Below are 48,769 nucleotides of genomic sequence, written 5' to 3'. Positions count from 1 at the left end.
GCTAACCAATGGGAGCAAGCTCCCAAAGATCCGCTCGACTTGCATGTATTAGGCACGCCGCCAGCGTTCGTCCTGAGCCAGGATCAAACTCTCCAAGAAAGTTGATTAGCTCATTTGTTACGTTGGCATAGTTTCATCTATATTGAAACTAAAAAATATTGTTTGTTGACGTTTTTGTTTGTTTAGTTTTCAAAGGACAATTCGTTACTTCGCTTGAAGCAACTTTATTACTATATCATTTCAAGTTGTTAATGTCAACAACTTTTTTAAAACTGCTTATCGTCTTGCTGACGACTTTTCATATATTACAGGAGATTAATAGATTGGTCAATGCTTTTTTATATTTATTTTCAAATAAAATTCGGTGCAGATTTATTTCTTAACATAAATGCGCCTATGTTATAATGATTGATAAATATTCAGAAAATTAAAATTGAATGGAGGCAAGGGTTTGCTATCATTTATTTTCGTAGTTATGGTGTTATTCCTAATTCCAGGACCAGCTGTTTTATTAACGGTTTCGCAAACAGCTCAAGGCGGAAGGAAAGCCGGGGTCATCACTGGTGTTGGCATTGCCGTTGGCGACTTACTCCATACCATTGCTGCTGTACTAGGACTTTCGGCTATATTAATGACGTCGGCACTCGCATTTGAGGTCGTTAAATACGCAGGCGCTGCCTATCTTATTTTCCTTGGCATTAAATCTGTTTTGGAAAAATCAAAGAATATGAAGAAACCTGTCACAAAAAAGAGCAATCCTGCCGGATCGTTCCGCCAAGCGTTGCTCATTGAATTACTAAATCCAAAAACAGCGCTTTTTTTCCTAGCATTCTTACCACAATTTGTCCGCAGCAACGGAATTCCTGTCGTGTATCAGCTATTAATTCTTGGACTCACGTTTGTCCTTATGAGTATTTTGTATACGACCATGCTAGCCTTCCTAACAAGTTCGATAGGAAATAAGTTATTTTCTACTAAGAATAGTAGATTTGCACGCTGGCAAGGCAAAGTAGTCGGCATCATCTATATTGGTTTAGGGCTGCAGTTAGTGTTTCAGAGTCAAAAATAAAAAGAGCATCTGCATGCTCTTTTTTCTATTCCTTAATGATTGGCCACCCCTGCATAATGGAATCCAAGACTTTCTACTACTCCTTTATTCACGATATTTCTTCCATCGAAAAGATATGGCTGCCCCATTAATGGTTTCAGGCTTGCCCAATCAACATTTTTATACGCATCCCAGTCTGTGCAGATTACGAGTGCATCTGCGCCGGTAACTGTTTCTTCTATTGTTTGGAATTGGTTGAACGAGGAAACCGATGCCATTTTTACAATCGGATCATGTGCCTTGATGATTGCTTGCTCTTCTATTAATTTATTTATCAATGTAAGACTCGGCGATTCCCGTGTATCATCGGTGTTTGCTTTAAACGACAATCCGAGCAAGGCAATCGTTTTATTGATTAAATCCCCGCCAAGGGCCTGTTTTATTTTTTCAACAAAGATAAGCGGTTGAGTTTCATTCACTTCAACTACTTTCTCTAAGATTGTTAGCGTGGTTTCATTTTCCTTCGCTATTTGGATGAGCGCATTGACGTCCTTTGGAAAACAGGAACCTCCATAGCCCATTCCTGCTTTTAAAAATTGCGGGCCAATCCGATTGTCGAGTCCCATCCCCGTTGAAACGTCATTAATATTGATCCCGAGTTTATCGCAAACCCGCGCTAATTCGTTGATATAGGAAATTTTCATCGCAAGGAAGGAATTCGCGGCATACTTAATCATTTCGGAGGCTTTCGGGTTGGTCTCAAGAATTGGACACGTGAAATCTTGATACAATTCACGCATTATTTTTCTTGCGGGTTCACTCGTTGTACCGATGACAATTCGATCGGGGTTGAAGGCATCCTGGAGTGCAGAACCCTCCCTCAGGAACTCGGGATTGGAGACAACATCAAAGGGAATGGCTTCAGCTTGACTTTCCTTGATCCAGTTCGTTACTAATTCTGCTGTTCCCACTGGTACCGTGCTTTTTGTGACAATTACTTTATAGTGGTTCATATGTTTCCCGATGGACTCAGCCACATTTTTTACATAGGTGAGATCGGCACTTCCGTCCGTCCCCTTCGGCGTTCCGACACAAATAAAAATAACATCATTTTCTTTGATGGCCTTTTTGGCCTTTTTTGTGAATTTGATTGTTTCATTTGTGACATGTTTAGTTAACAATCCCTCAAGAAAAGGCTCATAGAAATGGAGTTTACCTGTTTTTAATGCTTTTATTTTCTTTTCATCAAGGTCTAACCCTGTTACTTGGTGACCCTTTTCACAAAATACAAGACCTGTCGTTGTTCCGACATATCCCGTTCCAACGATTAATATATTCACAGTTTATTATTCCCCCTTCATCTCCGATAAAGACGTGTGTCAGTATGAAAAGACTGACGAATCTTTGACATGGCTTGTATTAATTTATTCACAAACGAAATTTGTGGAAGGGTACCGAACATAAAAGGGCATAAATGGGGAGTTGTCCTATATAGAGTTCTATTTCAATCAATGAAACAGGCTTTCATTGACTATCTAGGTTTACCTTTTGCATCTCGGCTACTTGATCTGGTAAGGTTCCATATACAAAAAAAGCACCCATGAAGGGTACTCTTTCCACCGCTAGATCCAGCCTTTTTTCTCGGCGATACTGGCGGCCTCGGTTCGGTTTTTGGCATCGAGTTTGTGGATGATTTCGGAGATGTAGTTGCGGACGGTGCCCGATGATAAATAGAGTTCGGATGTGATTTCTTTGGTGGTCTTCCCTAAAGCCGCAAGGCGCAAAATCTCTTGTTCTTTCGGGGTCAGCGGGTTTTCCTCACGAATCACATCAAAGGTCAACTCCGGGCTGAACACTCGTTTTCCCGCCATCACCTTGCGGATTGCATCAGTGAGCTCGTCAATTTCCCCATCTTTTAATAAGTACCCATGGACACCGATTTTTACCGCACGCTCAAAATAGCCAGGACGGGCAAAGGTGGTTAAGATGATGACCTTACTTGGAGACGCCCGGCGTACAAGCTCTTCCGCCACCTCGAGACCATTCAAAACAGGCATTTCAATATCCATTAAGCAGACATCCGGCTTCAGATCCGTGATTGCCATAAGCGCTTCTTCTCCGTTCATCGCTTGACCGATGAGCTTCATATCTTTCTCTAAATCTAGCAAAGACCCCAATGCTCCTAGCAGCATTCGCTGATCTTCCGCAATAAACAGGCGAATCATACTGCAGCCCCCTCCTCTATTAATTGGAACGAAAAAGCGATATCCAAATGCTATTGCTTTTTAATAATTGGTACATTGATTTCCAAGACTGTCCCATTATGGTTGGACAGGACCAGCCCGCCGTCAACGAGTGCCAATCTCTCTTCCATTCCCCGTAAACCATTCCCAACCACATAATTATTCCGTAAGCCCATCCCATCATCATGGATGATAAGGTTCATTTTTCCAGAAAATTGCTTGATGGCAATCGAACAATGGGTGGCCCGGCTATGCTTGACGACATTAGTTGCCGCCTCACGGATACACATCCCGATGATGTTTTGTGTAAACGGGGAAACACTGGAAAAATCACTATCGCCATCGTAATGATAGGTAATTCCCGCAGCACGCAAGATTTGCTGCACTTGCAGCAGTTCTTCCGTGATGGTGGCTGCGCGCATATCAGTGACAAGTTCGCGTACCTGCTTGAGTGCCGCACGGGAAGTGACCTCCATTTCCTTTGCTTCAAGCCGGGCCCGTTCTGGATCAGTCGCGGTCAATCGCTGGACTAGCTGGCTTTTTAACGTGAGGAGTGAAAGCGTATGGCCGAGTGTATCGTGGAGATCACGGGCAATCCGAACACGTTCTTCTCTTTTGACCAATTCTTCAATTTTTTGATTCGCCTGGTCGAGCTCCTTTTCCAGCTCCATCCGGCGGTTCATGGAACGGATGCCAAACGGAGAAATCAGCATAATAATCAGAAATGGGACAAAGTAAATGAGTTCTGCCGGAGTGAAAAAGGTCTTCGTTCGGATCAGATGGACAATGAACGGCAGAATTTCAACTACCACTAAACAGATGAGTCCACGTCTAAATCCCGTTTTATCCTGGTACCAGCCGATAAAGTTCGCCGGGAAAAAGCCTAAAAACATGTAGTTTAAGTGGTAAAACAGACTGAAGATAAAAATAATCGCCATTTGCACGGCCAGCCAGAGGGTGAATGTTTTTTTTCCAATAAGAAAATAGAGCTGGCGATAGGTCACCAGGAAGAGCAGCAACATTCCATAGCCAAGGAGCTGCTTCAACCCTGATTCTTTTGTTAAATAAACAGCTGGAAAACCAATATAAACGAGAAAGATATACGGGAACAAGCCAAATCTTTTCGGAAAAACGGACCACTTCATCCTCTATCACGCTGCTTCCTGCTTTCGTCTCATATACTTCGATAGTAGCATGAATACCGCTAAATAGGCGATTAAAATTAGAATACTTTTCCAATCGGGCATATTGCCGCGGATAATCTCCCAGGCGCCATTGCCGAAATTATAGGATGGCAGCCATTTTCCGATGGTTTGCATGATTTTCGGCATAATCTCAAGCGGCATCCACAGCCCGCCAGCAACCGCGAGTACCATATAAATTACGTTGCTGATACCGGCAGCCGTTTCTACTTTTTTCATCATGCCAATCAAGGTGCCAATGGCGAGGAATGGCAGCGAGCCGAGCAAAATCCACAAACCGCTGGCAATCCATTCAAAGGCGGTAAGTGACACGTCATTGATGAGTGCCCCTGCAATAAAAATAATTGTAATCGAAAGCAGATGGATCACACTTTGGCCAATCATTTGCGCCGCAAAGTAGATTGTATCAGAAAGTGGCGTGATGCGAATGAATGTCGACCAGCCTTGGGAGCGCTCCTGCACCATTCGGATGCCGAGCGTCATCATCGACGAGCCCATGACACTGAACACGGTCATCGACATGAGGTAATGCGCCTGCCACTCGGCTTGGTCTGGCGCATTGGTGTTGACCACGTTTGTAAAAATATAATAGAAGAGAATTGGCATTACGAGTGACCAAAATACAAAATAGCGATTCCTGAGGACGCGGAGAATTTCGACTTTGCACTGCATTTGGAATGTTTTCATTTTATATGGCCTCCTTCGTGCCGCTTGTTAGCTGTTCAAACGCCTCTTCAAGCTTGCCGCGTTCGATTTGAATGTCATGGGCACCGATTTTTTCTTGAAAAAGTAACTCTAGGACTCGGTCTGTATTATTCGACTGGACATAGACACGATTGTTTTTTCGGTAAATATTATCCACTTCACTGTGGAGATATAAGTTTTCCAGTGATTTCTCCGGGTCAACGATAAAGGAAACCGATTGCTTCGAAATTCTCGCTTTGATTTCGGTCGGTGTTCCATCAGCAACTACGGAACCGTCTTTAAAAAGTAGGATCCTATCCGCCGCATCATCCGCTTCCTGCAGATAATGTGTGGAGAAAATAATCGTTTTCCCTTGGTCTGCAAGGTGGTGAATCGTTTGCCAAAAGCGATTTCTTGATATACTATCCATGCCGACCGTCGGTTCATCAAAAATAATTAGTTCCGGGTTGCCTGCGAGGGCAAGGGCGAAGCTTAAACGACGTTTCTGACCACCTGACAGTTTTTCCGCGCGTGTTTTCATGTCCTGCTCGGTTAGACCTGTTAGGTTGATGAGTTCCGCCATCTCAAGTGGCTGCGGATAATAGCTTCTTATTAGTTGGAGAATTTCGTGGACTTTAAGGCCGGGCATGACGCTGACTTCCTGGAGCATCGTGCCGATTTTTTCGCGAACCTTCTTCTCCTGCGGCTGGTGGTTAAATAATTTGACCTCGCCCACTGTTGGGGTAAGCAGTCCCAAGATCATCGAAATGGTGGTTGTTTTCCCGGTGCCATTCGGGCCAAGAATCGCTACCACCTCGCCTTTCCCAATGGTGAATGATACATCGTTAACCGCTATTTTATGTTGAAATGACTTTGTCACGTTTGTTACGCGTACAATTTCGTTCATCGCTCGAACACCTCCTGATTTCTGATTTCATTGTATGACGTCTGGAAGGTAATTTTTAGTAAGGAATGTCACCAAAACGAGGTGACAAATGTCATATTCTTTTGACCTATTTGTGGTTGGATTCACAGGGGCGGCGTTCATTCCGCGGGTTTTCGTGTTCATTCCGCGGGTTTTCGAATTTAATCCGCCAACTTTCTTATTTATTCCGGCAAACTTAGACGGAATTCCGCCGAATTGACCATTTATTCCGCGAAGTACATTTTTCAGCAGGGACCCGACCACGTAAAAAGAGACCTCCTATGCAGAAGGTCTCTCAAACGGTATTTTTTTAAAAATCAGTACCCTAACCCGTGGCCAAACCCGTATATGACGCTGCCGTCCTGGTTGTAAATTGTAACTGGAAGTTTGCCGGTTGGCTGATTTACAGCAAAGATCGTGTTCACTGCAGCCTCAAAGCTTACATCTTTCGTGCCATACTGGGTCAAATACGCATCTACATTAGGGTACGCCATCATGTCGTATGGATTACGAAGCCCCACAGCAATCACGGCAGCGTCCGTCTGCTCCATCATCTGATTGGCCAGCTTCATTAAATTGGCTGAGGGCAATCTGCCGCTTACCGTAGAGGTATTTGTCCCAACTATGATATATTTTGCTGTTTTGGCGATGGCTAAATTGGCAGCCGAAAGCGGTGCTGCTGTATCGATCACGGTAACATTTGGATGGTGCTTTTTGACCTCGGCCGTGATCACCGAAGCGCTGGATCCGACGACAACCATTTTATCCTCGGCGGTAGCCTTTAAAGGAAGGACGCCGTTATTTTTCACAAGCGTAATCGATTTTGCCGCCGCTTCTTTTTCTACCTGCAAATGTTCCGCAGATCTCGCCACTTTCTTGGCATTGGCAACCTTTTCATCAAGGCTCTTTTCCACTTCAGCCTTCACAATTCCCCGATTTAATTTCAATGTTAAGATCCGTTCTACCGATTGGTCGAGTCTTTCCTCGGGGATATCCCCGGAGTTAACGGCATCATAAAGACCATTTGCCACGGATTCAAGTCCTACCGGCATTAACACAATATCCGTTCCCGCTTTTACGGCACGAACCGCGGCATCGACGGGACCAAAATGGTCGGCGATGGCTTGCATATTCATCGCATCGGTCACAATAACACCCTTAAAGCCCATCTCTTCACGCATTAAACCGGTTAACACCTTGTGTGATAGGGTCCCGGGAATAGCAATTTCCGTGCCATCCTTTTTTGAAATAGCTTTCGTGCGGTCGATTTTCGGGAAAGTAACGTGGGCCGACATCACTGCATCAATTCCGGCATCCATCGCCTGTTGGAAAGGGTACAATTCTACCTTTTTCAAGCGGTCAATATCATGCGGAACCTCTGGCAGACCTAAATGTGAATCCGTTGCGGTATCGCCATGACCTGGAAAATGCTTGGCTGTTGCAGCCGTTCCCGTTTCATGCAGACCTTTAATATAGGCATTCCCCATCTTGGCAACAAGCTCAGGATCCTCGCCAAATGACCGAACGCCAATCACCGGATTATCGGGGTTATTATTTACATCGAGAACAGGTCCAAAGTTCATATTAATCCCGACCGCGTCAAGTTCCTCGCCAATCGCCCTGCCCACTTTTTCAGCCAGTTCTTCAGATCTTGAGGCGCCAAGCGCCATGTTCCCAGGAAAATCGGTTCCGAACTGCAGGCGAGTTACAATCCCGCCCTCTTGGTCAACTGAAATTAACAAGCCATATTTTTCTGCCGCATCCTGATAAGCCGACACGAGCTTCGTTGTTTGCGCAGCCGTTACGGTGTTTTCACGAAAAAGAATGACACCGCCGAGATGATACTTTTTAACAAGCGCAGAAATTTCAGCATTCATTTCCGTTACATTTTGCCCCTTCCAAGTACGGAAATCCGGCATCAGCATTTGTCCAACCTTTTCTTCCATCGTCATCTGTTGGATGGCATCTCCGATCAGATCATAGCGTGATCCCTTTTCTTTTTCCATGAGGATTTCTCCTTGATTACCTTTGAATTGAATCGCCATCCGATCGGTGAAGCTGCCATCACTAACAGAGATGAAGGTTTTGCCATTGTGCCCTGAGAGGGTAACCTCGCCATCTTTGACAGCGGCCACATTCTTATTGGAAGATTTCCAAGTCAGATTTTCAGATGCCAGCATAAAGCGGCCATCTTCGTACACATGAAGGGCATTTAATTGAATTTTGTTGTCCTTCACGTCCCTTGTTACTTGCGGAACGTTAAGGTCAATCACTAGGTCCTTAATCCCCGAAGCCGCCGCAGCCCCTGCAAATGGAATCCCCGTTAACAATAAGGCAAATGCAAGAAATGAGGTCATACACGTCCTGAAAAATTTTCGCATCGTTTCTCCTCCTCCATAGATGCAGGCGCTGATTTATGTATAAAACTATGATTGCGCTTACATATTGATTTAATCATATATGGGGGTCTGTATAGTCGTCTATACCACCTATGTCCTATACAAGCCTATTCCTCTTGTTTTATTAGGTATAAAGGCGAGGATCATTCGCATTATTTTTGGTCTTTTCTTTCAATTTTGTATTATCCACAGATTTTAAGGAAATACCCACAATCAATCAGCAGTTATCAACAAAGATTTAATGTTATACACAAATTTATCAACATGTTTTTATTCCTTATTCACGATTGTTACAAATAGAGATATCTATCCACATTGTTCGTATTTTTATCCACAATTTTCAAAAAGTTATCTACATTATTGGTTGCTTTGTCCACAAATTATTACCATTTCTGAGGATAACTCACAAGAGGACCTAGAAACATATTCTAAGTCCACCCTTTTCCCCTTGTCTAATCCGGAATACCAGACTCCTCTGTTTCGGAGATAGGCCTTCCTTTTTCCACAATCTCCTTTAATTCCCCTTCATCCCCTTTTGCGTTAATAATCTCGAATAGTTGATTCAATCCTTCGCTCGTTCCGTCGACCCTATTTTTCAAAAAATAACCTCCCTTTCCTAGTAGAATACCCAACTGGTATGTCATTATTTAGTATTAACACGTTGTTAATATTGTCTTGCTCACTTGTTCACAAACTGTTCACTATCCACCCCATTTTCAGTGACCTAAATCACTAGAGCAATCACTAGAGAAGTTAAAATGAAGGTGTAGTAAGGAATGAAAAAAAGGAGTAACTGGGGGAGATTATCAATGGGTAAGATCACGAAGTTTGCAGCAATTATTGTTTCATCTGTCGTAGTGTTAAGTGCTTGTGGTAAGGCGGAACTTTCAATTGAAAAAGATGTGAAGGCACAGACTAATAAGAATGCATCTTCAACTGTTATTGCACCCCATGAGCATCTAAATCAAAAACCAACACCCATAAAAATAGATAGAATCGGCGAGCATGAAGTCAATATCGAAATGACATCACAAATCACGGATATTGAAATTTCTAAAGGCGATATGTATAAAGCCTGGACCTTTAATGGCGAAGCCCCAGGGCCAGTCATTGTCGTGAACCAAGGCGATAAAATTAATTTTACCTTAAAAAATATGGATCCATCCATTCCACACAGCATGGACTTTCACGCTGTACATGCTGCACCATCTGAAGATTTTGCGAATGTAATGCCAGACCATACCGGTTCTTTCAGCTATCCTGCTGATAATCCAGGGGTATTCATGTATCATTGCGGTACAAAGCCAGTGCTATCACACATTGCTAACGGCATGCATGGGACCATTATCGTCAAACCAACTACCGGCTATCCGACCGATTCCGAAGTCGATCGTGAATTTGTCATCGTGCAAAATGAATGGTACAAATACAATAATTTAGATGATTTTACAAATGGAACACCAAAATATGTTGTTTTTTCAGCGAAGGCTTTAAAAGATGGGGATATTAACACAAACGGAACAGTAGGTGCGCTTGTTGACAAACCGCTGCTAGCGAAAGTTGGCGACAAAGTGAGATTCTATGTGATGAACGTTGGTCCAAATGAAGTGTCAAGCTTCCATGTGGTCGGCACCATGTTTGATGATGTCTATATGGATGGTAATCCGTTTAACCATATGAAGGGCATGCAAACAGTAATGCTTCCAGCTAGTGGCGGGGCAGTGGTTGAATTCACTGTCACGAAGGAAGGCAGTTACCCATTTGTTACACACCAATTTAACCATGCGACAAAGGGTGCCAACGGCGTCTTGAAAGTCACGAAAGATGGCCATGATGATGGTAGTATGGTAATGTCACATTAATTTTCAAATCAAAATGAAAGTGTCGGGTGAAAAACCCCGACACTTTTTGTTGTGATTAAATATTCCAGAAGCCCTTACATTCTCAGACCCATTTCAAACGCTTTACTATTATGATACGTCGCTTTCACCTTTAACTTCATTCTTAATGCATCATCCAGGCAATCTTGCTGCAGTAATTCATGGTGACGGTGCTGGAATAGATGATAATAATATTTACCCAGCATAAATAATTTCAACACATGAAAACCTCCTCCATTGTTGGTTTACATAAATCGCAGGAGTAGTTAGTCGTGTTCGGTAACTGGCAAGCATCGTCGTTAAACATTAGCCCCTAATAGTTTTGCGTCACCATCTTTCAATGGTTTTGCCGTTTCGTACGATTTATGTGTTTATAAAAACTATAATGCAGTCGCCATTTAAAAGTAAAGGGACAATAGACCTAATAAGTCAAACTATTTAGTAAGTTTAGGAATGTAATAGGGAGGTTGGTTTATTTTTCCTAAGGCTGTTTTAAAGCCATAGATCGTGTCAATGATATATAATGAAGTGAGTTTTCTTTTAAAAGGACGATTATCATGCCAAAATTAACTAGATTCAATATTTGTCTTCTTGTGATTACACTTTCTTTATCAGGATGCTCCTGGAAAAATCATTCGGCGAAAAAGGATAGTAGTGAGGCAAATCTGCCGCCTGTCCCCGCAGATCATTCTTCAACAGCTGAGTCAAACAAAAATAAGGATGGTAGGCAGACAGATTCGGGTGTTCAGATTGTTACTACGCCGGAAATGATCCCTGTTCTTGTCAACAAGCATCATATGCTTCCTGATGATTACAATCCCAGTGATTTGGTTGATCCCGATATCCAATTTATTTTTGCAGAGAAATTAGAAAAGCGGAAAATGCGTGCTAAGGCCGCAACTGCTATCGAAATGTTATTTACTGCGGCTAAACAGGATGGTATAAGCCTGCTGGGTGTCTCGGCATACCGCTCCCATAGTGAACAAACCTCCTTATTTAATCACTACGTTAATGTAGATGGGTACGAGGCTGCTATGACCTATAGTGCTGTTCCTGGTACAAGCGAGCATGAAACAGGCCTCGCCATTGATGTAACGGGTGGCAATGGAAAATGTGCGGCCGAGGATTGCTTCAAGGGAACTCCCGAGGCGGACTGGCTACAGAAACATGCCGCTGATTATGGATTCATCATCCGCTATCCAAAAGGAAAAGAGCAAATTACCGGGTACCAATACGAACCCTGGCACCTCCGTTACGTCGGCAAAACGATCGCCAAAAAAATCATGGACCGCGGCATCACACTCGAAGAATACTACAATACCGCGCCAGTAAATAACGGTGCCTGACACCCTTTGTGGACACTGTCCGCGTGGAATAGACACATAAAAAGGAGCCTCCACTTGCAGCTTGTACTAGGCAGCGAGTGAAGGCCCTTTTTCTTATTTCCCTTTAATTTCAAGTAATTTCAGACGTAAGTCGTTTTCCATGTTAGCAAGTTCTTGTTCGGCAAGACGGCGCTTGTGGCGGCCTTCCTCTTGGATTCGCATGGTTTCTTCGAGTGTTGTGATCAAGCTTTCCTGGGTTTTCTTTAATGTTTCAATATCCACTAAACCGCGCTCGTTTTCTTTTGCCGTTTCAATCGTATTGGTCTTTAGCATTTCAGCATTTTTCAAGAGAAGCTCATTGGTGGTTTTCGACACCTGCTTTTGCGCCTCCACCGCATGACGCTGGCGAATCAGTGTCAACGCAATCGCCACCTGATTTTTCCATAGGGGAATGGCCGTCATGATCGATGATTGGATTTTTTCCACAAGTGCCTGGTTTGTGTTTTGGATTAAGCGAATTTGCGGCGCACTTTGAATCGTGATTTCACGGCTTAATTTCAAATCATGCAGACGCTTATCTAAACGGTCTGCGAACTGAATCATATCGTTGACTTCTTGAAATTTCATTTGGTCATTGGCTGCCTCCGCTGCTATTTTTAACTGTGGAATTGTTTTGGTTTGCATTTCTTCCAGTTTGATTTCACCGGCGGCGATATAAATATTCAGAGCATGAAAATATTCTTTATTCGTTTCATAAAGCTGTTCAAGCAATTTTATATCGGATAAAAGGACATTTTTACTGCGATCAAGTTTCACACTAATCCGGTCAATTTGCGCCCCTGTTTTCTGGTATTTGGATAGCACTTCTTGAAGGGTGCCGGAAATTTTTCCAAACATACGAGCAAATAAGGATGGCTTCCCATCCTTTAGTTCATCCGGATTGACCTCATCAAGCCTCTTCATTAAGTCACTAATGATTTCTCCAATTTCACCCACATCCTGTTTCTGAACATGCTCAAGCATGGCATGGGAAAAGGAAAGCAACTTTCCTTGTGCTTGGGTGCCGTAAAGAATCATCGCTTGATGGTTGGCCGGATCGATTTGTTCCGCCAGCTGATAGGCCTTCGCCCGATTTTCCTCTGGTATGACGTCAATTAACTTGACCGGTTTCACTTCATTCGCTTGTGTTTGCGGTGCCGGGTTTTGGGTCAATTCCTGCTTATCACCAAATGGATCGGCCAGAATATCATCTAATAAATTTCCAGATTTAGTAAGATCGATTGGATTGTTTTCACTCATTTTAGCCACCTATTTTCTTCAGGGAATTTGGAATCTTTGTTTTTCTTGATAGAATGCTTTGCGACATCAATTTCAAAGTTTAAGGTATCGATATCATTCGAAATGACCTGATATAAATCTTCTTCCAACACCCTTGAGAGTTCATTTAATGTTCTACGTGTTTCAATAAGGGACTGCCCTATCTCGCTATTCTGCTTCGGTTGCGAGGAGAGGAAGGTATATTTTTCTGTTAGTTCAACAATTGAATCCAAATGGGAAAAATAAAACTCCTCCGCCTTGTAAAAACGCTTCGGTTCTTTTGTTGTCATCTTGTGTATTTTTTTTGTAATTCTATGAATGTCAATTCTTTGTTTAACAGATGAAATATCCCGGATCTTGAAAATACTTTTATTTAAGCGCCTGATTTTCTGTTTTGCTTCGGCTAAATTTTTCCTAATATAGCGGTATTCTTTCCGTGAAAGCTGATGCTTTTTTAAATAGCTGATGTTCATGAACAACGATAGGATCAGATGGGTAAGGACCCCTCCAAGGATTGCAAAAGCAGTTGATGACCAGAAAGTGAGTCCAATAGGAAAAAAGCAAATTAGCCATGTACATACGGTTATCGGGACAGCCACAAATGTGCGAAGCAGAAATGACAAAATCGGGTTCATAATAAATCGACTCCTGACTTAATAATCCTTTATATTCATACGAATGAAGGGAAATGAATGTTTCACTTCTTTTGAAAATATCCGTATCAAAAGAAAGTTATTTCCAGTTACTACTTCCACAATACACGAAAAAACTCCTGCCTGCCATAGACCACAAACGGAAAGAAATCTAAGACTTAAGACGTATTTTTATTCGAATTATGATCCACGCCCAAGAGGAATTAAATGTATTTCATAGGCTAATAAAGGTATATAAGAAAACTCGAGTAATAAAGAGGAGAGAGGAGTTTTACATGTATTATCCTTATAGAATGCCTGTTGAGCACCATCACGGAGTAAACCAACACCACACTGGCGGACATTATCATCAGGGAAATCAGCACCACCACGGAGGGCAATCACATCACCAGGTTCCGTACCATCACCATGAGAATCATCATTATCACGGGGGGCATCAACACTCTGGCGATCAGCACGCTGCTCATTCGGGTCTGGGGGCGTTGGGTGCCGGCATGCTCGGGCTGGGGTTAGGGTATTTAGGATCTGGGCTCGTACACGGATCCGTCCCAGCAGGATATGGAGGTTTTGGAGGATATCCTGGTTATGGTGGCTATCCACCTAGTGCGGGGCCTTACGGTTATGGACCGGGTGCAGGGTATGGATACCCTGTTGCTTCCCCTCCCGGTTATCAGGGGATGGGTCCAAATATTTATGGATCCGGAGCCTATCCACCTGTCGGGGGATATGGAACATGGTCACCCGCTGAATACGGTATCCCTTAGATAGGTTTACTATAAAAAGCAGGCTATCAAATTGATAACCTGCTTTTGGTCCTTCCATTCCGCTTATCAACGCTCGTACAGCTCGATCGGAAGCCCATCTGGATCGGCAAAGAAGGTAAACTTTTTGCCTGTTAAGGAATCTATCCGGATTTCTTCGACGGTAACATCGTGCCTTGTTAAATCACGTACAGCTTCTTCCATATTTTCCACCTCAAAGGCAATGTGTCTTAACCCAGCAGCTTCCGGATAGCTTGGCCGTACCGGTGGGTCCGGGAACGAAAACAACTCAATTTGATAAAGCCCATCCACTGCCAAATCAAGTTTATACGAGTTCCTTTCCTTTCGGTAGACCTCCTGTACAGGTGTCAAACCAAGAACCCGCACATAAAAATCCTTTGATTTTTGATAATCTGAACAAATAACAGCGATATGGTGGATCCTTTTTAATTTCATGTAAACACTTCCCTTAAATAAAAATAAACAATATCCCACTTTTAACCAATGCGATACTAAATAATACGAGACAGAACACATCCCAATGAATAATTCCTGTAAACTTACGATATCACAATTTGTTGTTGTAATGTGACATGGTATTTTTCAATGATTCATTAAAGAACCACAATATATATTTACACTTCCAAATTAACTGCAAGAACATCCCCTTCCCTTCACAAAAAGTTCGCCAATTTCTAGTTTCGCCCTCCCTAATTATCCGAATATTCAAAATTAGTACAAATTGCCTTTCCTTCGCCTCGGAATATAGTGCAGGGTGCATTGAAATAACCAATCCAAGAGGTGAATGTACTTTTGAAGAAAAGAGCTCTTTTTACCATTCCATTATGCTTGGTGCTTATTGCTGTGATTGTAACTTCCTTCTTCTTACTCAATATCAAACCCGCTGAAGGAAAAATAGCGCAAGCACAAAAACTGGCAGAATACACGAAGCCAGCAGTTGTTCGAATCGTTGACTACGCCGTTGTCGGGTGGCAGTTTAACAACCCGAACGATCCTGAAGTTATGGCGATATTGGATCAATTAAAGTACCAATCAGTTGTCGGTGGTTCCGGGTCTGGTGCGATCATCAGCTCCGATGGTTATGTCGTTACAAACGCCCATGTGGTCGAAGTGACGCAAATGAGGGAAGAAGATATTGCCAATGCGGCGTTTGAACAACTGGTTGGAATTCTGGCAGACCAATTTAAAGTTGACTACGAAACAGCGTACCAATACATGCTCACGTATACAAAATATACGGAGATAAAAAAAGTATTGAAGGTTGTTTTACCGGGCGGGGATATCCTTGATGGCGAAGTGAAAAGCTATGGAGCCCCTATTAATGAGGGTAAGGACGTCGCTGTTTTAAAAATTGAAGGGAATAACCTGCCCACCTTACCGCTCGGCAATTCCGATGAAATCCAGAACCAGGATAATGTTTGGGTGAGCGGCTACCCTGCTGCAGCCGATTCTGACCTGTTATCCACGGATTCATCCTTCGTTTCTTCAATGACTGCAGGGCAAATATCGGCTACATCGAAAAGGACAGAACAGGGAAGCCCGGTCATTCAGATTAATGCAGCTGCCACACATGGGAACAGCGGTGGTCCAGTTATCAATGAAAAAGGACAGATTATTGGTTTACTCACCTTTAGAGGCGATACAGTGAATGGCCAAGAGGTTCAAGGCTTTAATTTTTCTGTACCGGTTAATACAGCAAAAGAATTTGTGAACCAAGCCGGTGTCAGGGATTTCAAAAGTGAAACCGATAAGCTTTTCCAAGATGGACTAGAATTGTATTGGGGCGGTTACTATAAGCATGCGTTGGAAAAGTTTGAGGCGGTTCAGCGCATCTATCCAAACCATTCTGAGATCAAACACTATATCGCGAACTCGGAAAAAAAGATGAGCAGCAGTAAGACGTTATGGTCCGATTATTCTACCACCTTCTATATCATCGATGGTGTTTCCGGATTACTCATTCTTGTACTGCTGGTGTTCACCTTTGCCTTTAGACCGAAAAGCCCAGCGGTTGCTGTCGCTGGCGTTCCATCAGCCGGACCGGAAAACACCTTGGCTGACCTAAACAAAGATCGCAAAATCGACGTTCAAGACATCCTCCTCGCCCTCCAGGAACACCAGAAACGGCAGAAAAAAGACGACGACGATAGTGGAAATGGTGCCTGACACCCTTTCCACTACTGGGATGCAGTTTTTATGCTGTATCCCTTTATTTGTGTACGTTTTTCTCGTCGGAAACATTTCTGGGTTCGTGCATATACAGTATAATTAAAACTAAAAGGTCCATATCTGTTCTCGTCAAGATAACGTGAACCTTCTATAAAGGAGCGAAACGAAGGTGACTGAAAATCTGTTATTAGCATTTGGATTAACATTATTTGCAGGCCTTGCGACTGGAATAGGCAGTGTTCTTGCCTTTTTCACCTCACACACCAACACAAAATTTTTATCGGTAACGCTTGGGTTCTCTGCAGGGGTGATGATTTATGTATCCATGATTGAAATTTTCGCCAAGGCAAAAATAGCACTTGTTGATGCCTTAGGAGTTGGCCCTGGAAACTGGCTGACGGTCGGCGGATTCTTTGGCGGCATGCTATTGATTGCCGGCATAGATAAATTTATACCGAAGCAGAGTAATCCACATGAACTGAAAACGGTGGAGGACATGCAAGGTAAAGACAGTAAAGGCAGCCAGCCTGATTTATTAAAAATGGGAACCTTCACGGCACTTGCTATCGGTATTCATAATTTTCCTGAGGGGATCGCCACCTTCACGTCAGCACTCCAAGATCCTGCGCTCGGCATTGCCATTGCTGTGGCCATTGCCATTCACAATATTCCAGAAGGAATTGCCGTTTCTGTCCCTGTTTATTTTGCCACAGGTGATAAGAAAAGAGCCTTCAAGCTTTCCTTTTTATCAGGTTTGTCCGAGCCAATCGGGGCATTGGTAGCCTACCTTTTCCTCATGCCGTTTCTCAATGACATCATGTTCGGGATCATTTTCGCTGCGGTTGCGGGAATTATGGTGTTCATCTCTCTCGATGAATTACTGCCGGCAGCCAAAAGGTACGACGAGGCTCACCTTTCCATCTACGGCCTGATCGGCGGCATGGCGGTAATGGCACTTAGCTTGCTGTTATTTATTTAGAGTCTTGGTGCCTGACACCCTTTACACTGTATTCAGTGTGATTGACTCGTTAAGGCATTGGTCAGTGATAACGGTGCTTCCTTGAAGATCTGAGATGGTGCGGGCGAGGCGGATGATTTTGATTTGGGTCCGGTTGCTCCAATTTTTCTTGATGGCTTGCTGCTGCAATGTTAATTGTTGTGTGCCTGTTAAAGGAGTCTTTCTAAGAAGAACTTCGTAAGGGACTCTACTATTACAAATCTCTTCACCATAGCGATTATATTGCCTCTCCCGTGCCTGCCCCACTCTTTCACGCACAACACTTGAGGGCTCCCCTTGCAGGGGCATCCCATCAGCGGCGGTTAAATCCACTGGCCTTAACGTCAGATTAATATCAAATCGATCCCTCAGCGGACCTGAAAGTCTATTTTGATACGTGAGAATCTGCTTGGGTGAACACGTACAATAATGGGCATTCGAACCAGCATATCCGCATGGGCAAGGATTCATTGCCGCAATCAGCACAAACGAAGCAGGATACGTAATCGTGGCATGGGTGCGGCTTATGGTGATGAATCCATTTTCGAGCGGCTGCCGCAGCATATCTAATGTTTTTCTTGGAAACTCGCCGATTTCATCTAAAAATAAAACACCCCGATGAGCCAGAGAGATCTCCCCGGGTTTTGGGTATTGGCCACCGCCGATAATGGCAACTCCAGATGCCGAATGGTGCGGACTTCGAAACGGTGGCAGCAGGCTTTGAGTGTAGGAATTTCTACTTAATTGATATAAGCTGAGTACCTCGAGTTGCGCCTCTTTTGTTAATACCGGCAAAATAGACGGAAAGCTCTCGGCCAGCAAGCTTTTGCCACAACCAGGAGGACCGGTCATCAGGACATGATGTTCTCCTGCAGCCGCTATCTCTAATGCATGTTTGGCACTGGCATGGCCGATGATTTGCTGAAAATCTAAATATGGACTGCGTTCAACTTTTACCTCATCTTCTTTTTTTAAATTGTATGGAGTCCACTGCCCCGCAAAATGCCCGATGACATCTTTTAAGGAAGCAACGTGAATGATTTCTAAACCCTCAAAATCAAGTATAGGGAGATGGTCATCCAAAGGGATATAAAGTCTCCTTATCCCTTGCCTTTTTGCCGCAAGAACGGCTGGAAGTAGCCCCTCCACAGGTTGAACTGAACCGTCCAGGGAAAGCGCTCCCAGAAAACCCGTATCTTCAGGGATTACTGCCTCTACCTCATGCAGACTTAGCAGCAGCCCAATTGCCATCGGAAAATCAAACATTGGACCGATTTTCTTTTGATCCGCAGGCGATAGATTAATGATAATTTTATTTCCAGATAAGATATAACCCAGGGAGCTGAGGGCCGCAATAATTCGCTCCTTTGACTCCTTCACAGCCGCATCATGCAGGCCGACAATTTTAAACGAATCATTCCCTACATAGGTTCCTACCTCCACATTCACCCGATAACCTTCCATCCCCTTTAAGCCGATGCTGGTCACTCGAGCCCACATGGAAACCACTCCCCCTCGAGCTTGATGATTTTTCCATCTTTCCAAAAAAACTTGTCCGTTAGTAGGGAATGTATATATTGTTGGTAATAATGTTGCGACGGTTCTGGAAAATAGGAAAGGATTGGGTTGGGGTTAACAAGGGGGGTCTCTTCACTTTCGCCGTAGAGATAGGCACGATAGCTGCTCCAAGGATACTCCTCAGGCGCCGTCACCATCCTGGCTTCCACTGGGTTTAAATGAATATACTTGCTAACATCTATCTCATATTCACGAGAGTCGAGGATTTCGGCACCATAACGCTTGTCGAAAACATGGCCCGAAAAATCATACTTTTGATTAAAGTACTTTGCGTATTTTGTATTGAGATGCTTCATGATGATACTGAGTGGAGTGTCATACGTTTCAAGCTGGAGGTGGGTATGATTGGTCATTAAGCAGTAAGAGTGGAGTTGAAAGGGATACCGGTCTTTCGTTTCTTCTATGTAACTCAGATACTTCTTATAATCTTCATCCTCATAAAACAGCGAACTCTTTCTAATTCCCCTGCTGGTCACATGAAACTTCGCACCTGCAAACCACAAACGAACCCTTCGCGCCAAATCAATCACTCCCTTAATATAAGTATGTTTATACGATGGAAATGGTGGTATGGGTGTCAGGCACCATCCCCGTCTTTTCTATTATACAAATATTTTCCATGGAAGTTAGCGATATTGAAATATGTAACAAAATGTTCAAATGGTTTGGTTGGAGAGAGCAAGGCTCTTTATCTGTGTCTTTCCTGTTAGTACCCTTTTGTCCTGCTAAATAATCAAGTTCGAAGTTTATCATAAATGTATAAAAGGTGGGTAGCCCTAATATTTATTAGTAAAGTATCTCTTCATTTCTTACTTTCATTAGGGGGGGAATGTCTCTGAAAAGTGTAAGAATGATACAAAGATTGGTTGGTGTTCTCCTTCTTGTGTACGGGATTTATCTTATTTTCGGCACACAAGAGTTCTTTGGTACCATATTAATCATTATCGCCTTCTTAATTTTTCCCAGCTTAAACAAGGAAAAAAAGAGATCTTACAGCAATGATGTTGATTACAGTGATCGTTACAATGATTCTGCCAATGATAAAGACAGCTCCTCTGGCGTCAGCGATTCAGACGGCAGTGGCAGTGACTAATCATACAAAGCTATTCCCCTTGTACACAATCTAAAAATGCCCCCGATTTTAAGATTCGGGGGCACCTTCACTTTCAATCAAAGTTACTTCGCCTTTGCAAAATAATACAAAAACCACACCGCGTGATTTTGCTCATCTGCCGCTGCCCTTCTGAATACTTCTTTAATGAACGGGTCTGTCGCAGAATCAGCTATTTCCATATAAAAATCTACTGTTTTTTGCTCATCCTCCAGGGCAAACTCCAATCCTTTTAAAAAGGTATCCGGACAGTTCTCGGTAATCTTTGGCTGAGGGGGCACACCTGTTAACCCCCGGTAAATCTGAACAAACTGTTGATAATGTTTAATTTCATCCTGACGAATCTCAAGAATTTGCTCCCGTTCCTTCTTAGACGGAGCCAGATTAGCCAGCCTGGCATAACATTCACTCGCACTATACTCACCGTTTATGGCCTTTTCCACATCCTGAACCAATGGAAAGGATGGCCGATTTAAGGCATCGCGGTAATTTGTAAAACGGTACATAGAGGAACCTCCCCAATTATTATCATTATGTATCTTATGAATAATGAAAGAATTGGGTGAATGGCAAGATCCTTTAAATTGATCAGGATCTTACAAATGGTGCCTGACACCCTTTATACCTCTTGGGTGTTGTTTACCTTTACCTTTTCCTTTGTTTTTACCTTTTGATGTTCGGTTCCATTTTGGTCTTCCGCGATGAGTTCTTTTAGGAATTGGAGAAGCTCATCATGGATGCCTTCCTGCTGAAGGGCAAATTCGATTGTTGTTTTGACAAAACCGATTTTTTCCCCCACGTCAAACCGTTTCCCTTCGAAATTGTAAGCGAAGACGCGTTGAATCTGATTAAGTTTATGAATCGCATCCGTTAACTGGATTTCACCACCGGCGCCTGTCTCCTGCTGGTCTAGGAACATAAAGATTTCAGGGGTTAATATATATCTTCCCATGATTGCTAAATTTGAAGGGGATGTACCTGGCTTCGGTTTTTCAACAAAATGTTTGACTTGATAACGTCTGCCCTCTTGCTGGAGCGGATCGACAATCCCGTAACGGTGTGTTTCATTTTCAGGAACATGCTGAACTCCAATAATCGAGGAGAAAGTCGCCTCATACTGATCAATCAGCTGTCGTAAACAAGGGGTATCACTTTGAACAATATCATCGCCCAAAAGGACAGCAAATGGCTCATCACCAATAAAATTCCGTGCGCACCAAACGGCATGTCCCAAACCCTTCGGTTCCTTTTGACGGATATAGTGAATGTCCGCAAGATTGGAGGTATAGTTCACTTTATTTAAAAGATCCCATTTCTCCTTTTCAAGTAAGTTTTTCTCAAGCTCCGGGGCAAAATCAAAATGATCTTCAATCGCCCGTTTCCCTTTTCCAGTTACAATAATAATATCCTCGATCCCTGAAGCAATAGCTTCTTCGACAATATATTGAATCGTTGGCTTATCCACAATTGGCAGCATTTCTTTTGGCATTGCTTTCGTTGCTGGTAAAAAACGGGTCCCAAGCCCAGCAGCCGGAATTATCGCTTTGCGAACTTTTTTCACAGTCTGTCTCTCCTTTACGTCACTTATAATATGTATAGTATAACAATATTTTTAGTCTTACCCATAAATATCCTAATAACCCCAATTATTATACCATAAGACCCTTTTTCAAAACTAAGATTCGGGTATATTTATGTGGTGTCTTTTCGTGGCGGATTGGTGTCTTTTAACGGTGCCTGTCACCCATTTTAGTGTTATGATAGTAGCAATATTTAATAATACCAATCTGTTACAAATGGTGCCTGACACCATTTAGTTGATTTCTTTTACCTGAAAGGAGATTTCCATATGCCTTCTTTTATTGATGTGCCAAATGGTGTTTTTCATGCGGTCTGCCCGCTTGATTGTCCGGATCAATGCGGGTTGCTTCTGCATAAAGCGGACGGAAAGATTGTAAAAGTGGAGGGTGACCCGCGCCATCCAGTTACGAAAGGGCATATTTGTAACAAGGTGCGGAATATGAATGAACGGATTCATGACGAACATCGTCTGAAATATCCGCTCAAACGGGTTGGTCCAAAGGGCGAAGGAACATTCACCCCCATTAGCTGGGAGGAAGCGCTCCAAACCATTACTTCCCGTTGGAAGAAGCTCATCGAATCAGATGGTCCGGAGAGCATACTTCCGTACAGTTTTTATGGAAACATGGGGAGACTCAGTGCCGAAGGAATGGACCGGCGTTTTTGGAATCATTTAGGCGCCTCTAGGCTAGATCGAACCATTTGTTCCTCCGCCGGATCTTCAGGGTATCAATATACAATGGGCGGCAGCCTCGGGATTGACCCTGAGGATACCATCCATTCCAACCTGTTCATCTTTTGGGGAATCAATGCCGCCAGCACCAACATGCACCAGGTGGCATTGGCGCAAAAAGCGCGCAAGCAGAACGGTGCAAAATTGATTGTCATCGATGTTCATAAAAATCAAACCGGCCGATTAGCCGATTGGTTTATTCCGATTTTGCCAGGGACGGACAGCGCCCTCGCCCTCGGGATCATGCACATCTTATTTGCAGAAAACATGGTCAATCATGACTTTTTACAAAAATATACCATTGGCCATGAAGAGCTGCGCGAGCATGTCAACCAATACGACCCTGCCAACGTTTCTACCATCACCGGTGTTCCAATCGAAGATATTTATAAGTTGGCAAGGATGTATGGCAAAGCGTCCCCTTCCTTTATTCGAATAGGCAATGGTCCGCAGCATCACGACAATGGCGGTATGTTCGTCCGTACCGTCGCATGCCTTCCTGCCCTTACCGGCCAATGGCTTGTCAAAGGTGGCGGTGCCATTAAAGGAAATTCGGCTTATCTTGAACCAAATACGGTAAGCTTGCAACGGCCAGATCTTTTGAAAAATAAACATACCCGCGTGGTGAATATGAACCAACTGGGCGAAGCATTAGTAACAGTAGATCCGCCCGTAAAATCCCTTTATGTGTACGGTTCAAATCCTGCACTGGTTGCCCCGTCCAGCAATAAGGTCAGACAGGGTCTTGAGCGCGAAGATTTATTCCTTGTCGTTCATGATTTATTTTTAACAGAGACGGCCAAATACGCGGATATTGTGTTACCAGCAACATCATCCTTCGAAAACACCGATTTATATACGTCGTACTGGCATCATTACGCGCAAATTCAACAGCCCGTCATCGCCCCGTACGAGGAATCCAAATCGAATGTGGAGGTCTTCCGCTTGCTGGCAATCGGAATGGGGTTTGGCGATGTGGCTGCCTTCAAAGAAACAGAGGAAGAAATGATGGTGGGCGCGCTTGATAACCCGCGGAATTCCTTTTTGGAGGGACTTAAATATGACGCTTTAGTGGAGCGGCAATACCTGAAAGCCAAGGTGAAACCATTGTTTCCAGGGACGCTTCCAACTCGAAGTGGAAAAATAGAGTTATATTCTGAGAGGATGAAACAGGACGGATACCCGCCGCTGCCAACCTATATCCCGCTGGTGGACGATGGAGATCACAGCTATCAATTTGTCCCCGGGCCGAATCACAATTTCTTAAACTCTACTTTTTCTAACAATCAGAAGCATATTGGGCTTGAAAAAGAACCTCGCTTACATATGAATCGCCTGGATGCGTTAGCAGCAGGAATTGAAGAAGGTGAGATCGTGCGTGTGTGGAACAGGCGCGGGGAATGCGAGTTAAAAGTTGCGGTGGGAGATAATGTCCTTCCAGGGGTTGTCGTGTCGCAGGGGCTCTGGGCAGATACGGTGGGCAGGTCAAGGTCCGGTTCTGAGTCTGGGGATGCCAACCCCAACCAAAGCAAAAGGCATTTACTGAACGCACTTACTCCCGATCGCATCGCAGATATGGGAGGCGGCGCAACCTTCTTTTCAGGGCGGGTAAGTGTCGAGAAATTATAGGGTAAAAAAAAGGAACCAGAGCCCAATCAGCTCTGGTTCCCATCAATTTCAAAATGGTGCCTGTCACCCTTTACTAGCTTACTACCCACTTTATAGTGTTATTGGTGTCAGGCACCAATGGTTTCGCGGAGCCAGTTTTTGCCTTCGACGAGGCGGGTGACGAGCATGGCGCAGACGGTGTTTCCGGTTGAGTTGAGTAGTGTGGCCGGTGCGTCGATGATGGTGCTGATAACGGCGATGATCGGCAGGGTTTCTGGCGGGAAGCCGTAGACGCTGATAATCAACATTTCACCAATCATTCCGCCGCCAGGTATCGCGCCCATCACGGCACCGACTAAAAAGGCAACGGCGAGAATACTTAAGATATTCGAGATGCTCGTTAAATCCTTCCCAAATAACGCAAACAGGAAAACGATTTTCAGGATACCGCCAAAGACGGACCCATCTTTATGTGTGTTCGCACCAAGTGGGACAATCGTTTCCGCAATATCCTTCGGCACCCCCATCTTCCGAACCGTGTCGAGGTTTACAGGAATGCAAGCCGCACTCGAACAAGTCGCCAGCGCCGTAACAGATGGCGTGATGGCATTTTTCCAAAACACCTTGACGCCTGACTTGCCGCCAGCAATGAAGGCATACAGGGTGAAAAATCCAAAGTAATAAATGACCGCCAAGATCAAATACAGGACAAACGAGCGGGCATAGCCTTCTAAAATTTGCGGTCCCAGTTCACCAATGACCGCGGCAAAATAACAGCCAAGTCCGATCGGCGCATAGTACATCACGATTTTGACCATCTTCATCATGACCTCTGTCGCCGCCGATAAAAAGGCCGCAACAGGTTTCGCCTTTTCGCCAACCATGGCAGTCGAAATACCAAACAGCAACGAGAAGACAATGAGCTGAAGCATATTACTTCTCGACAGCAATAAATTAAAATCAGATACGGTGAAGGTGGCAACGAGATGGTCCATAAACGTTAATTTTTCCGCATCCGTTTCCACAGCGGAATGATTCATTACCTCTTTAATCCCGGCAATGTCGGCATTTTCAATCGGATGGATAATGGACGCACCCACTAATCCGAGAATAGCGGCGACTGAAGCGGTCACTAAGAAAACGGCAAGGATGCTGCCCATAATTTTCCCCAGCCGTTTCATGCCATTCATGTTTGCAATCGCCGAAGCAATGCTAAAAAAGACTAAAGGCACAATGATCATGAACATGAGGTTTAGAAAAAGATCGCCAAACGGCTTCACTACGGCCGTCTTTGTTCCAAAAATCAAACCTGCTGCCCCGCCAATCACGATGGCTGACAGTAAAATCAAGGTGAATCGGTAATTTTTAAAAAATAATTTCAAATGAATCCACAGCCTTTCGACAACATCTGCAAATAATCATACCCAAATTCAGGCGTTAGGTAAATGACTTTGTTTTTAACAGATAATTCTAAAAATACATACCTTCTTATCAAAACAATAGCTCTCTGACAGTTATCAGAGAGCTACTTTAGCCAAAAATTATTAAATAATAAAAACCATATACTAAAAATCCCCAAGTAGAGTTCATTTCACCCTTTTCTTGATTTTGTTCAAGGCCCCTTTTGTTTCATTTAAATACTTTACTAGCCTCAAAGGCTTACTTAAGACCCTTTTCGGAAATTCCTCAATAAACTTTCCATGATCCGTTTTATATTCATCTGTTAATCTTGTTGGTTTTGATGTAACTCGCTTATAAACCTCTTTATACAATTCTCTCATCGGATTCATTTCCGTCTCGATTCTCCGGTGGCAGTTCGTACATTTAATACTTTGAATCTTATTATTTAAATATTGAACATGATGCAGGGTGTCGTCATGACAATGTGAACAATAAAGGCTGACATCTATTTCTGAAATCTTCATATAGGCTTCTCCTTTACAAATATTCCACGAACTCTTTTGCAAAAAAAGGAACTCTACTATTGGCTAATATCCTTCAATCAAACTATTCCTTCATATTATATAGTAAGCAGAGGTTGTGATTATGCAACGGTTTTTCACCTATTTTCCTCACTTTAACACAGTGGAAAATTTTATGAAACTTACCATATATTATAACTTATTATGATATTTTTTTAATATTGCACCCGCCATTAGTTCATCAATAATTAAAACATCAATTAATTTCCCTCTTAAAGCCCCAAGTACACTTTCTGCTTTCTGTTCTCCTTCAGCTACAGCGATCACCTTATTGATGTTCCTTAATTCTTCAAGGGTAATCCCGATGATCTTGCTGCTGGAGGAATCATTTATCTGCTGTCCCTGTCCATCGAAAAAGCGAAAACCAATGTCGCCGACTGTCCCCATTTTGCGAAGATGGTTGACATCCTTTTCATCCAGATATCCGATCTTGATTAATGTTGAATCGCTAAAAGGATTACCGATGCCAATCAAGGCCATATCGACATGACGTCCGCTTTCTAATACCGTTTCAATATCCTGAAGCGCCATTAATCGTTCCTTAAGCTCTTCTGTTTCCACAATGGCCGGGGCATACAAATAGGTGCACGTACCGTTAATCTTTTTTGCCAATTCATTTGCCAACTGGTTAGCATGTATTTCGACTTCCCTAACACCCATTCCTCCTTCCAATGGAACAATTTTTACTTCTTCCCTTCGCTCATATGGATATTCTTGGACAAGATAGGCAAGTGTCGACCCCCATGAAATGCCAATACTTTTGATCCCTTTCATATTTCGTGAGATATAGTTGGCACCGGCAAGCCCAACAGCCCGTTTTGCCAGTTCATTTGACAGTCCGTTGTTTGGTACGACGATGGCATCTTGAAGACCGAAATATTTTTCAAGCTGCTGCTCCAATTCAACTGTCCGAACCGTTTCATCTTTTATATAAATATTCACAATTCCCTCATCCATTGCCTTTTGCAGCAATTTGGATATAACAGGTCTTGATACTCCTAACTTTTTGGCAATTTCAGCCTGTGTCCAGCCATCGTTATAATACATGCTGGAGACCTTAACTAATTGCCTTTTTTCTTGCCATTCCACAAATCCATCTCCTTGCTGAAATGTATACCATCATTTTACACGATTGCCAAATGAAAATCATCTCGATATGCAAAAGTGCCGGGAAACTAAAGTTCGCGGCACTTTTAAAACTTATTTATTTGCCAACACTTCTGTTATATGAGTTGGACTTCTTTTTTAAGCTTTTGTGCAGCCTTAACAGCCACTTCAAAAAATGTTTCCGATATCGTTGGGTGTGGGTGAATCATTTTGGCTGCTTCTTCAACAGTTCCTTCAAGGTACATAAACGCTGATGCCTCAGAAATCATTTCCGTTACATGGGATCCAGCCATGACAACACCAATAATTTCACCATATTTTGCTTCAAAAATCACCTTTGTGAAACCCTCCGGTTCACCAGCACTGAGAGCCTTACCACTCCCGGCAAAATCAAACTTTTCCGTCCGCACTTCGATACCCTGCTTCCTCGCCTCATCCTCCGACAACCCAACAGAAGCAATCTCTGGAAGGGTGTAAATACAGCGTGGCATCACTTTGTAATCGATTCTATCGTGTATCTCAGCCGCATTGTTTGCCGCAACCACTCCTTCAGCACTCGCGGCATGTGCAAGCTGCCAGCCGCCGATCACATCGCCTATAGCATATACATTGGCCATGCTTGTCTCCATTTGGTCATTCACTTTGAGGAACGGCCCACTTTTTTCCAAGCTTACCTCTTTTACAGCTGAAAGGTTTGGCCGGCGCCCCGTGCTGACTAGCAAGGTTTCAGCCTCCAATGAGAACTCTTTACCTTTTTCATCGCCGAAGATAACCGTCTTAACCCCAGCTGTTTCTACGACTTTTTGAACCTTCGCCCCTACATAAAGCTTAATGCCTTTTTTCTTCAAAACCTTTGCTAATAATTTTGAGGCTTCCGCATCTTCAGTTGGAATGATTCGTTCTGCCGCCTCCACAATGGTAACATCCGTTTTCAAAGAAGCAAAGATGGTCGCGAATTCGACACCAATAACCCCACCTCCGATAATAACCACAGATTTAGGAATAGCTGGAATGTCAAAAATCGTATCACTCGTATCAAACTGGACGGAATCAAGTCCGGGAATAGGCGGTACTGCAGGTGTTGAGCCTGTTGCTACAATCACCTTTGCTGCCTGTATCGTCTCTTCGCCCGCCTCTGTTTTTACCCTAACGCTCGCGTCCGCCAGCAGGCTGCCCCAGCCATTATAAACATCAATTTTCCCCTGCTTTAGTAAAAAAGCAATACCGCCACGCAAACGTTCGATCACGTCGTTTTTTCGTTTTTTCATTTTATCAAAAGAAAGAGTTAAGGAGCCGGTTTCGATTCCCCAATCCTTTGCTTTTTCAATTTGCTCAATGATTTCTGAATGCTTTAAATAAGTCTTTGACGGGATACAGCCTCTGTTTAGACAGGTTCCGCCAAGAAAGTCAGCTTCAATTAAGGCTGTTTTCTTTCCAAGTTCCGCCGCATGGAGGGCTGCCACATAACCCCCAGGACCGCCGCCAATAACTACAAGTTCATAGGATGTTTTCAACTCTTTCACCTCATTACACAAGTAACTCGAATGGCATTTCAAGAATTTGTTTCAATTCAGTCAAGAAGGCTGCTGCCGGTGCCCCGTCGATCGCACGGTGGTCAAATGACAGGCTAAGCGTCATCATTGGGCGAATTTCCATTGCCCCGTTAACCGCAACCGGTTTATCAACGATCCGTCCAACGCCTAGAATCGCACTATCAGGCTGGTTAATGATTGGCGTGAACGCATCAATTGCGTACATCCCAAGATTACTGATTGTAAAAGTAGAGCCCTTCAATTGTTCTGGAAGTAATTTATTTTCACGGGCTCGCTTGCCAATATCTTTCGCATCCTGTGTCAATTCAGCAAGACCCTTAAAGAGGACATCATTGACAACAGGTACCATAAGGCCGCCAGGAACGGCTACGGCTAGTCCAATATGAACATGTCCATGCTGGACAATTTCGTCTCCTTCTATCGAAACGTTTACTTCAGGGTGACGCGCAAGCGCAGCAGCTGTAGCCTTGATTAACACTTCTGTATACGATAACCGCAATCCTGTTTGTTTTTCAATAATGGGCAGAAGAGCCGAACGAAGTTCTTTCACCTTCGTCATATCGATTTCTGTTGTTAAGGTTACATGTGGTGCTGTATAAGCACTTTTTGCCATACGCTCGGCAATGACTTTTCGCATACCGGACATCTTCTTGCGCTGTGATGCAGCTGGAGCCGGTGCGTTCTCTGCTCTTGACACACGTGTAAGGACGTCTGTTTTCACAATTTTCCCGTTGACTCCTCTACCTGTCACGGTGGAAAGATCAACCTGCTCGGCAGCTGCAATCTTCCGGGCAAGTGGTGTTGCTTTCGGCTGTGCCGCTTCACTTTCCATCACAGCGACAACATCTTTCTTATGGACGCGGCCATTTGGACCGCTGCCTTTAATCGTTCCTAATACCAGATCATTTACACGAGCAAGCCTGCGGGCAGCCGGTGTCGCACGCGGTTTTTCTCCGTGCTGACTTTCCTCTGAGGCGACAACGCCAACTGGGACGGCTGAATCCGCCACTTGTACCACTTCCGTTTTTGCCTGCTCTGCTTCCTCTGTGCCGGAAATCCCTGGTGAGGTGTCAGGCACCTTTTCACCAGCTTCACCAATATAACCGATAATTTGGTTGACCGGCACCTGATCATCTACCTGAAAGTATTTCTTCAATAAGATACCTGGATCGTAAGCTTCTACTTCGATATTTATTTTATCTGTCATGATTTCAAACAGCGGTTCGCCAATCTCTACGCTGTCCCCTTCTTCTTTAAACCATTGAAGGAGGGTACCCTCTGCCATGGTAGAGCTAAGCTTTGGCATAAAAATTTCCTTTGCCATCTAAAAACCCTCCTTCTTATTTGTATTGAACGGCTTCTCTCACAGCTGTTACAATGTCTGGCACCTGTGGAATCGCTGCTTTTTCTAAGTTCGGGTTGTATGGAATCGGGACTTCTTTCCCGCCAAGACGCTTAATTGGTGCGTCAAGATAGTCAAATGCTTCACTTTCAGCAATCATGCTGGCAATTTCTCCACCGATCCCGCCTCGGCGGACTGCTTCATGCACCACAATTAATCGGCCAGTCTTTTTCACTGAATTTATAATGGTTTCTTTATCAAGCGGAACAATCGTCCGTGGATCCACCACTTCGACGCTAATACCTTCTTTTTCAAGTTCCGCAGCTGCTTCAAGTGCTTTATGAACCATGATGGCTGTTGCGACAATCGTTACATCCATTCCCTTCCGTTTAATATCTGCTTTCCCAAGTTCAATTGAATACTGCTCTTCTGGAACATCTGAAGAAGTTTTATACAGTAATTTATGCTCGTAGAAAATAACAGGGTTATCATCATCCATTGCTGCTTTTAGTAAACCTTTTACATCATAGGCGGTGGAAGGCTGCACCACTTTCAAACCAGGAATATGAGCCATCCATGCCTCTAAGCTTTGGGAGTGCTGGGCAGCCGCTCCAGTTCCGGAACCGGCCGGTGTTCTTAACACCATTGGCACTTTTCCTTTACCGCCGAACATATACCGTGTTTTCGCCGCCTGGTTCACCATTTGATCCATCGCGATTGTAATGAAATCAGAAAATTGTAGTTCCAAGATCGGGCGCATGCCGGTTAAGGCAGCGCCAACCGCTGCACCGGCGATCCCTGCCTCCGAAATCGGGGTATTGCGGACACGCTCCGGTCCAAACTCTTCAATCATGCCGCGGGTAACACCGAACGCCCCGCCATAAACACCGATATCTTCACCTAGAATAAAAACATCCTCATTTTGACGCATTTCTTGACTCATTGCTTCCCGAACTGCTTCTAAATAAGTAATTTCCCTTGTCGCCATCCTCGTCATCCTCCCCTGATTATGCGTAGACATCCTCTAGTAAACTATCAATTGATGGTTCTGGGCTATTTTCTGCGAACTTCACAGCATCCTCGATTTCTTGAAGTGCCTCATCATGAAATTGTTTCGCGCTTTCCTCTGTTAGGATCCCTTCACCGATTAGGAACTCTTTAAAACGCTTAATGCCATCTTTTTCTCTCCACTCTTTCTCTTCCTCCCGTGTGCGGTATTTTTTCGCATCACTCTTTGAGTGGCCTTTCCAGCGGTATGTTTTCATTTCGATTAAGGTTGGGCCAAATCCTTGGCGGGCCCGTTCCACTGCGCCATTAACCGTATTCATAATTTCCACCATGTCGAGTCCATCGACCACCTTGCCAGGAATTCCATATGCTGCAGCACGGTCTGCAATATTTTCCACCCGAGTCATTTCTTTGACCGGACCTGACATACCGTATTGGTTGTTTTCACAAATAAAAATAACTGGCAAATCCCATATCGCTGCTAGATTCACAGATTCGTGGAAGCTTCCTTCATTGGAGGCACCATCGCCAAAGAAGCAAAGGACTGCATAGTTTTCTCTTTTCATTTTCGAAGTAAGTGCTGCACCAACAGCTAGCGGTAAGCCTCCGCCAACAATTCCGTTAGCCCCAAGATTCCCTTTTTCCACATCGGCAATATGCATCGAGCCTCCTTTTCCTTTACAATAACCTGTCACACGGCCGAATAATTCAGCCATCATTTTGTTGACGTCTCCTTCTTTGGCAATGCAATGGCCATGGCCGCGGTGCGTGCTGACAATTTTATCCTTTCGGCCAATAACAGCAATGGAACCAGCTGCAGACGCTTCTTGACCGACACATAAGTGGGTGGTTCCATGAATCAAGCCTTTTGCAAAGAACTGATCCACCTTTTCATCAAAATAGCGAATGAGCCACATTTGTTTATATAAATCTTTTAACTTTTGTTCCGTAATCATCTCAGGAAGTTTTACTGTTTTCATCATTTATTTTTCCTCCCTTTTACATTTGTTCTTACCCATTACATTTGTAAATATCATATACCGTATCATTATTTACGTCAAGCAAAAAACAGCCAATTTTCAAACTTTTCAAGGTAAATTTTTTAAATAAAAAAAGAGAAAAATGGACGGGTTTTTCGACCCATTCCCTCTTTCCCTCTACCCTTGACATTGATCCTTCGATAGTTAATTTTCACCACCGCTATCGCAGAAAAGGACGCACCTATTTAATCGTTATAACCGTTCCCTTTTCAATCGTCGGGAATTGATGTGGGTGTGCAAATACTGCCCCTGGCAATACCTCTTCCATTGGTTCCTGGAAGTAAATTGAAATATGACCGAGCTCTTTAAAGTTTTGATTCGCAAGTGTGCCTAGAGCCGTAATCGTAAAGGACTCATCGTTAAATTGAATGGTGCTGCCCTCTTTTAGTGGTTCTTCCGTTAGGTGTTCAAATTCATGAATAACCGCCATTTCACGCAATTCCTTTGGTGCCTGCGGACCAAATAGGATAACAATTTTATCTTCTTTAAATGTTGGTACCATTATTCCGATTTCTTGTACAACTGATTTTGTCACGTTCATACCTCCACCATTTATTCCATACTTTGTTATAGTTTCACTAATGGACGATTCTCAGTACTTACTGGAAAAAGCTGATCTTGCAGTGATCTTAATTTCCAAACGGTTGTCGCTGTATCTAATTCCACATCATCTAACGTTAAGAATTGACCAAGTTTAATATCTTTTTTCACAACGACTTTACCGCTGATTAGACCAATTGGAATATGGCCGTTCACCTTCATATCAACATGTGTTTCAAGTACACCGCGAACAGAATAGCCGCCGATACCGTCTAATGTCTCGCCAGCTTTGATATCACGTTTTGCAACAGCTACAGTTTCGGAAATGGGTGCTCCGATTGGATGGATCGATGAATCATGCTGTAAAACGGCTTTCGCAATCGTGATTGGTGTTTCTAAGCTTGCAAGGTGGTATGGGCGATATAATGTATAGTGTGGCCCTTTCCCCACTTTTAAATAACGAAGCTCATGGTCAACTGGCTCTAGTTCGCTTTTTACAATGACAAATACGCCAGGGGCAAGTCCATCTACATATTCCACCACGCCGAAGTTGTTTAGAACCCCGCCATTTTCTTTTAGGTCCAATTTATCCGCGACATCTTGAACGGTGGCAGATACCCCGTGCATCCCCACTTTATCAGGAAGCAATCCAGTTGCATTACTTAATAAGTTCATTTCTGCCATTGTTTTGGTACCGTCTTGGAACGCTGCAAGCATATGGGCACTCATTTGTTTTTGTCTTGCTTCTTCGGCGCAAACATCAGGATTTGATAGAGGGTTTAATTTATTATTTTTTCCTTTACCGGCAACTAATACTTCAAAACCCATTGTTTTTGCAAATTCATATAGTTCTAGTGTTGCAGCTGGCTCATCACCGGCAGATCCTGTGTAAACAAGCCCTGCGTTGTTAAACATCTGGTACATTACAGAACCGATTGTAATATCGACTTCAACATTTAATAGAACAAGGTGTTTTTTGGAGCGTAAGGTTTCAAGCGAAATATTAGCCCCAACCTCTGGAACACCAGTCGCATCAACAATGACTTCTACTGATGGTGATTGAATTACCTCACGATAATCATTTGTCACAATGACAGGATTTCTTTTAGTAGCTTTCGAATTATAGTAGTCCGCTGCTTTTTGCGCAGCTCCTACGTTGACATCACATACACCTGCAACGATCATTCCTGGAATGTTTGAAATCTGTGCGATCATCCCAAATCCCATTTGACCGGCACCGATAACTCCAACCTTGATTGGCGCATTTTCTCGTTCACGTTGTAAAAGCTGTTGGTAAACTGACATGTAAGATTCCTCCTAATAGGTTACTTAAAATTATCGCTTACATTCTATTCAACTAATAATCTCGATTACTTATACAAATCTAGGTGCAAATGTTATCACCTGTAACATTACCTCAGGTTAATTCACGTTTGTTACATTTGTTATCATTTGTTCCTACAAGTTAAGTTTAATCCTCATTGAAAGCCCTGTCAAGAGTGAACTTTCAAAATACTTATACTATTCTTCTTTCTGACAAGGCAAGAGATCACTACTATCTGAATTTCACATTTATTAGATAAGGACACTACCGCATAACTGGAGTCTGCTCTAATTGAACAGACTCTAGGTAAAACTATCTTTTAGTTTGCGCAATCATAAGAACCCTCTTTTAAATACAACTGCTCCTGATCCATAATCTTCTGAACCTTCCTACCAGAATTTCCTTCCTCAAAATGAGATTGGACCCATGCATCTACCACCTTTTTTGCCGTTTCAAGCCCAATTACTTTTGCTCCCATAGTTAGAATCTGAGCATTATTACTTTTTTGGGCCCTCTCTGCGGAATAGGTATCATGACACAAGGCGGACCTGATTCCTGAAACCTTTCCAGCTGCGATGGCCATCCCAATACCTGTCCCACAAACTAATATTCCTCGTTCACATTTATCGCCGCGTATATCCTGTGCTACCTTGAAGGCAACATCGGGATAATCCACATCTTCGCAAGAAAAACATCCGTAATCGATAACTTCATGCCCGATATCCTCAAGAAATTGTTTCAAATTTTCCTTTAAATCGAAAGCGTTATGATCACAACCTAGAGCAATTTTCATTGATCCGCCCTCCAATCTTAATAAATTGTAAATAACAATAATCAGCCGCCTGAAAAGGCAGCGGAGGTACAAATTGCTTATGAACCTGTTGGGCTATTAGAGAAGATGGTTCTAGACAAACATCCTTCTTAGTTTCCGTGCTTTCGCCGACGGATGGCATCGAAGACCACTGCCGCTAAAATAACTCCACCCGTTACGATGGTTTCCCAGTAAGAGGAGACACCGACCAACGTTACACTTACAGATATGACACCTATTAACAAACCGCCAACAATCGTGCCGACTATGCTTCCAGATCCTCCACTCATGGATGTTCCTCCAAGAATAGCGGCCGTGATAGAAGGCATAACCCAGTTTTCCCCGATGTTCACCTGTGAAGTAGCCAGACGCAATACCATCAGCACTCCGGCAGAAGAGGCAAGCAACCCACTAAGTGCATATACCATAATTTTGACCCTTCCAACATTAATCCCAATGATATTTGCTGCGTGCTCATTTCCTCCAACGGCAAAAATATGTCTGCCAAAGGATGTATAATGCATCATAATTATCAGTACACCACCGATTACAAGCATAATGATCGTAGGATATGGTATGGTCCCGAATAGTTCTCCTTGCCCGATAGTCGTCACGCTTTCTGGTATGCCGACAATGGGCATCCCTTTAGTGACAACATAGATAATTCCTTGATAGATGGCTCCTGCAGCGAGTGTGACAATTAATGGAGATAAGTTCAACCATTTAATAAAGAGACCGTTGATTGCGCCAAGGACGAGTCCCAAAGCCAAAGCGATGATAATGCACAAGAATGGAGGAATCCCGGTAGTGGTCATTAATAATGCCACGACCATACTAGACAGCCCGGCAATACTAGCTACCGACAAGTCGATTCCGCCTAGAATCAATACGAGTGTCTGACCAAAGGAAACAAGGATTAAGAATGATACCTGTCTGACGAGCGTCCCAATATTATAGACAGTGAAAAAATTCCCTGTAAAAAAATGTACCCCTATGGATAGGGCTAAAATAACAAGAAATACCACACCCGCCGTGGAACGGGTAAACTTTGAATAGATGTTGAAACCTGACTTTTGCTTAGGAAAATCTCTTTTCACTTCACTTGAAGTATTTTCTATCATTGCTGGGCCTCCTCATTTTTTACTGTAGAGCAATTTTTAAAATATCTTCCTGTACCAAGTCTTGCGGAGAGTCTACAAACCCCTTGATATGACCTTCATGCATGACCATAATTCGGTCAGCCACTGAAAGCACCTCTTCAATTTCGGATGAAATGACGATTACCGTTACACCCTGATCGGCCATTTGCTTGATCAGTTTATGGATTTCTGTTTTTGCATTGATATCAATCCCTCTTGTTGGTTCATCCAGGATTAGCATTTTTACTCCCTTGGCCATCCAACGTGCGAATATAACCTTCTGTTGATTTCCGCCACTAAGCTCCTTAATTACTTTGCTATGCGAGGAGGTTTTTATCGCGAGATCACGGATAAATGAATTGGTTAGTTCCTTGGCTTGATCAAATCGGATAAGTCCTGCCTTCGAAATCTTCTTGTAGGAAGGCATAATTAGATTTTCATAGACGGACATGATGGGAAATATGCCTTCTTTTCTACGCTCTTCCGGAACATAGCCAATTCCATATCGAATAATATCTCTCGGGCTCTTGATCCTGACTTCATGCCCATCAATATAAATGTGACCTGCGTCCTTTTTGGTTAAGCCGTAGATAGCTTTAATCAGCTCCGTACGTCCGGCCCCTACTAAGCCCGCAATTCCAAATATCTCTCCTTTATATATTTGAAAGGAGATATCGGAAAACTCGTCTTTACGGGTAAAATCTCGGACCTCTAAGAAGACATCTTTACCAACTGCCCGCTTAACATTCACTGTTTTTTCCACTTGCCGATTCGCCATATGGAGTATCATTTCATCGATCGACAAGTCCTTCGTATCACCCCTAAAAACCACACGGCTGTCACGCATGACGGTGACTCTGTCTGTCACTACCTTGACCTCTTCCAAGTGGTGAGTGATAAAAATAATGGAATTTCCTTTATCGCGCATCTGTTTCATGGCCTGAAACAACAATTCTGCTTCATTCAGTGTCAGTGATGCCGTCGGTTCATCTAAAATCAAAATTTGTGTACCAGCTGCCAGTGAGCGCGCAATGGAAACAAGCTGCTGATATGCCGGGCTCAAATGACGTAGTTTTTGGGTTACATCGATGTTCACACCCATTTTATCCAGCAGTTCTTTAGCTGTCTTTTTGGCAGCATTCCAATTGATCATGCCGCCTTTCTTGCTTAATTTCTCATTTCCTAGAAAAATATTTTCACAGACAGAAACTTCTGGGATTAAGTTAAGCTCTTGGGGTACCATCGAAATTCCCTTCAACATCGCATCATGCGGGGAATGGATATCCACCATTGAACCGTTTAGGATGATTTCCCCTTGATCCATTTTATGAACTCCCATCAAAATATTCATAAGGGTACTTTTTCCGGCACCATTCTCACCAATGAGCGCATGAATTTCTCCAGGCATTATTTGCAGATCTACATCAGTTAGTGCTTGAGTACCAGGAAATGTTTTACTAATCCCTTTCATTTCTAACGCCCAGCTAGCCATTCGAATTTCACTTCCTATCTATAAGGTAGGAGGTCCCTGACGAAAGACCAGAAGGACCTCCAAATATACAATAAAATCTAAATGAAAGACTTATTTCCTATTTCTTCCCATATAAAAGGTCAATATATTTTTGCGCGTCATCCTGCGTTACATTGATCGAAGGCAGGTTATTAATTTCTTCTTTAATCCATTCTCCGCCTGGCTTTTCTCCGTCAGCAATTTTGACAGCTTCATCAATAAGGTGGTACCCCATTCCAAAGCAATCCTGAATACGGGCTACTTTAATGGTTCCATCTTTCACATAATTAAGTGTACGGAGATCGTGGTCCATACCAACGATGGTGATTTTCCCCTTCTTGCCGGCCGCCACAACCGCCTGTGCTGCCCCAATCGGATTGGTCATGTTGTTAGCCCAAATTCCTTTTAGATTAGGATGCTTCTGGATAAAACTTTCCGTAATCTGGATGGATTTCTGCAAGTCATCATTATCACGTTGCCGATCCACCACTTTGATTTTCGGGTATTTCTTCATTACTTCATTGAACCCCTCAATACGCTCTTCATGGGAAGGAGCACCAATTGTACCATCGAGGGCTGCCACTTCACCTTCATAGTTAATCGCCTTCGCTAATTCCTCTGCAAGAATTGCTCCGTCTTCCTTGTTCTGGTTGTTACCTACAAATGCGATACGTTTTGCTCCTTGTTCTTTTGTTGCGTCATCACCGGAGAAGGTCATAACCGGAATTCCTCCTTCAACGACTTTATTCATGACAGGCACAACCGTTTTAATTTGTGTAACATCCACACCGATAACATCGGGATGACGGCTTACAGCATTTTCAATCCGATTCACCTGATCAATTGCATCAGGAGTAGCTGGGGCCTCATAATCAAACTTGATTTTAATTCCTTTTTTTGCATAATCGGCTACCGCTGCTTCTGCCCCTACCTTAATCGTGTCGTACCATGGGTGAATGAGTTTATAGGTAAAGGCGAAGTAATATTCGGTCTTCTTTGGTTTATAATCATCTAATTTATACTCGTTCAACGCTCCAGAGCTGACTTGTTCCTTTTTCTCCCCACTGACTGCTTTTGAACCTGATTGACTTTGGTTAGTAGAAGCACTTCCACAACCGGTTAAGATGACACTAGTAGCAAGGCCAGCAATCAAAAGGCTATACAAAGATTTCTTTTTCATTTTATTTCCCCCTGGTTTCTATAAATTTTTTAATAATTTATAATTTTCAGAACAATAAAGTCAAAGGCTATTAGGGTGAACAGGAGAAAACTCTTTAACCTGCAAACCTTTATAGTACCTTTTCTTTCTCAAAAACTGAAACCTACCATACTTGGAAATTCTATTCTAAGAGGAAATCCTATGCTGCTAAATTGGTCAATTGAAACATTCATTGTTCATTTACATTAAAAGCTTTTCTGCAGTCAGCTGATCTGTTATTAGGACATTAATCATCTTTCCATTAAGCGCAGCACGAATGGCGGGAACCTTTCTATCACCGTGGACAATTCCAATGACAGTTGGTATTTTCTTTAGGGAGTCAATGGAGATGGAAATCACTCTGGAATTCCAAGATCCATCAATTTCCTGACCGTTGGAATCAATAAAATTATTGCAAACAACTCCGACCGCCCCCTTCTCTTTTGACTCTCTTCTATCATCCTCGTTAATAAAGGCCTCTACAATTGTAGAAGATTCAGGCTCTCCACCTATTCCTACAATGGCGATGTCACAGCGTTCTGCTAAAATAAAAACCTCTGAGAGTAGGGATTGTTTAAGAAAAACCTCCTTTGCCTCAGCCGAATCTACCACTACCGGAGCATGCAAAAATTTATGCTCTGCACCCAATTTATCAGCAATCACAGAAGTGATTTGATTCGCATGAAGTTCAAAATGGAGATGACCAATTCCGCCAACAAGAGGGATAATCGTCAACATAGATGTCTGTTGTTTCTTTAAGGCAGAAGCGACTTCTGCTACCTGGATCCCTGAGGACACCCCTATAATTTGATTATTTCTGACGATTCGAAGCAGATAATTGCTGGCTGAGAGCCCTAAGTCCCGACTTTCGGTCACAACAATCGCTTCACGCAGACCAAACCTTTGCTCAAGTTCCTTTTCTAATTGGGAGGCTTCTGCATTTTGGAAATCCTCATTAATAATGATTTTTACAATGCCTGATTCCCTTGCCATAATTAAATACTTTGAAATAAGGGAGCGAGAAACTCCTAAGATTTTAGCAATTTCTGCTTGGGTAGCACCTTCATCGTAATACATTCGAGCAACTTTGGTTAACATTCGATTATTATCGGAATTTGCCATGCTTAATCACCTTTATCCTTAAAATTCACCATCCCTTTGATATTATTAATAGAGCTCGGAAGTGTCAATGAATTCCATTATAATTCCGGCATCACAACACTTTTCACTCCTTGCTTCATCTCTGTTTGCTGAAATGCATCTTCGATTTCACTTAATACAAATCGATGAGTGATAAGTTGGGAAAAATCTATAAATTTACTATCAATCCATTTAATGGCCATGCGATGATCTGAACGTGTAGCTCCATGGATACCAAAGATGGAAAGTTCATTGTATATAATGGGTTTTGTATCCAAGCTATTCTTTTCACTTGGTGGACAGGAGAAAAATAACACCCGGCCTTTTTTTCTTACACTTAATAGACTTTGGTTTTGGGCATCATTTGATGGTGCGGTATTTATCACGACATCACAACCATATCCATCGGTCTCCTCTAAAATCGCCTGTACCGGATTTTGGCTGGACGGATCGATCACAAGATCTGCCCCTAGTTGTTCGGCGAACTTTCGGCGTTTTTCTGAACGCTGAACCACGATAATCTTCCCTGCCCCCATTTTGCGTAAGGCAGCGATAAACATCCCCCCAATCGCACCAGCTCCAAATACGACGACCGTTTCAGCCGGTTGAATGGATAATTTCTTTAAGCCGCTAATCACACATGATAATGGTTCAGATAGGGATGCCTCTTCAAACGTAGTGTTTTTACTGAATTTCGTAATGGTACCGTTTTCGACAAATAACCGATTTAACACCACATATTCAGCAAATCCACCATCAAATTGATAGCCAATGGACCATCGTTTGACACAATGATGTCCGTTCCCTTCTAGACAATAGTCACACGTTCCGCAAGGAATATGAGCCCCTAAGGCTACCCGATCGTCAACGGCTAAACCGTTAACATACTTTCCCGTTTCTGTTACAATCCCTGCGATTTCATGGCCCATTACTCTAGGAAAGGCAACACGAGCGTCTCCATTACGATAGATTCGAAGATCTGAGCCGCATACACCCACAGCTTTCACCTTTAATAAAACACTGTGATCATCAATCTTCGGAATATCCCGCTCTTTTATTTCTAGTTTTCTTACATCTGTTAGAAGTGCAACCTTCATCCATTTTCTCCTTTTCTGCCTAAATAAACTGAATGGCTTTTCTGTATTCTTTATCAAAAAGAGAAGTTTCGATCTTAGCTGCACCCTCATCCCAACCTAATTCGCTTCCCAGGGTTGAACTGACAGCCTCAATAATTTGTGGAATTTCATTTCTATTAAATAGTAGATAACCGGTCCTACGGTCTAGAAAATCTGATAAATGAACAACCATTTCATTCTCAATGGTGTAGTGTAATTCTGCGGCTGCGATGATTTCGTGGAGTGATTTCTTATGAAGAAGATGTTCTGATTGAAATTCTTGAATAGCCTCTAACAAGCCCGGTGTGTTGGAACCGTACCGATGGACGAATTCCGTGATTAATTCCTTTGTGACTCCTTCTATCTTGAAATCCCGGTCAAGGTCATTCACTAGCTCATCTAGTTCTTGATCGGTTTCAAACTTTCCACCGGTCAGTTTGATATTTTCCGTTTGGGATGAAATAAATGTTTGGTTTCCTTGTCGCAAGACGAAGTCTACTACCCTTTCCGCCATCCTTCTATAACCGGTTAATTTCCCCCCGGCTATGGTAATCAACCCGGATTCTGAGGTAAAGATTTCATCCTTTCGAGATAACTCGGAGGGGGCTTTTCCTTCATCACTAATTAACGGTCGCAATCCAGCCCAACTTGACGTAATATCTGCTTCTGTTAAATGAACAGATGGAAACATCGTATTGGTACAATTTAATAGATACTCAACCTCCTCTTTTTCAACATAAATATCATCAAGATCATGATAATAACTTGATTCGGTTGAACCAATATAGGTGCATCCATTTCGAGGAACGACAGCAATCATTCTTCCGGCGGCATCGAAGTAGATGGATTCATTTACTGGAAGTTTCTCGAATGGCACCACAATATGAATACCTTTGGCCAAATGAAGGGATTTCCCTGAAATCTCCCCATCTAAAAGACGGATCTTATCGACCCATGGTCCACCAGCATTAACGATATACTTCGACTGAATCTGGAAGGATTTTTGTGAAACCTTATCCTTCACCATTACCCCCATCACTTTGCCCTTTTCATCTTTTTGAAAATCAGTGACCTCCGCATAATTTGAAATGAGTGCACCTTTTTCATATGCTGTTTTAGCTACTTCTAACGTTAGGCGGCTATCGTCTGTCCGATATTCGATGTACATACCGCCCCCACTCACAAGTTCTGGATTCAATAATGGTTCTTGTTCAAATACTTCCTTTTTTGATAGCATTTCATGCCGCTCATCATTCTTTACTCCTGCTAACCTGTCATATGTTGCCAATCCAATTTTCAGCGTAAATTTATTAAAACTACCATTTTTCACTATTGGAAACAACATGTTTACCCGTTTCACCAAATGCCGTGCATTTTTGTGGACAACTGCACGTTCTGTACCCGTTTCTCGAATGACTCCAAGTTCCCCTTGTTTTAAATATTTTAAGCCTCCGTGAATTAATTTGCCGGATCGGCTGCTCGTTCCTGAGGCAAAATCCGCCTTTTCAACAAGCCCCACCTTCAGTCCGCGGGATACGGCATCCAATGCAATTCCAGTACCGGTAATTCCTCCGCCAATAACAAGTAAATCCAGTTCTGATTGAGACATTTTCTCTAGCATGTGCAGCCTGTTTTTCGATGAGAAATGATTCTCACTCATGTATTCACCCTCTTTTTGTCATTTGATATGGCTGTTAGCTTTTGACACAAGTGTAAGCGGTATCTTTTTTTCTGTCAATACCATTATTTTTTAATTTTGATTATTATTTATTTTCGGATTATTTTATCTATTTAGAAAAAGATATTGACAACAATTGGTTATGGTTATTATAGTTGTATCAAATGACAATATACATGGAATATGACAAAGGAGGGGTTTTAGTATGGATTGGAAGACATTCTTGGGTAGTGGCCCAACCAAAGAGATTGTTGAAGTTTTTTTATCTCTTCTAATGACAACAGGGCCATACCTTTTGGTTGCATTGGCGATAAATTCATTTATTTCTAAACTTATTAGGAAGGAATGGCTTAACTTTATTGCCGCAAAGTTTGGGCATATAGCGCTCGTCAGGTATACCCTTTTGCCTTTCTTAAGTTTGTTTGCGCTTACAAATCCAAGCTGCTACGAAGTTGGCAGCCACTTGAACGAAAAGCACAAACCCGCTTTTTACGATGCCACGGTATCGTTTTGTCACCCGATTACGAGCATACTACCTTTCAGCAATTCTGGAGAACTATTTTTCCTTATTGCGCCGCTCTATCCGATTATGAAACTCAATCTATCATTAGGAAATTTCATGATTGCCTATTTCGTTGGGGGACTTGTCATTGTGTTCATGAAAGGGGTAACTACAGAGCTATTAACACGCCATTACATGAGCAAAATTCAATAATTGATGAAAAGAGAGGAATCCACTATGGAAAATAGTCCAATCCAAGAGTTAGTAGGTCCAAATGATCATTTAGGGGTATTTGTCTCCAAAGGCCCTGGTGGATGGGGGAAAGGACTCGAATTATATCCTAATGGAAAGAAGAAGAAAGTCGTTTCGCTAACGGGAGGCGGAATTCATCCCGTGGCACAAAAGATCGGTGATCTGATTCATTGCCCAGTTATTGATGCATACAAAGAAAAAGTGGATCCAGAGGAAATGGTAGTGGTCATCGTGGACTGTGGCGGCAACGCAAGAATGGGCGTCTACCCGATGAAAAGGATTCCCACTATTAATGTTAAACCATTGTCCCCCTCAGGGCCGTTAGCAAAACATATCACAGAAGATATATTTGTATCAGGAGTCACTGTAGGTGACATTACCCCTACTGAAAAACAAGAAGCTGTTAACCTCAAGGAAAAGCAACCATCCTATCAGTTGGTTAAAGAAAAAGAAATAGATGTACCCGTTAAGGAAAAACAACATCCACTGTCAATGATAGCCAAAACAATTGCTATTATGATGAGCTGGATCTATCAGTCTGGTAAAGATGTGATTAGCTCGTTTGCATCCCATGTTCTCCCTCTTATGATAGGCATCTCAGTATTTATAGGCCTCATTAATTATTTTGGTTTTAGTCAAGGGTTATCCAGTCTTACAAAATACTCTCTTGGATCCTTTATTGGGCTGTTGCTTTGTTCGATTATTTGTTCCATTCCCTATGTTTCTCGTTATATTGGTGCAGGTGCAACGTTTGGTCAGGTACTTGTAACTATCCTAGCCTATGAAATCGGGGAAGGAAGGATCGAATTCATTTGGATTTTACCAGCCCTATTTGCCACGAATGTTCAAGTAGGATGTGATTTCCTGCCAACTGGTTTAATGATGGCCAACTCAGAAGAGAAAACCGTCCAGGCTGGGATCAAGGCCGTCTTGTATAGTAGACTGATAACAAGTGTCTTTTGTGTAATCATTGCTTATCTTGCAGGTAAGCTAATGGGCTTTTAACATACGGGTGGTCACACCGGAAACTTCCGAATAATAATAATTGTTGATGGAGGAGGACAATCATGATTGAAACAAAGGTAAAGGTATTGTTTCACTCCGGGCTGCACGCTCGGCCAGCATCCATCCTGGTGAAGAAGGCAAGCGGATTCACCAGCGAGGTCGCCCTATTAAAAGGGGAAAAGAAAGTAAATGCCAAAAGTATTATTGGAGTCATGTCTTTAGCAGCCACAAAGGGCTCAGAAGTAACACTATGTATTGAAGGGAACGATGAACAACACGCCACGAATGAACTAATTAAATTCTTTTCAAGTGATGTGGAAGCCTAGATTCACTTCCGTTTGACAATGCATTATTATGGGAGTTTAATCATCCCATCCAATGGAACGATTAAATCTTGTATATATAAAGGAGAGGGGAACTTTCAATGATTGAATCAGTCGTATCTTCAGTTGGCCCTATGGCATTAGATTTCGAGGAAGATCATGTATTAATATTCTTTGGTCCGCAAGCCCCAGATGAATTGAGAGAAGTGGCGATTATTCATGAGGTGGTGGAATCGGGCAGCACCTCAATACATGCCGGTCAGCCCTTCCATATTGATGATCAAAAATACGAAGTGGTAAGTGTAGGGACAGAAGCCTATCAGAATTTATCGGAACTCGGTCATATATCTGTTTATTTTACTGAACCGCCTGCCGAAATTCTACCAGGTTCCATCTATGTTTCTCCACCTGTCTTTCCGAAGATTTCAATAGGATCTAAGATTCAGTTTCTAAACAATTAATTTCTAATCCCTATAGTAAAAGCTGCCCAGGATAAATCCTGTGGCAGCTTTATTTTCTCATTATTCCACCAGCGCATTTGCCGTCACTTCATCTGTAATGAGTACATGAATTAAATGTCCTTCAAGTGCTGCCTTAATGGCCTCCACTTTTTCTAATCCAGCAGCAACACCAATCACGAGCGGAATCTGCTTTAGTTTTTCAAGATCAAGGGCAATCACCCGTTCATTCCACTGATTGGCGACAGGCCTGCCGAATTTATTAATAAAGTTGTAGCAAATATCACCGACAATTTCCATATCCTCTGTAATGGTTTGAAAGTCTGATCCCAGGTAGGATTTAACCATTGTAGAATGTTCTGGCCTTCCGCCAATCCCAACCACAGCAATATTCGACTTCTCCGCCATGTCAAACGTACTTTTTATTGTAGGCTGCCTTATTAGAATTTCCTTGGCCTCTTTCGTGTCGACCATAACAGGGAGATGAAGCAATTCACACCGTGCCTGAAACACAGCCCCTACTTTCGCAACAATCGAATTGGAATGGATATCTACCTGTTCGTTTCCCACTCCCCCTACCAGTGGAACAATCGTGACAGTAGGAAACAATTGTGGTGAATTCATCGCCTTCGCCACTTCGTTTAATGTCGTCCCCGAGGAGAAACCAACAATTTGCCCGTCTTTCACGACCCTTTGTAAAAATTCACTTGCAGCTTCTCCTAATTGTTTCTTCGAAGAATCCTGCCCCACACTTTCAATACAAACCACCTCACGCAGGTTATAAAGCCGCTCCACCTTCCGCTCTAATTGACTGAACTGATGCAGGCCCTCATCATGAATAGTGATTTCTACAATTCCCTTCTCCCTAGCTTTAGTCAAATATTTCGACACAAGCGAGCGACTGACCCCAATGACTTCAGCAATCTCTGATTGTGTAGCACCTTCGTTATAATACATTTGAGCAACCTTTACTAATATTCTTCTATTGTCTAAAATAACCACCGAACAAACCTCTTCCTTACTTAAGTTAATGATGCCGTACCTACTGGATGTTTCCACACTAATTATTATAATTTTTATAACTTTGATAAGCTATGGAGATTCCGATTCATCAATGAACATTTAGTGAACCATAAATAGGGAAAACTATGCACAAAAGCTCTGCAGCAAAGCATCTGTATGCATAGTTTTATTTTTCCAATATTAATACATTCCAAAACTTGCAAAATAAGCAATGATAACGGCTGCCACACCTGTGATTAATCGGCTGTATAAAACGGCCGGTACGCCGTATCTTACCGTTTCCGGTTTGGCTTCTCCTAAAGATAAACCAACAGGGATGAAGTCACAACCTACCTGACCGTTAATCGCAAACAACGCTGGTAAGGCATACTGTGGCGGAATATGCCCCAGTGCAATCTGGCTACCGATTAATACCCCGATTACCTGTGCAATAACCGCACCTGGTCCAAGCACAGGGGATAGGAATGGCAATGTACAAACAATAACAATAACAATAAGTCCCCATAAAGAGCCGGCAAGTGGTGATAGTGAATTCGCAATCACATCACCGATTCCTGTGTAGTTAATAATCCCCATCAACATACTGACGAACGCCATAAAAGGAATGATGTTTTTCAAGAGCATTTCAACGGTATCGCGCCCCGCTTGATAGAAGGTTCCTGTTACATTCCCAATACCCTTGGAAAATCTCAATAATAAGTTCTCTTTTTGGTGTTCAGCATGCTCTTTTTTCAGCTGTTGGTAGCTTTCTTGAAATTTCTCTTTATCTTTCGTGTTAAATTTAGGTTCATCCTCAACAACCTCTTGGGCACCTGCTGCCTGTGTATGTCCCTCTGCCACAGCAATATCTTTAACCGTTACACCCGATACAAAAATGTCTTCGGTGATAAACTTTGACAACGGGCCGGAAGGTGAAGATGGAAGAATGTCTACCGTAGGAATCCGCTTCATTGGATACACGCCGATGCGCGCTGTTCCGCCGCAGTCAATGACCACGCACATCATTTCTTCTTCCGGATAAGATCCTTTAAACCCATCCACTGCTTCCGCACCAGTTAATTCAGCAATCCTTCTGGCAACCGGATGAATCCCGCCTCCGGTAATAGACACAACCTTGTTCTTTTTACCATTTGGCTCTATATAAAGGCCCACGCCCCAACCGCCTGAACCTTTTGATACAAATACTCCTTGTTTAGACATGTAGAATCTCTCCCTTCTATCCCTAGTTACGCTTCTATTTTTTTAGCTAAATATTTGGTGATTAACTCGGTAACAACCCCGCGGATGAAGATAATAACGATACCTACTAAGAAGTACCGAACAGCAAGGTCTGCAATCGGAAGGCCTAATTCCTTGATTCCATTGGCAATACCTAAATAGACGAATAATTCACCGGCATTTGCATAAGGGAATAATCCGGTAACCGGGTGTACAAAGGAAACGGCAGAATCATAGAATGCCGGCTTTTGTTTCTCAGGTAAGAAGCGGCCAAATGTGTAGGCCATTGGGTTCGTTAGCATTAAGACTGATAGAATCGGCATCAGCGTATAACGTAACAAGGTATATTTTGCAGCGAACTGTATCGCTCTACTTACTCGATCCTCACCAATGAACTTCATCACAGCATACGTAAAGGTCAAAAGCACGACCAATGTCGGGACAATACCTGTAAATAATCCCATAAATGTTTCGCCACCGGCATTAAACATCCCGATGAAATGTTCACCCAACCATTTTATCCATTCCATATCTTTGTTGCCCTCCTTTAACTTTCCATTGAAATTTTACTTTTTGAAATCGTTAATAACGCATTTTCGCCTGCTTGTAATAGTGCCTTTTTAAAGGCAGGGATCTTGTTTTTCTTACTTTTTACGGTGCTGTCGCTGACATCACTCACGATTTCCCCCACATGCAGGCCATTATAAGATTCTACGGGTTTGAATTTCGTAAGAACCGACATGCCCTTTAACATGTGACATTCGTGTACGATATAGTCTTGATCGACAATCAAAACGGCTATTGCTCCTGGACGGAATTTCCCTCTTTGCATCCCGGAGAACATAAAATAACCATCTTCTCCCTTATAATCGCGGACAATTTTATCAATATTTTTCTTGTAAGACCTAATTTGAATGAGTGAAAGTGCATATTGTACAACGAGAATGGCACAAAGAATAATAGCTAATTGCATAATTTTCCTCCTACACTGTTATGCGGCATGATTACCTACCGATTACACCCCTTCCCTTTCTTATAAAGACGTTTTCATCACAAAAGGTAAAACGCTTACAAATGTACAGTAAAAAAAAGATTTACATGATCACTCATAACATTTGTCACACGTTATAACTTAAAAACAATATTTTCACATTTGTTATTATGTGTTACATTTGTTATATATTTAGAATAATAAAAACTATTGAGACTGTCAATAATCTTTCAAAATATTTTAATAAAACTCTAGTAACTTAGTTTTTTTTGCAC

General features: G+C 42.8%; 48 protein-coding genes, 1 rRNA gene and 1 riboswitch. Of the genes, 12 read left to right on the top strand and 37 right to left on the bottom strand.

Annotation, left to right across the window (positions count from 1 at the left end):
* Positions 1-99, bottom strand: a 16S ribosomal RNA gene (locus G6554_RS18425); the annotation flags it as partial.
* A gap of 352 nt (positions 100-451) precedes the next feature.
* On the opposite strand from G6554_RS18425, the gene G6554_RS18420 reads away from it, so the two are divergent.
* Positions 452-1,069, top strand: a complete 618-nt coding sequence (locus tag G6554_RS18420; RefSeq protein ID WP_166244507.1) for a LysE family translocator — start codon at positions 452-454, stop codon at positions 1,067-1,069.
* 32 nt (positions 1,070-1,101) lie between these two features.
* On the opposite strand, the gene G6554_RS18415 is transcribed toward G6554_RS18420, so the two are convergent.
* The 8 genes from G6554_RS18415 to G6554_RS18380 form a co-directional block, all read right to left on the bottom strand.
* Entirely contained in the window at positions 1,102-2,388 is a 1,287-nt protein-coding gene (locus G6554_RS18415; protein WP_166244506.1) for a nucleotide sugar dehydrogenase, read from the bottom strand.
* Between the two features lie 282 nt (positions 2,389-2,670).
* Positions 2,671-3,273, bottom strand: coding sequence for a response regulator transcription factor (locus tag G6554_RS18410; protein WP_166244505.1), 603 nt, complete (start codon positions 3,271-3,273; stop codon positions 2,671-2,673).
* Between the two features lie 50 nt (positions 3,274-3,323).
* Positions 3,324-4,436, bottom strand: a complete 1,113-nt coding sequence (locus G6554_RS18405; RefSeq protein WP_166244504.1) for a sensor histidine kinase — start codon at positions 4,434-4,436, stop codon at positions 3,324-3,326.
* 6 nt (positions 4,437-4,442) lie between these two features.
* The gene (locus tag G6554_RS18400) at positions 4,443-5,180 is read right to left on the bottom strand and encodes an ABC transporter permease (RefSeq protein WP_166244503.1); all 738 of its coding nucleotides are present in this window, start codon (positions 5,178-5,180) and stop codon (positions 4,443-4,445) included.
* 1 nt (position 5,181) lies between these two features.
* Complete coding sequence (locus G6554_RS18395; RefSeq protein WP_166244502.1) at positions 5,182-6,084, bottom strand: ABC transporter ATP-binding protein; 903 nt, start codon at positions 6,082-6,084, stop codon at positions 5,182-5,184.
* Between the two features lie 27 nt (positions 6,085-6,111).
* Positions 6,112-6,366: a hypothetical protein gene (locus G6554_RS18390; protein ID WP_166244501.1), complete on the bottom strand. Its 255-nt coding sequence runs from the start codon at positions 6,364-6,366 to the stop codon at positions 6,112-6,114.
* A 53-nt stretch (positions 6,367-6,419) separates the two neighbouring features.
* Positions 6,420-8,483 carry a glycoside hydrolase family 3 protein gene (locus G6554_RS18385; protein ID WP_166244500.1) on the bottom strand — a complete coding sequence of 688 codons (2,064 nt, stop codon included), beginning with the start codon at positions 8,481-8,483 and terminating at the stop codon, positions 6,420-6,422.
* Between the two features lie 470 nt (positions 8,484-8,953).
* A complete protein-coding gene (locus tag G6554_RS18380) occupies positions 8,954-9,100 on the bottom strand; it encodes a hypothetical protein (protein WP_166244499.1) in 147 nt (48 codons plus the stop codon).
* Between the two features lie 177 nt (positions 9,101-9,277).
* Between G6554_RS18380 and G6554_RS18375 the strand changes: the two genes are divergently transcribed.
* On the top strand, positions 9,278-10,363 hold the full coding sequence (locus G6554_RS18375) for a multicopper oxidase domain-containing protein (RefSeq protein ID WP_242637706.1): 1,086 nt from the start codon (positions 9,278-9,280) through the stop codon (positions 10,361-10,363).
* Positions 10,364-10,437: 74 nt separating this feature from the next.
* Here G6554_RS18375 and G6554_RS18370 read toward each other — a convergent pair whose 3' ends face one another.
* Positions 10,438-10,602, bottom strand: coding sequence for a hypothetical protein (locus G6554_RS18370; protein ID WP_166244498.1), 165 nt, complete (start codon positions 10,600-10,602; stop codon positions 10,438-10,440).
* 54 nt (positions 10,603-10,656) lie between these two features.
* Positions 10,657-10,742, bottom strand: a riboswitch (cyclic di-GMP riboswitch).
* Positions 10,743-10,938: 196 nt separating this feature from the next.
* Here G6554_RS18370 and G6554_RS18365 point away from each other — a divergent pair.
* On the top strand, positions 10,939-11,727 hold the full coding sequence (locus G6554_RS18365; RefSeq protein WP_166244497.1) for a M15 family metallopeptidase: 789 nt from the start codon (positions 10,939-10,941) through the stop codon (positions 11,725-11,727).
* Between the two features lie 93 nt (positions 11,728-11,820).
* On the opposite strand, the gene G6554_RS18360 is transcribed toward G6554_RS18365, so the two are convergent.
* Both G6554_RS18360 and G6554_RS18355 read right to left on the bottom strand, forming a co-directional pair.
* Positions 11,821-13,005 (bottom strand): toxic anion resistance protein, encoded by a 1,185-nt coding sequence (locus tag G6554_RS18360; RefSeq protein WP_166244496.1) that lies wholly within the window; start codon positions 13,003-13,005, stop codon positions 11,821-11,823.
* The gene (locus tag G6554_RS18355; RefSeq protein ID WP_166244495.1) at positions 13,002-13,658 is read right to left on the bottom strand and encodes a 5-bromo-4-chloroindolyl phosphate hydrolysis family protein; all 657 of its coding nucleotides are present in this window, start codon (positions 13,656-13,658) and stop codon (positions 13,002-13,004) included. Before G6554_RS18355 ends, G6554_RS18360 begins: the two co-directional genes overlap by 4 nt.
* A gap of 293 nt (positions 13,659-13,951) precedes the next feature.
* Here G6554_RS18355 and G6554_RS25605 point away from each other — a divergent pair, with 293 nt between their 5' ends.
* Positions 13,952-14,440 carry a hypothetical protein gene (locus tag G6554_RS25605; protein WP_207342943.1) on the top strand — a complete coding sequence of 163 codons (489 nt, stop codon included), beginning with the start codon at positions 13,952-13,954 and terminating at the stop codon, positions 14,438-14,440.
* Positions 14,441-14,506: 66 nt separating this feature from the next.
* On the opposite strand, the gene gloA2 is transcribed toward G6554_RS25605, so the two are convergent.
* A complete protein-coding gene (gloA2, locus tag G6554_RS18345) occupies positions 14,507-14,893 on the bottom strand; it encodes an SMU1112c/YaeR family gloxylase I-like metalloprotein (RefSeq protein WP_166244493.1) in 387 nt (128 codons plus the stop codon).
* 357 nt (positions 14,894-15,250) lie between these two features.
* Between gloA2 and G6554_RS18340 the strand changes: the two genes are divergently transcribed.
* Positions 15,251-16,624, top strand: coding sequence for a S1C family serine protease (locus G6554_RS18340; protein WP_166244491.1), 1,374 nt, complete (start codon positions 15,251-15,253; stop codon positions 16,622-16,624).
* A 172-nt stretch (positions 16,625-16,796) separates the two neighbouring features.
* On the top strand, positions 16,797-17,606 hold the full coding sequence (gene zupT, locus G6554_RS18335) for a zinc transporter ZupT (RefSeq protein ID WP_166244488.1): 810 nt from the start codon (positions 16,797-16,799) through the stop codon (positions 17,604-17,606).
* A gap of 21 nt (positions 17,607-17,627) precedes the next feature.
* On the opposite strand, the gene G6554_RS18330 is transcribed toward zupT, so the two are convergent.
* Positions 17,628-19,124, bottom strand: a complete 1,497-nt coding sequence (locus G6554_RS18330; RefSeq protein ID WP_166244486.1) for a YifB family Mg chelatase-like AAA ATPase — start codon at positions 19,122-19,124, stop codon at positions 17,628-17,630.
* Positions 19,109-19,732: a transposase gene (locus tag G6554_RS18325; RefSeq protein ID WP_347564328.1), complete on the bottom strand. Its 624-nt coding sequence runs from the start codon at positions 19,730-19,732 to the stop codon at positions 19,109-19,111. The genes G6554_RS18330 and G6554_RS18325 overlap by 16 nt, the downstream gene beginning before the upstream one ends.
* Before the next feature lie 299 nt (positions 19,733-20,031).
* Between G6554_RS18325 and G6554_RS18320 the strand changes: the two genes are divergently transcribed.
* Positions 20,032-20,295, top strand: a complete 264-nt coding sequence (locus G6554_RS18320; protein ID WP_166244482.1) for a hypothetical protein — start codon at positions 20,032-20,034, stop codon at positions 20,293-20,295.
* Positions 20,296-20,378: 83 nt separating this feature from the next.
* Here G6554_RS18320 and G6554_RS18315 read toward each other — a convergent pair whose 3' ends face one another.
* Entirely contained in the window at positions 20,379-20,819 is a 441-nt protein-coding gene (locus tag G6554_RS18315; RefSeq protein ID WP_166244480.1) for a ferritin-like domain-containing protein, read from the bottom strand.
* Positions 20,820-20,932: 113 nt separating this feature from the next.
* A complete protein-coding gene (gene galU, locus G6554_RS18310) occupies positions 20,933-21,874 on the bottom strand; it encodes a UTP--glucose-1-phosphate uridylyltransferase GalU (protein ID WP_166244478.1) in 942 nt (313 codons plus the stop codon).
* Between the two features lie 288 nt (positions 21,875-22,162).
* On the opposite strand from galU, the gene G6554_RS18305 reads away from it, so the two are divergent.
* Complete coding sequence (locus G6554_RS18305) at positions 22,163-24,256, top strand: molybdopterin oxidoreductase family protein (RefSeq protein WP_166244476.1); 2,094 nt, start codon at positions 22,163-22,165, stop codon at positions 24,254-24,256.
* A 107-nt stretch (positions 24,257-24,363) separates the two neighbouring features.
* Here G6554_RS18305 and G6554_RS18300 read toward each other — a convergent pair whose 3' ends face one another.
* From G6554_RS18300 to G6554_RS18225, 16 genes are all read right to left on the bottom strand, one after another.
* On the bottom strand, positions 24,364-25,617 hold the full coding sequence (locus G6554_RS18300; protein WP_166244474.1) for a dicarboxylate/amino acid:cation symporter: 1,254 nt from the start codon (positions 25,615-25,617) through the stop codon (positions 24,364-24,366).
* Positions 25,618-25,821: 204 nt separating this feature from the next.
* Positions 25,822-26,160, bottom strand: a complete 339-nt coding sequence (locus G6554_RS18295) for a bh protein (RefSeq protein ID WP_166244472.1) — start codon at positions 26,158-26,160, stop codon at positions 25,822-25,824.
* A gap of 189 nt (positions 26,161-26,349) precedes the next feature.
* Positions 26,350-27,264 (bottom strand): sugar-binding transcriptional regulator, encoded by a 915-nt coding sequence (locus tag G6554_RS18290; RefSeq protein WP_166244509.1) that lies wholly within the window; start codon positions 27,262-27,264, stop codon positions 26,350-26,352.
* Positions 27,265-27,440: 176 nt separating this feature from the next.
* A complete protein-coding gene (lpdA, locus tag G6554_RS18285) occupies positions 27,441-28,838 on the bottom strand; it encodes a dihydrolipoyl dehydrogenase (protein WP_166244470.1) in 1,398 nt (465 codons plus the stop codon).
* Positions 28,839-28,851: 13 nt separating this feature from the next.
* On the bottom strand, positions 28,852-30,201 hold the full coding sequence (locus tag G6554_RS18280; RefSeq protein WP_166244468.1) for a dihydrolipoamide acetyltransferase family protein: 1,350 nt from the start codon (positions 30,199-30,201) through the stop codon (positions 28,852-28,854).
* A gap of 16 nt (positions 30,202-30,217) precedes the next feature.
* Complete coding sequence (locus tag G6554_RS18275; RefSeq protein WP_166244466.1) at positions 30,218-31,216, bottom strand: alpha-ketoacid dehydrogenase subunit beta; 999 nt, start codon at positions 31,214-31,216, stop codon at positions 30,218-30,220.
* 10 nt (positions 31,217-31,226) lie between these two features.
* On the bottom strand, positions 31,227-32,210 hold the full coding sequence (locus G6554_RS18270; protein WP_166244464.1) for a thiamine pyrophosphate-dependent dehydrogenase E1 component subunit alpha: 984 nt from the start codon (positions 32,208-32,210) through the stop codon (positions 31,227-31,229).
* 238 nt (positions 32,211-32,448) lie between these two features.
* Complete coding sequence (locus G6554_RS18265; protein ID WP_347564327.1) at positions 32,449-32,802, bottom strand: PTS glucitol/sorbitol transporter subunit IIA; 354 nt, start codon at positions 32,800-32,802, stop codon at positions 32,449-32,451.
* A 32-nt stretch (positions 32,803-32,834) separates the two neighbouring features.
* On the bottom strand, positions 32,835-34,112 hold the full coding sequence (locus G6554_RS18260; protein ID WP_166244460.1) for an NAD(P)H-dependent oxidoreductase: 1,278 nt from the start codon (positions 34,110-34,112) through the stop codon (positions 32,835-32,837).
* A gap of 338 nt (positions 34,113-34,450) precedes the next feature.
* Positions 34,451-34,924 carry a ribose 5-phosphate isomerase B gene (rpiB, locus tag G6554_RS18255; protein WP_166244458.1) on the bottom strand — a complete coding sequence of 158 codons (474 nt, stop codon included), beginning with the start codon at positions 34,922-34,924 and terminating at the stop codon, positions 34,451-34,453.
* 128 nt (positions 34,925-35,052) lie between these two features.
* The gene (locus tag G6554_RS18250; RefSeq protein WP_166244456.1) at positions 35,053-36,063 is read right to left on the bottom strand and encodes an ABC transporter permease; all 1,011 of its coding nucleotides are present in this window, start codon (positions 36,061-36,063) and stop codon (positions 35,053-35,055) included.
* A gap of 19 nt (positions 36,064-36,082) precedes the next feature.
* Complete coding sequence (locus G6554_RS18245; protein ID WP_166244454.1) at positions 36,083-37,573, bottom strand: sugar ABC transporter ATP-binding protein; 1,491 nt, start codon at positions 37,571-37,573, stop codon at positions 36,083-36,085.
* A gap of 97 nt (positions 37,574-37,670) precedes the next feature.
* On the bottom strand, positions 37,671-38,771 hold the full coding sequence (locus G6554_RS18240; RefSeq protein ID WP_166244452.1) for a substrate-binding domain-containing protein: 1,101 nt from the start codon (positions 38,769-38,771) through the stop codon (positions 37,671-37,673).
* Between the two features lie 219 nt (positions 38,772-38,990).
* Positions 38,991-39,911 carry a sugar-binding transcriptional regulator gene (locus tag G6554_RS18235; RefSeq protein ID WP_166244450.1) on the bottom strand — a complete coding sequence of 307 codons (921 nt, stop codon included), beginning with the start codon at positions 39,909-39,911 and terminating at the stop codon, positions 38,991-38,993.
* Between the two features lie 77 nt (positions 39,912-39,988).
* Positions 39,989-41,026 (bottom strand): zinc-binding dehydrogenase, encoded by a 1,038-nt coding sequence (locus G6554_RS18230; protein WP_166244447.1) that lies wholly within the window; start codon positions 41,024-41,026, stop codon positions 39,989-39,991.
* A gap of 19 nt (positions 41,027-41,045) precedes the next feature.
* Positions 41,046-42,704 (bottom strand): glycerol-3-phosphate dehydrogenase/oxidase, encoded by a 1,659-nt coding sequence (locus G6554_RS18225; protein WP_166244445.1) that lies wholly within the window; start codon positions 42,702-42,704, stop codon positions 41,046-41,048.
* Between the two features lie 223 nt (positions 42,705-42,927).
* Between G6554_RS18225 and G6554_RS18220 the strand changes: the two genes are divergently transcribed.
* The 4 genes from G6554_RS18220 (at position 42,928) to G6554_RS18205 (ending at position 45,265) form a co-directional block, all read left to right on the top strand.
* Positions 42,928-43,437: a PTS glucitol/sorbitol transporter subunit IIC gene (locus tag G6554_RS18220; RefSeq protein WP_166244443.1), complete on the top strand. Its 510-nt coding sequence runs from the start codon at positions 42,928-42,930 to the stop codon at positions 43,435-43,437.
* Positions 43,438-43,461: 24 nt separating this feature from the next.
* Positions 43,462-44,481: a PTS glucitol/sorbitol transporter subunit IIB gene (locus tag G6554_RS18215; RefSeq protein WP_166244441.1), complete on the top strand. Its 1,020-nt coding sequence runs from the start codon at positions 43,462-43,464 to the stop codon at positions 44,479-44,481.
* A gap of 62 nt (positions 44,482-44,543) precedes the next feature.
* Complete coding sequence (locus G6554_RS18210; protein ID WP_166244439.1) at positions 44,544-44,807, top strand: HPr family phosphocarrier protein; 264 nt, start codon at positions 44,544-44,546, stop codon at positions 44,805-44,807.
* A gap of 98 nt (positions 44,808-44,905) precedes the next feature.
* Positions 44,906-45,265 (top strand): PTS glucitol/sorbitol transporter subunit IIA, encoded by a 360-nt coding sequence (locus G6554_RS18205; protein ID WP_166244437.1) that lies wholly within the window; start codon positions 44,906-44,908, stop codon positions 45,263-45,265.
* Between the two features lie 60 nt (positions 45,266-45,325).
* On the opposite strand, the gene G6554_RS18200 is transcribed toward G6554_RS18205, so the two are convergent.
* The 4 genes from G6554_RS18200 to G6554_RS18185 all read right to left on the bottom strand — a co-directional run bounded on the left by G6554_RS18200 (position 45,326) and on the right by G6554_RS18185 (position 48,476).
* Positions 45,326-46,264, bottom strand: coding sequence for a sugar-binding domain-containing protein (locus tag G6554_RS18200; protein WP_166244435.1), 939 nt, complete (start codon positions 46,262-46,264; stop codon positions 45,326-45,328).
* A 201-nt stretch (positions 46,265-46,465) separates the two neighbouring features.
* Positions 46,466-47,485, bottom strand: a complete 1,020-nt coding sequence (gene srlE / locus G6554_RS18195; protein WP_166244433.1) for a PTS glucitol/sorbitol transporter subunit IIB — start codon at positions 47,483-47,485, stop codon at positions 46,466-46,468.
* Positions 47,486-47,511: 26 nt separating this feature from the next.
* Entirely contained in the window at positions 47,512-48,033 is a 522-nt protein-coding gene (gene srlA / locus G6554_RS18190; protein ID WP_166244431.1) for a PTS glucitol/sorbitol transporter subunit IIC, read from the bottom strand.
* 17 nt (positions 48,034-48,050) lie between these two features.
* Entirely contained in the window at positions 48,051-48,476 is a 426-nt protein-coding gene (locus G6554_RS18185; RefSeq protein WP_207627679.1) for a transcriptional regulator GutM, read from the bottom strand.
* Positions 48,477-48,769: the final 293 nt, after the last annotated feature.

It is taken from the genome of Bacillus sp. MM2020_4 (assembly GCF_011250555.1).
GTDB lineage: Bacteria > Bacillota > Bacilli > Bacillales > Cytobacillaceae > Neobacillus.
Note: the sequence above shows the minus strand (reverse complement) of the source record. Positions and strands in the feature narration are given on the sequence as shown.

What these genes read in the sequence shown, in the direction of transcription:
- G6554_RS18330 (WP_166244486.1), bottom strand. Translation starts at nt 19,124, where the DNA reads ATGTGGGCTCGAGTGACCAGCATCGGCTTAAAGGGGATGGAAGGTTAT.
- G6554_RS25605 (WP_207342943.1), top strand. Translation starts at nt 13,952, where the DNA reads ATGTATTATCCTTATAGAATGCCTGTTGAGCACCATCACGGAGTAAAC.
- G6554_RS18405 (WP_166244504.1), bottom strand. Translation starts at nt 4,436, where the DNA reads ATGAAGTGGTCCGTTTTTCCGAAAAGATTTGGCTTGTTCCCGTATATC.
- G6554_RS18210 (WP_166244439.1), top strand. Translation starts at nt 44,544, where the DNA reads ATGATTGAAACAAAGGTAAAGGTATTGTTTCACTCCGGGCTGCACGCT.
- G6554_RS18205 (WP_166244437.1), top strand. Translation starts at nt 44,906, where the DNA reads ATGATTGAATCAGTCGTATCTTCAGTTGGCCCTATGGCATTAGATTTC.
- G6554_RS18305 (WP_166244476.1), top strand. Translation starts at nt 22,163, where the DNA reads ATGCCTTCTTTTATTGATGTGCCAAATGGTGTTTTTCATGCGGTCTGC.
- G6554_RS18250 (WP_166244456.1), bottom strand. Translation starts at nt 36,063, where the DNA reads ATGATAGAAAATACTTCAAGTGAAGTGAAAAGAGATTTTCCTAAGCAA.
- srlA (WP_166244431.1), bottom strand. Translation starts at nt 48,033, where the DNA reads ATGGAATGGATAAAATGGTTGGGTGAACATTTCATCGGGATGTTTAAT.
- G6554_RS18355 (WP_166244495.1), bottom strand. Translation starts at nt 13,658, where the DNA reads ATGAACCCGATTTTGTCATTTCTGCTTCGCACATTTGTGGCTGTCCCG.
- G6554_RS18365 (WP_166244497.1), top strand. Translation starts at nt 10,939, where the DNA reads ATGCCAAAATTAACTAGATTCAATATTTGTCTTCTTGTGATTACACTT.
- rpiB (WP_166244458.1), bottom strand. Translation starts at nt 34,924, where the DNA reads ATGAAAATTGCTCTAGGTTGTGATCATAACGCTTTCGATTTAAAGGAA.
- G6554_RS18295 (WP_166244472.1), bottom strand. Translation starts at nt 26,160, where the DNA reads ATGAAGATTTCAGAAATAGATGTCAGCCTTTATTGTTCACATTGTCAT.
- G6554_RS18400 (WP_166244503.1), bottom strand. Translation starts at nt 5,180, where the DNA reads ATGAAAACATTCCAAATGCAGTGCAAAGTCGAAATTCTCCGCGTCCTC.
- gloA2 (WP_166244493.1), bottom strand. Translation starts at nt 14,893, where the DNA reads ATGAAATTAAAAAGGATCCACCATATCGCTGTTATTTGTTCAGATTAT.
- G6554_RS18395 (WP_166244502.1), bottom strand. Translation starts at nt 6,084, where the DNA reads ATGAACGAAATTGTACGCGTAACAAACGTGACAAAGTCATTTCAACAT.
- G6554_RS18260 (WP_166244460.1), bottom strand. Translation starts at nt 34,112, where the DNA reads ATGTCAGTTTACCAACAGCTTTTACAACGTGAACGAGAAAATGCGCCA.
- G6554_RS18385 (WP_166244500.1), bottom strand. Translation starts at nt 8,483, where the DNA reads ATGCGAAAATTTTTCAGGACGTGTATGACCTCATTTCTTGCATTTGCC.
- G6554_RS18225 (WP_166244445.1), bottom strand. Translation starts at nt 42,704, where the DNA reads ATGAGTGAGAATCATTTCTCATCGAAAAACAGGCTGCACATGCTAGAG.
- G6554_RS18240 (WP_166244452.1), bottom strand. Translation starts at nt 38,771, where the DNA reads ATGAAAAAGAAATCTTTGTATAGCCTTTTGATTGCTGGCCTTGCTACT.
- G6554_RS18270 (WP_166244464.1), bottom strand. Translation starts at nt 32,210, where the DNA reads ATGATGAAAACAGTAAAACTTCCTGAGATGATTACGGAACAAAAGTTA.
- G6554_RS18315 (WP_166244480.1), bottom strand. Translation starts at nt 20,819, where the DNA reads ATGTACCGTTTTACAAATTACCGCGATGCCTTAAATCGGCCATCCTTT.
- G6554_RS18220 (WP_166244443.1), top strand. Translation starts at nt 42,928, where the DNA reads ATGGATTGGAAGACATTCTTGGGTAGTGGCCCAACCAAAGAGATTGTT.
- G6554_RS18275 (WP_166244466.1), bottom strand. Translation starts at nt 31,216, where the DNA reads ATGACGAGGATGGCGACAAGGGAAATTACTTATTTAGAAGCAGTTCGG.
- G6554_RS18280 (WP_166244468.1), bottom strand. Translation starts at nt 30,201, where the DNA reads ATGGCAAAGGAAATTTTTATGCCAAAGCTTAGCTCTACCATGGCAGAG.
- G6554_RS18230 (WP_166244447.1), bottom strand. Translation starts at nt 41,026, where the DNA reads ATGAAGGTTGCACTTCTAACAGATGTAAGAAAACTAGAAATAAAAGAG.
- G6554_RS18360 (WP_166244496.1), bottom strand. Translation starts at nt 13,005, where the DNA reads ATGAGTGAAAACAATCCAATCGATCTTACTAAATCTGGAAATTTATTA.
- G6554_RS18235 (WP_166244450.1), bottom strand. Translation starts at nt 39,911, where the DNA reads ATGGCAAATTCCGATAATAATCGAATGTTAACCAAAGTTGCTCGAATG.
- G6554_RS18320 (WP_166244482.1), top strand. Translation starts at nt 20,032, where the DNA reads ATGTCTCTGAAAAGTGTAAGAATGATACAAAGATTGGTTGGTGTTCTC.
- G6554_RS18245 (WP_166244454.1), bottom strand. Translation starts at nt 37,573, where the DNA reads ATGGCTAGCTGGGCGTTAGAAATGAAAGGGATTAGTAAAACATTTCCT.
- G6554_RS18290 (WP_166244509.1), bottom strand. Translation starts at nt 27,264, where the DNA reads ATGTATTATAACGATGGCTGGACACAGGCTGAAATTGCCAAAAAGTTA.
- G6554_RS18375 (WP_242637706.1), top strand. Translation starts at nt 9,278, where the DNA reads ATGAAAAAAAGGAGTAACTGGGGGAGATTATCAATGGGTAAGATCACG.
- G6554_RS18215 (WP_166244441.1), top strand. Translation starts at nt 43,462, where the DNA reads ATGGAAAATAGTCCAATCCAAGAGTTAGTAGGTCCAAATGATCATTTA.
- G6554_RS18185 (WP_207627679.1), bottom strand. Translation starts at nt 48,476, where the DNA reads ATGCAATTAGCTATTATTCTTTGTGCCATTCTCGTTGTACAATATGCA.
- G6554_RS18410 (WP_166244505.1), bottom strand. Translation starts at nt 3,273, where the DNA reads ATGATTCGCCTGTTTATTGCGGAAGATCAGCGAATGCTGCTAGGAGCA.
- srlE (WP_166244433.1), bottom strand. Translation starts at nt 47,485, where the DNA reads ATGTCTAAACAAGGAGTATTTGTATCAAAAGGTTCAGGCGGTTGGGGC.